The organism is Oceanobacillus sp. M65 (assembly GCF_052246275.1).
Taxonomy (GTDB): domain Bacteria; phylum Bacillota; class Bacilli; order Bacillales; family Amphibacillaceae; genus Oceanobacillus_B; species Oceanobacillus_B jordanicus.
Genome location: NZ_JBQQCJ010000001.1, coordinates 634388 through 692058, shown reverse-complemented (window position 1 = coordinate 692058; position 57671 = coordinate 634388). Strand labels below are relative to the sequence as shown.

Annotated in this window: 53 protein-coding genes (1 of these 53 cut by a window edge); 31 read left to right on the top strand and 22 right to left on the bottom strand. The window is 39.0% G+C overall.

The genetic code is table 11. From position 1 onward, the window contains the following. Window positions 1-2088, bottom strand: partial view of a CDP-glycerol glycerophosphotransferase family protein gene (locus tag ACTWPF_RS03290; protein ID WP_443148270.1) — the 5' portion only. Its footprint begins 1257 nt before the window's first position; 2088 of the gene's 3345 nt are visible here — the first part of the coding sequence; the start codon lies at window positions 2086-2088; the stop codon falls past the left edge of the window. A 242-nt stretch (window positions 2089-2330) separates the two neighbouring features. Between ACTWPF_RS03290 and ACTWPF_RS03285 the strand changes: the two genes are divergently transcribed. Further along, window positions 2331-5411 carry an SH3 domain-containing protein gene (locus ACTWPF_RS03285; RefSeq protein ID WP_443148269.1) on the top strand — a complete coding sequence of 1027 codons (3081 nt, stop codon included), beginning with the start codon at window positions 2331-2333 and terminating at the stop codon, window positions 5409-5411. A gap of 148 nt (window positions 5412-5559) precedes the next feature. Here the strand turns inward: ACTWPF_RS03285 and ACTWPF_RS03280 are convergent, their stop codons facing one another. Next, entirely contained in the window at window positions 5560-8289 is a 2730-nt protein-coding gene (locus tag ACTWPF_RS03280; RefSeq protein ID WP_443148268.1) for a peptidoglycan recognition protein family protein, read from the bottom strand. 240 nt (window positions 8290-8529) lie between these two features. Between ACTWPF_RS03280 and tagD (ACTWPF_RS03275) the strand changes: the two genes are divergently transcribed. The 7 genes from tagD (ACTWPF_RS03275) (at window position 8530) to csaB (ending at window position 17703) form a co-directional block, all read left to right on the top strand. Then, complete coding sequence (gene tagD, locus ACTWPF_RS03275) at window positions 8530-8934, top strand: glycerol-3-phosphate cytidylyltransferase (protein WP_443148267.1); 405 nt, start codon at window positions 8530-8532, stop codon at window positions 8932-8934. Window positions 8935-9064: 130 nt separating this feature from the next. After that, window positions 9065-10108 (top strand): CDP-glycerol glycerophosphotransferase family protein, encoded by a 1044-nt coding sequence (locus tag ACTWPF_RS03270; RefSeq protein WP_443148266.1) that lies wholly within the window; start codon window positions 9065-9067, stop codon window positions 10106-10108. A gap of 204 nt (window positions 10109-10312) precedes the next feature. Next, window positions 10313-12403 carry an S-layer homology domain-containing protein gene (locus ACTWPF_RS03265; protein WP_443148265.1) on the top strand — a complete coding sequence of 697 codons (2091 nt, stop codon included), beginning with the start codon at window positions 10313-10315 and terminating at the stop codon, window positions 12401-12403. Window positions 12404-12442: 39 nt separating this feature from the next. Further along, a complete protein-coding gene (locus ACTWPF_RS03260; RefSeq protein ID WP_161464737.1) occupies window positions 12443-13177 on the top strand; it encodes a WecB/TagA/CpsF family glycosyltransferase in 735 nt (244 codons plus the stop codon). Then, complete coding sequence (locus tag ACTWPF_RS03255; RefSeq protein ID WP_443148264.1) at window positions 13174-14745, top strand: putative polysaccharide biosynthesis protein; 1572 nt, start codon at window positions 13174-13176, stop codon at window positions 14743-14745. The genes ACTWPF_RS03260 and ACTWPF_RS03255 overlap by 4 nt, the downstream gene beginning before the upstream one ends. A 1-nt stretch (window position 14746) precedes the next feature. Further along, window positions 14747-16606 carry a DUF5693 family protein gene (locus ACTWPF_RS03250; protein WP_443148263.1) on the top strand — a complete coding sequence of 620 codons (1860 nt, stop codon included), beginning with the start codon at window positions 14747-14749 and terminating at the stop codon, window positions 16604-16606. Beyond that, window positions 16606-17703 carry a polysaccharide pyruvyl transferase CsaB gene (gene csaB / locus ACTWPF_RS03245; protein ID WP_443148262.1) on the top strand — a complete coding sequence of 366 codons (1098 nt, stop codon included), beginning with the start codon at window positions 16606-16608 and terminating at the stop codon, window positions 17701-17703. Before ACTWPF_RS03250 ends, csaB begins: the two co-directional genes overlap by 1 nt. On the opposite strand, the gene ACTWPF_RS03240 is transcribed toward csaB, so the two are convergent. The 7 genes from ACTWPF_RS03240 to ACTWPF_RS03210 form a co-directional block, all read right to left on the bottom strand. Then, a complete protein-coding gene (locus tag ACTWPF_RS03240; RefSeq protein ID WP_443148261.1) occupies window positions 17700-19076 on the bottom strand; it encodes an ArnT family glycosyltransferase in 1377 nt (458 codons plus the stop codon). The two genes, csaB and ACTWPF_RS03240, sit on opposite strands and share 4 nt — an antisense overlap. A gap of 3 nt (window positions 19077-19079) precedes the next feature. Then, complete coding sequence (locus tag ACTWPF_RS03235) at window positions 19080-19421, bottom strand: EamA family transporter (protein WP_238018034.1); 342 nt, start codon at window positions 19419-19421, stop codon at window positions 19080-19082. Then, window positions 19418-19789, bottom strand: a complete 372-nt coding sequence (locus ACTWPF_RS03230) for a DUF2304 domain-containing protein (RefSeq protein ID WP_238018033.1) — start codon at window positions 19787-19789, stop codon at window positions 19418-19420. Before ACTWPF_RS03230 ends, ACTWPF_RS03235 begins: the two co-directional genes overlap by 4 nt. Window positions 19790-19792: 3 nt before the next feature. Beyond that, window positions 19793-20515: a glycosyltransferase family 2 protein gene (locus ACTWPF_RS03225; RefSeq protein ID WP_238018031.1), complete on the bottom strand. Its 723-nt coding sequence runs from the start codon at window positions 20513-20515 to the stop codon at window positions 19793-19795. Window positions 20516-20530: 15 nt separating this feature from the next. Further along, window positions 20531-21703: an acyltransferase gene (locus ACTWPF_RS03220; protein ID WP_443148260.1), complete on the bottom strand. Its 1173-nt coding sequence runs from the start codon at window positions 21701-21703 to the stop codon at window positions 20531-20533. Window positions 21704-21784: 81 nt separating this feature from the next. Beyond that, window positions 21785-22834: a glycosyltransferase family 4 protein gene (locus ACTWPF_RS03215; RefSeq protein ID WP_443148259.1), complete on the bottom strand. Its 1050-nt coding sequence runs from the start codon at window positions 22832-22834 to the stop codon at window positions 21785-21787. Window positions 22835-23197: 363 nt separating this feature from the next. Beyond that, complete coding sequence (locus ACTWPF_RS03210; protein ID WP_051558093.1) at window positions 23198-23926, bottom strand: glycerophosphodiester phosphodiesterase; 729 nt, start codon at window positions 23924-23926, stop codon at window positions 23198-23200. A 181-nt stretch (window positions 23927-24107) separates the two neighbouring features. Here ACTWPF_RS03210 and tagD (ACTWPF_RS03205) point away from each other — a divergent pair, with 181 nt between their 5' ends. Then, on the top strand, window positions 24108-24500 hold the full coding sequence (gene tagD / locus ACTWPF_RS03205; protein ID WP_443148258.1) for a glycerol-3-phosphate cytidylyltransferase: 393 nt from the start codon (window positions 24108-24110) through the stop codon (window positions 24498-24500). Beyond that, on the top strand, window positions 24493-25647 hold the full coding sequence (locus ACTWPF_RS03200) for a CDP-glycerol glycerophosphotransferase family protein (RefSeq protein ID WP_443148257.1): 1155 nt from the start codon (window positions 24493-24495) through the stop codon (window positions 25645-25647). Before tagD (ACTWPF_RS03205) ends, ACTWPF_RS03200 begins: the two co-directional genes overlap by 8 nt. A gap of 138 nt (window positions 25648-25785) precedes the next feature. On the opposite strand, the gene ACTWPF_RS03195 is transcribed toward ACTWPF_RS03200, so the two are convergent. The 4 genes from ACTWPF_RS03195 to ACTWPF_RS03180 all read right to left on the bottom strand — a co-directional run bounded on the left by ACTWPF_RS03195 (window position 25786) and on the right by ACTWPF_RS03180 (window position 34671). Continuing rightward, a complete protein-coding gene (locus ACTWPF_RS03195; protein ID WP_443148256.1) occupies window positions 25786-27246 on the bottom strand; it encodes an APC family permease in 1461 nt (486 codons plus the stop codon). 490 nt (window positions 27247-27736) lie between these two features. Then, window positions 27737-31510: a S8 family serine peptidase gene (locus tag ACTWPF_RS03190; RefSeq protein WP_443148255.1), complete on the bottom strand. Its 3774-nt coding sequence runs from the start codon at window positions 31508-31510 to the stop codon at window positions 27737-27739. A 336-nt stretch (window positions 31511-31846) separates the two neighbouring features. Further along, window positions 31847-33256, bottom strand: coding sequence for an NADP-dependent phosphogluconate dehydrogenase (gene gndA / locus ACTWPF_RS03185; RefSeq protein ID WP_443148254.1), 1410 nt, complete (start codon window positions 33254-33256; stop codon window positions 31847-31849). 350 nt (window positions 33257-33606) lie between these two features. Further along, entirely contained in the window at window positions 33607-34671 is a 1065-nt protein-coding gene (locus ACTWPF_RS03180) for an MraY family glycosyltransferase (protein WP_161463859.1), read from the bottom strand. A 539-nt stretch (window positions 34672-35210) separates the two neighbouring features. Between ACTWPF_RS03180 and ACTWPF_RS03175 the strand changes: the two genes are divergently transcribed. The 14 genes from ACTWPF_RS03175 to gvpU all read left to right on the top strand — a co-directional run bounded on the left by ACTWPF_RS03175 (window position 35211) and on the right by gvpU (window position 42329). Further along, window positions 35211-35615 (top strand): hypothetical protein, encoded by a 405-nt coding sequence (locus tag ACTWPF_RS03175; protein WP_443148253.1) that lies wholly within the window; start codon window positions 35211-35213, stop codon window positions 35613-35615. A gap of 104 nt (window positions 35616-35719) precedes the next feature. Beyond that, a complete protein-coding gene (locus ACTWPF_RS03170; RefSeq protein ID WP_443148252.1) occupies window positions 35720-36061 on the top strand; it encodes a general stress protein in 342 nt (113 codons plus the stop codon). 432 nt (window positions 36062-36493) lie between these two features. After that, window positions 36494-36946 (top strand): GvpT/GvpP family gas vesicle accessory protein, encoded by a 453-nt coding sequence (gene gvpT / locus ACTWPF_RS03165; protein WP_443148251.1) that lies wholly within the window; start codon window positions 36494-36496, stop codon window positions 36944-36946. A gap of 21 nt (window positions 36947-36967) precedes the next feature. Then, on the top strand, window positions 36968-37453 hold the full coding sequence (gene gvpQ / locus ACTWPF_RS03160) for a gas vesicle protein GvpQ (RefSeq protein ID WP_161463861.1): 486 nt from the start codon (window positions 36968-36970) through the stop codon (window positions 37451-37453). 24 nt (window positions 37454-37477) lie between these two features. Then, window positions 37478-37738 carry a gas vesicle protein GvpJ gene (gvpJ, locus tag ACTWPF_RS03155; protein ID WP_036578416.1) on the top strand — a complete coding sequence of 87 codons (261 nt, stop codon included), beginning with the start codon at window positions 37478-37480 and terminating at the stop codon, window positions 37736-37738. A 92-nt stretch (window positions 37739-37830) separates the two neighbouring features. After that, window positions 37831-38088, top strand: coding sequence for a gas vesicle protein GvpO (gene gvpO, locus ACTWPF_RS03150; RefSeq protein WP_161463862.1), 258 nt, complete (start codon window positions 37831-37833; stop codon window positions 38086-38088). A 38-nt stretch (window positions 38089-38126) separates the two neighbouring features. Next, entirely contained in the window at window positions 38127-38894 is a 768-nt protein-coding gene (locus tag ACTWPF_RS03145) for a GvpL/GvpF family gas vesicle protein (protein ID WP_161463863.1), read from the top strand. Beyond that, entirely contained in the window at window positions 38894-39148 is a 255-nt protein-coding gene (locus ACTWPF_RS03140; RefSeq protein WP_199848496.1) for a gas vesicle protein GvpG, read from the top strand. Before ACTWPF_RS03145 ends, ACTWPF_RS03140 begins: the two co-directional genes overlap by 1 nt. Before the next feature lies 1 nt (window position 39149). Continuing rightward, a complete protein-coding gene (locus tag ACTWPF_RS03135; RefSeq protein WP_443148250.1) occupies window positions 39150-39989 on the top strand; it encodes a GvpL/GvpF family gas vesicle protein in 840 nt (279 codons plus the stop codon). Beyond that, window positions 39973-40248 (top strand): gas vesicle protein, encoded by a 276-nt coding sequence (locus ACTWPF_RS03130; RefSeq protein ID WP_443148249.1) that lies wholly within the window; start codon window positions 39973-39975, stop codon window positions 40246-40248. Before ACTWPF_RS03135 ends, ACTWPF_RS03130 begins: the two co-directional genes overlap by 17 nt. Beyond that, a complete protein-coding gene (locus tag ACTWPF_RS03125) occupies window positions 40214-40498 on the top strand; it encodes a gas vesicle protein K (RefSeq protein ID WP_036578424.1) in 285 nt (94 codons plus the stop codon). Before ACTWPF_RS03130 ends, ACTWPF_RS03125 begins: the two co-directional genes overlap by 35 nt. Before the next feature lie 172 nt (window positions 40499-40670). After that, the gene (gene gvpJ, locus ACTWPF_RS03120) at window positions 40671-41030 is read left to right on the top strand and encodes a gas vesicle protein GvpJ (protein WP_443148248.1); all 360 of its coding nucleotides are present in this window, start codon (window positions 40671-40673) and stop codon (window positions 41028-41030) included. After that, window positions 41017-41889, top strand: a complete 873-nt coding sequence (gvpT, locus tag ACTWPF_RS03115; protein WP_443148247.1) for a GvpT/GvpP family gas vesicle accessory protein — start codon at window positions 41017-41019, stop codon at window positions 41887-41889. The genes gvpJ (ACTWPF_RS03120) and gvpT (ACTWPF_RS03115) overlap by 14 nt, the downstream gene beginning before the upstream one ends. A gap of 32 nt (window positions 41890-41921) precedes the next feature. Beyond that, the gene (gene gvpU, locus ACTWPF_RS03110; protein WP_036578428.1) at window positions 41922-42329 is read left to right on the top strand and encodes a gas vesicle accessory protein GvpU; all 408 of its coding nucleotides are present in this window, start codon (window positions 41922-41924) and stop codon (window positions 42327-42329) included. A gap of 66 nt (window positions 42330-42395) precedes the next feature. Here gvpU and ACTWPF_RS03105 read toward each other — a convergent pair whose 3' ends face one another. From ACTWPF_RS03105 to ACTWPF_RS03090, 4 genes are read right to left on the bottom strand one after another with little or no spacing between them, the layout of a single operon-like run. Continuing rightward, window positions 42396-42698, bottom strand: coding sequence for a PTS sugar transporter subunit IIB (locus ACTWPF_RS03105; RefSeq protein WP_161463868.1), 303 nt, complete (start codon window positions 42696-42698; stop codon window positions 42396-42398). Beyond that, window positions 42699-43037: a PTS lactose/cellobiose transporter subunit IIA gene (locus ACTWPF_RS03100; RefSeq protein ID WP_443148246.1), complete on the bottom strand. Its 339-nt coding sequence runs from the start codon at window positions 43035-43037 to the stop codon at window positions 42699-42701. A 6-nt stretch (window positions 43038-43043) separates the two neighbouring features. Then, window positions 43044-44330: a PTS sugar transporter subunit IIC gene (locus tag ACTWPF_RS03095; protein ID WP_443148245.1), complete on the bottom strand. Its 1287-nt coding sequence runs from the start codon at window positions 44328-44330 to the stop codon at window positions 43044-43046. Window position 44331: 1 nt separating this feature from the next. Further along, window positions 44332-45648 carry a 6-phospho-beta-glucosidase gene (locus tag ACTWPF_RS03090; protein ID WP_443148244.1) on the bottom strand — a complete coding sequence of 439 codons (1317 nt, stop codon included), beginning with the start codon at window positions 45646-45648 and terminating at the stop codon, window positions 44332-44334. 218 nt (window positions 45649-45866) lie between these two features. On the opposite strand from ACTWPF_RS03090, the gene ACTWPF_RS03085 reads away from it, so the two are divergent. The 5 genes from ACTWPF_RS03085 (at window position 45867) to zwf (ending at window position 50499) form a co-directional block, all read left to right on the top strand. After that, window positions 45867-46595 (top strand): GntR family transcriptional regulator, encoded by a 729-nt coding sequence (locus ACTWPF_RS03085; RefSeq protein ID WP_379551258.1) that lies wholly within the window; start codon window positions 45867-45869, stop codon window positions 46593-46595. Between the two features lie 15 nt (window positions 46596-46610). Next, complete coding sequence (chbG, locus tag ACTWPF_RS03080; protein WP_443148243.1) at window positions 46611-47309, top strand: chitin disaccharide deacetylase; 699 nt, start codon at window positions 46611-46613, stop codon at window positions 47307-47309. A 271-nt stretch (window positions 47310-47580) separates the two neighbouring features. Then, on the top strand, window positions 47581-48324 hold the full coding sequence (locus tag ACTWPF_RS03075; protein ID WP_443148242.1) for a threonine/serine exporter family protein: 744 nt from the start codon (window positions 47581-47583) through the stop codon (window positions 48322-48324). Between the two features lie 12 nt (window positions 48325-48336). Further along, on the top strand, window positions 48337-48795 hold the full coding sequence (locus ACTWPF_RS03070; RefSeq protein ID WP_202606593.1) for a threonine/serine exporter family protein: 459 nt from the start codon (window positions 48337-48339) through the stop codon (window positions 48793-48795). A gap of 201 nt (window positions 48796-48996) precedes the next feature. Next, window positions 48997-50499, top strand: coding sequence for a glucose-6-phosphate dehydrogenase (zwf, locus tag ACTWPF_RS03065; protein WP_443148241.1), 1503 nt, complete (start codon window positions 48997-48999; stop codon window positions 50497-50499). A 290-nt stretch (window positions 50500-50789) separates the two neighbouring features. On the opposite strand, the gene ACTWPF_RS03060 is transcribed toward zwf, so the two are convergent. The 4 genes from ACTWPF_RS03060 to ACTWPF_RS03045 form a co-directional block, all read right to left on the bottom strand. Then, a complete protein-coding gene (locus ACTWPF_RS03060) occupies window positions 50790-53864 on the bottom strand; it encodes an efflux RND transporter permease subunit (protein WP_443148240.1) in 3075 nt (1024 codons plus the stop codon). Between the two features lie 3 nt (window positions 53865-53867). After that, window positions 53868-54725, bottom strand: a complete 858-nt coding sequence (locus ACTWPF_RS03055; protein WP_443148239.1) for an efflux RND transporter periplasmic adaptor subunit — start codon at window positions 54723-54725, stop codon at window positions 53868-53870. Between the two features lie 30 nt (window positions 54726-54755). Then, window positions 54756-55637, bottom strand: coding sequence for a TetR/AcrR family transcriptional regulator (locus ACTWPF_RS03050; RefSeq protein WP_443148238.1), 882 nt, complete (start codon window positions 55635-55637; stop codon window positions 54756-54758). 274 nt (window positions 55638-55911) lie between these two features. After that, window positions 55912-56403, bottom strand: a complete 492-nt coding sequence (locus ACTWPF_RS03045) for a competence protein ComK (RefSeq protein ID WP_106898002.1) — start codon at window positions 56401-56403, stop codon at window positions 55912-55914. A gap of 216 nt (window positions 56404-56619) precedes the next feature. On the opposite strand from ACTWPF_RS03045, the gene ACTWPF_RS03040 reads away from it, so the two are divergent. Continuing rightward, the gene (locus ACTWPF_RS03040) at window positions 56620-56778 is read left to right on the top strand and encodes a hypothetical protein (RefSeq protein WP_238017989.1); all 159 of its coding nucleotides are present in this window, start codon (window positions 56620-56622) and stop codon (window positions 56776-56778) included. A 72-nt stretch (window positions 56779-56850) separates the two neighbouring features. Further along, window positions 56851-57039: a YjfB family protein gene (locus tag ACTWPF_RS03035; protein WP_106898003.1), complete on the top strand. Its 189-nt coding sequence runs from the start codon at window positions 56851-56853 to the stop codon at window positions 57037-57039. Window positions 57040-57238: 199 nt separating this feature from the next. Here ACTWPF_RS03035 and ACTWPF_RS03030 read toward each other — a convergent pair whose 3' ends face one another. Then, window positions 57239-57544, bottom strand: coding sequence for a hypothetical protein (locus ACTWPF_RS03030; RefSeq protein WP_106898004.1), 306 nt, complete (start codon window positions 57542-57544; stop codon window positions 57239-57241). Between the last annotated feature and the right edge of the window lie 127 nt (window positions 57545-57671).

Below are 57671 nucleotides of genomic sequence, written 5' to 3'. Positions count from 1 at the left end.
TCTTTCAGATGAGTGTTGATCTCTATATTTAAGAAACTTCTTAGCTTTATTTTTGTTTTCCTCTTTCATTTTAAATCCATTCTCCGCATATATTTCTACTTGAGAAATAACATTGTCAAGATCATAAACAATGTCCCCTGGCAAATCTTCATCTAGGTCAATATGAGAACCACGTTTACCGATAAACCTTTTTCTATCGAATTGGTAATAAACTATAGGCTTTTCCAAAAAACTAAAATCAAATGCAACGCTTGAATAGTCAGTAATCATCATTGCGCTTTCTTTCAGTAAATCCTGTACATCCATTTCACCTTGACTTATCACTTTAACTGAAGCTTCTTTAAAGTAAGGTGTAAAATTCTGCATATTTGGATGAAGACAGAAAACAATTTCAAAATCATACTTTTTTGCCAGTTCAATTAATCTTTCATTAAATACCATATCCCTGTACCTTTGGAAATAGTCACTATCTAAGAAAATGTCATCTCTAACTAACCACTCTCTCCAGGTGGGAATAATGAGAAGTTGCCTTTTTTGTTTAGTATCTCCTGCAAATAAGCTATCAAAACGGGAAAGGCCTGTGACAGCTACCTCTTCTGGCTTGTAATCAAAGTCATTTATCACAATACTTCTTTCATAATCCGAACTAACTAGAAATAGATCGGTCGTAAAACTTGGAGAACTCTTACTATAAAAGTGTTCTGTATTCTTTGTCCCTAAAACGCCATGTTGCAGAAATATTTTTTGGGCTTTTACTTTTCTATTGAATTCCTTTGTTCGTAACGGATAAAGATAGTCAGGATGATGAGAACCGATTATTCTTTTGGCAATCAATACATACTTTATATGTTTTTTCGATTTAAAGTAAAGCGCATTACCGTATTCTTCAATATTTTTAAGTTCTGGGGAATCTTGCTTAATCACATAATAAACATTTTTAGTGGAATGATTATTTCTTACATATTTAAAAAATCTATAACCTGTATCTTGAGCTTTGTATGGTCTTTCTCCAACTATCCAAATGTTTTTTCTCAGATACACCAATCTTAGAAGCCATGACCACCTCATCAACCTTCTTAAATATGCATAAGTCTCTGGTTCAAAGCTGTCTACTTGAAGTGATAAATTAAATCGTTTTATTGTGTAATAAGGACTTACTGATAATGTTTCATTTTCTCTTACTGCACTACTAGATCTGGTATAATACCTTGCTTTAAAACGTGGGTTTCCAATTCTAACACGTACTTTTTCATTAAAATCATGATATTTAATTTCAAAATATAGGTCATAAATGTCTTCACCTAATGTATTATCACTAAATGCATTGTTTAAATTAATATCCGCTCTATACTTATACCTATTTAAGCCGAACTTCTCTTGTGTTTCTTTTACTAATAAATTAGTTGAAACGGTATTCTGCTCAATTAAAAGATTGGTTTCTCTTCCTATAATTAATAACTTTATTTCTTCAATCCGCGAATGCTTACTAAACAACTTCCCACCAAAACTAATTCTATGACCTTTGGATCTAAGAAAATCAATTTGTAGTTTGCTATTGGGTACAACCTGTTGGTTTACTGAGAAGGAAACATTACCATTTAGAGTCTTGTATAAATAAGATTCATTCCCAAATATAGTAACTGGGTAAAGATTATTAATATCAGTATGGTGAAACCTGCCTAATCTAATTGGATATTCAAAGAACTCCTCTTCATCTATGACAATTTTATCGGCAACCTTTTCTAACTTATCTGATTTCTTGTCACTTAATATACTTTTGGGTACTTGGACAACTAAGAATAGGTTGAAAATTTGTCTTTCAAGTTGATACAGTTCAACCATCTCTGAAAGGTCAAGGGAGGCCTCAAAATTGAACGAAGAGGTTTGTGTTACGTCTATTGCAATCCTTTCTCCTGTATTTCTCGACACAAACATTATCTTTTTAACTTTATAATCTTTATTGTTTAATGATCCACTTATGAAAATTTTTTCTTCCATTTGTCTAATTTTTATTTGCTGTTTTAGTTTACTGTTTGTCTTACTTTGAATCAGTTTATTCTTAATCTTTTTAAGCATATCAATGATCATATTTACCACCTATCAGTCAAATTAATTGTTGGTTTGTATAGTAAATCAAGTTATTTATCTAAGTTTACGCATTTAAAAATTATATTACTTATCTCTTATAAATTCAACTTAAGATTTCCTTTACTTTTACCTCAATGGGTCCGATAATAAAATTAGTTGTATCTTTCAAACATCTTTTTGGTATATCTTCACTAGATAGTATCCACATTTTTTAAAAAAATATATTTAAAGGGGGAGTGTTTTTGAAGTTTTTCAAAAAAATATGTTTACTTTCTTTAACTCTTTTATTGGTTATTCTACCTACATTCACACCAGTTTCTGCTAGCAGCTTCGAAACTCAAGAGGAGCTAGTAGAAAAACAAGCTAAGATTTTTCATAAGGAAGGTGAAGTAGTTCACCTATTTGAAGAAGAATCAAAGAGTAGCAAGATATTACTTGATCTTAAAGTAGACGATAAAGTCTTGATATTAGAAGAGAAAGAAAATTTTTCTTTGGTTGAATATGTAGACCACGAAACAATGGAATCGTATTTAGGTTTTGTCTTCACTGAATATCTTAAGATAATTGAAGAAGGCATAGAGAAAGACACAGAGAATAAAAGTAATAACGAAGAGATTCAAGAAAGTAATGGTTTGAACGAAGAAGTTGAGGATAATACATACACAGATGAGTTTAATGATACAACTAAGGAAAGAGATCAAGTTAATCAAGAAAACACAAATCAAAGTCAAGCAGTTGAAGAAGTTGAAGTAGACCAAGAAGTTGAAGTAGACCAAGAAGTTCAAGATAGCGAAGAAGTTGAAGATGCAATAGATATTGAAGAAAAGCAAAGCATTACTACTTTTAATGCAAAAGCAGTTGATTTTCAAGAAATCCAAGGAATTGCTCTGAACGAAACAACAAATATCTATAAGAGTCAGTCAACCACTTCTGAGGTAATCAAAACATATTCAAAAGGCACAATACTTAAATACCATGCTATATCATCAAATTGGTATGAAGCTACTGTAAATGTTAAAGGAAGTTGGAAAACAGGCTATATTTATACGGATGACGTGGAGAATTTTGTCGAATCTCAGGAGACTTTAAATGGCGTCGCTCTTAAAAGTTCCACTAATATCTATCAATCTACCTCTACAAACTCACAAGTCCTAAAGTCTTATAGCCAAGGTAGCATTTTAAAGTATAAGACTCTTACTTCTCAGTGGTACGAGGCTACTGTTTATGCAAACGGCTCTTTTGTCACAGGATATATTTATGTGAATGACGTGGAGGATTTTTCCGAATCTCAAGAAACTTTAAATGGTGTGGCCCTTAAAAGTCCCACTAATATCTATCAATCTACCTCTACTAGCTCGCAAGTCCTAAAGTCTTATAGCCGAGGTAGCATTTTAAAGTATAAGACTCTTACTTCTCAGTGGTACGAGGCTACTGTTTATGCAAACGGCTCTTTTGTCACAGGATATATTTATGTGAATGACGTGGAGGATTTTTCCGAATCTCAAGAAACTTTAAATGGTGTGGCCCTTAAAAGTCCCACTAATATCTATCAATCTACCTCTACTAGCTCACAAGTCCTAAAGTCTTATAGCCAAGGCAGCATTTTAAAGTATAAGACTCTTACTTCTCAGTGGTACGAGGCTACTGTTTATGCAAACGGCTCTTTTGTCACAGGATATATTTATGTGAATGACGTGGAGAACTTTGTTGAGTCTCAGGAGACTTTAAATGGCGTGGCTCTTAAAAGTCCCACTAACATCTATGATACGGCTTCTACAGATTCAAAAACTTTAAAAACTTATAGCAAAGGCAGCATTTTAAAGTATAAAACTCTTACTTCCCAGTGGTATGAAGCTACAATTTATATTAATGGAAAACGTCAAACTGGATATATTCACAAGTCTCATGTTGAAAATGCAGTTAGCAACCAAGAAAGTTTAAAAGGAATAGGGCTTTCTAGCCCTACGTCTGTTTATACGGATGCGTCATTGGATGCAAGTAAACTCAAATCTTATCCTGCTGGAACTATTTTGTACTACAAAACTTTTTCTAGTAATTGGTATGAGGCGACTGTTTACGTGAACGGGGTTAAAAAGACAGGTTACATCCACTCTAGTCATGTAGAAGGAACACTACCTAGTCAAAAAACTTTAGAAGGACGTGGAACTAGCGATCCGACAAAAGTCTACTCTTTGGCATCAAAAAAATCAGATGTTTTAAAAAGTTACTCCTATGGTAGCAAGTTAAAATTTAAAGCTTTTTCAAAAAATTGGTACCAAGCTACTGTATATATTAACAATAATCCTGTAATTGGTTATATACATGCTGATGATGTGGCTACAGGTGATGTCACAAAAAATACTGAGTACAATAGCTCATTTTCTCAAGCAGTAAATAAACAATTAGAGAATGGCACTCCTAAATCAGATGGAGCTGGCAATGTTTCGGCTACCCGTGGAGAAGTAGAATATTATTTAAATCCAGCCAATTTCTCGTATGGTACAAGCTCGTATTTTCAGTTTCTCGTATTGTCTCAACCAGCTGGTTTAGATGTAAATGAGATTAATAGTAAGGTATTAGTTGGTAAAGGTATATTGGAAGGTACTGCGCAAGCATTTATAGACGCTGGTAATTTATACCATATAAACGATGCCTATTTAATTTCCCATGTCCTACACGAAACTGGGAATGGTACTTCTACATTGTCTAACGGCATTCCAGTTGATGATAAGGGAAATATTACAAGAAATAAGGATGGGGAAATAGATAAGACCTCAGCTACAACACACACAGTATATAACATGTATGGATATGGGGCTCATGATAACAATCCGTTAGAAGGTGGCGCTAAATATGCCTTCAATCATGGTTGGTTTACACCTGAGCAAGCAATTATAGGTGGAGCTTCTGAAGTATCTACTAATTATATACAAGCAGGACAGGATACACTTTATAAAATGAAATGGAATCCAGAAGCCCCTGCTACCCATCAGTACGCAACCCATGTACAGTGGGCTAAACTACAAACTACTAGGATATTTAACATTTACAATCTATTGGAGAATTACACTCTTGTCTTTGATATACCAGAATATCAAAATCAACCAGATTATGATGACAACCTTTATGGGGTAACTCAAACCACTGGAAACCTAAATTTCAGGTCTGGACCAGGTACTGGAAATAGTATAATAGGTACTATTCCAAGTAAATCTAGAATAGAAATTCTAGGTACAGATTCAGAGGCAAGTGGATGGTATAATATTAAATACAATGGTGCTGTAGGATGGGTGAGCGCTAAGTACGTAAATTTAAGTTATTAAATAAAACATTAAACCAGTAAGTGACTGATGATCTTAGTCCTTACTGGTTTTTTTGCCTAATTTAAAAGTTTCCATATGCTAGAGTAAAGAAAAAAGGTGCCCCAGTCCTGGTCTGGAACACCTTTTAAATTAAACCTTTTTTCTTTAACTAATTGTATAAATGGGAAGAGTGCATCCATAAGACTTGACCATCTAACTTCCCTCTATACCATATATTACTTCCGACAGTTTCAGTTTTATGAACCTTAAATTCGTGGTCTTTTAACGTTGATAAGTCTGCACTGTTGTAGATCTTGTTTTTGCTTCCTCCCCATGCACGGTTATAGGCAGCACCTTTTCCTTTAAGGTAGAAAGTTTTCTTTTCTGAGTCTACAGCTTTATGAGTATACGTGGTTATATCTTTTTCGTCTACCCAGCCTATGGTTCCACTGGTGCTGCTTGGTTGTTTACTTAATAAGTAGTACTTATTTCCATCCAAGCTCATTTCTTTCTTAATATAAAACACGCCGTTTGTATATTCTTCTCCTGCTTCAAATGATGTGGTCACATCCACAATGTCAGGAGAGATAACAGTATTTGTGCTTTTCACTTTTCCTAACCTACTTGTACCTTTTTCTTCTTTCGTAGTGAGGTGACTTGAATGTATCCATAGTGTTTGTTCATTAAGTGTTCCTCGGTACCAGGTATTTCCACCAACCGTTTCTGTTTTGTGTACGTTAAATTCCTCATACTTTAGCTTTGAAAGGTCTGCACTGTTATAAACCCTATTTTTGCTTCCTCCCCATGCACGGTTATAGGCAGCACCTTTTCCTTTTAAGTAAAAAGTTTTACTTTGTGTGTCTACAGCTTTATGAGTATAAGTGGTTATATCTTGGGCGTTTACCCAGCCTATTGTCCCGCTTGTGCTACTCGCTTTATTACTTATCAAGTAGTAAGTATCTCCATCTAGGCTCATTTCTTTCTTAATATAAAATACACCACCTGTGTATTCTTCTCCTGCTAGGAATGAAGTGGTTGCATCCCCAATGTCAGGAGAGATAACAGTGTCTGAGGTTTTGACTTTTCCTAATCTACTTGTTCTTTTCTCTTCTTTGGTAGTAAGATGACTCGAATGTATCCATAATGTTTGCCCATTAAGTGTTCCTCGGTACCAAGTATTGCCTCCAACCGTTTCTGTTTTGTGTACGTTAAATTCCTCGTACTTTAACTTTGAAAGCTCTTTACTGTTATAAACCCTATTTTTGCTTCCTCCCCAAGCACGGTTATAGGCAGCACCTTTTCCTTTTAAGTAAAAGGTTTTATCTTGGGTGTCTACAGCTTTATGTGTAAACGTAGTGATTTCTTTGGAGTTTACCCAACCTATTGTCCCGCTTGTACTACTTGGTTTATTACTGATTAAGTAGTAAGTATCTCCATCCAGTATCTTTTCCTTTTTAATATAAAATACTGAATCTGTATATTCTTCCCCTGCTTTGAAAGGTGCACCTTCTGAAGGAGAGATAACAGTATCTGGTGTTTTGACTTTCCCTAATCTACTTGTTCTTTTCTCTTCTTTGATAGTAAGATGACTCGAATGTATCCATAATGTTTGCCCACCTAATATTCCCCGATACCAAGTATTGGCTCCAACCGTTTCCGTTTTGTGTACATTAAATTCTTCGTACTTTAACTTTAAAAGTTCTGCACTGTTGTAGATCCTATTTTTGCTTCCTCCCCATGCACGGTTATAGGCAGCGCCTTTTCCTTTAAGGTAGAAGGTTTTCTTTTTTGTGTCTATAGCTTTATGAGTATACGCCATTATATCATTGGAGTTTACCCAGCCTATGGTTCCTCTTGTACTGCTTGGTTTTTCACTGATTAGATAAAACGTGTCATTATTCACTTTTGCTTCGGCCTTTATATAATGTACTGAATTCGTATACTTACTGCCGGCAAGGTTGTAAGATTCCTTTTTCAAGGGATTACTATATATTCTAACGTCACTTGACTTTAATTTACCTAACTTACTGGTGTTAGCTTTTTGGCTTAAGATTAAATTATTATATTTCTCTGTTACTAAATTAGTAAACTGAGCCCAATTATATCCATATCTTTCAAAGTAACCATGGGGATCAACATGATTAGTACCACCTAGATGGTTACTTACTGCTTTATGTGACCATAAACTTCCTTTTCCATTGCTTTCCGCACTTGATACACCAAGATTATAATCATAAAGCACATTCGCTATGTAGTCTGAATAATTATTAATAGATTTTGCAAATTGATCAAAATTACTAACTCTTACTAATTCAACATGCACAAATCTTTCATTTCCATAACGGCCTGCTCCCCAAGCGCCAAGATCTAAAGGATGTATCTGAATGATTCTCTCATGATCGACAAAGGCATGCACAAACGCATTTTGATGATTTCTCGACATATATGAGATTTCACTCGTTATAGTAGAATTATCGTTTGCAGTCTCATGTGCTACCACGCCTTCCACAGCACCAAAACCATTTCGATAATTAAACTTTGTAAAGAAGTCTTTGTGTTGACGCTCTACAGAGGCGACATTAATATTTCTTATATAACTATTTACATCTGGATAATATGCTCTGAAAAAATAAGACATACTTTTATTTACTTCATTGGGGTGTTCACTCTCAAAATCTCCGTCTCGCCAACCTTCTGGAATGTATTGAAGTTCCTTTTCTGATAGTTTACTAATATCTTCCCCATATACTTCTGTACCATACTCAATCCCATATTGATTCTCGTTACCTGCTTCACTTCCACCTTCTACATTTGTACCTTCCTCTGCAACTATATTTGGTAAAGGTAAAACCACCCAAAAAATAGCTAGTAAGAAAAGCAGTCTAGTTGTCTTATTCATATACTCCCCCTTAAAACTTTTATATTTATATTATCGTTAAAATAGGTTGTTTTTTAAAGGGCTAATTTACATTTTAACTATTAATTCACTATACTTCGTATTTAATTTAAACAAAGGTTCCTATTTTCATAGAGAAATAGTATAATACTTGGTGTAGATTTATTGTTAAGAGTTTGTAAATGGAATGTAAAAGGAACATAGTATAATACAATGTATAAATACTAACGGAGGTTTTTTACAATGAAGAAAGTAATAACTTATGGAACATTCGACTTATTGCATACTGGTCATATAAATATATTACGTCGCGCTAAAGAATTTGGGGATTATCTAATTGTGGCTATTTCTGCTGATGAATTCAATGCTTTGAAGGGGAAAAAAGCTTACTATACTTTTGAGCAGCGTAAAGCTATCTTGGAAGCAATTCGATATGTTGATGAGGTTATTCCTGAATATACATGGGAACAAAAGGTGGAAGATGTGCAGAAGCATGATGTTGATTTCTTTGTTATGGGAGATGACTGGGAAGGTAAATTTGATTTTCTACAGGATCATTGTGAAGTTATTTATTTACCTAGAACGGTTGGGATTTCCACAACAAAGATTAAAAGTGACTTAAAACTAAATACAGCTAACAATGGTTAAAGAGCTATTTATAGCAATCTACCTTTTTGTTTTCCGTATCGTCTTTAACTTGTTCAAATTATTGCCCCAAAAGAAGAAAACCGTTTGTGTAGCTTCGTTTGGGGATAATATTTTTTATTCAGTGGATGCCTTGCGTAGTATTTCTGATGAGGAAATCATCATCTTAAAGGATGCTTCGTGTAGGTACCCTTTTGATGCTTCCGAATATACCTTACTAGCTTTTGATCTAAAGCAGCCCTTCTCTTTTTTGAAATCTATGTATCATCTTGCTACAGGTTCTACTATTTTAATAGATACCTATCACCCGTTTCTTTCCGTTACCAATTTTAAAACGTCTACAGTTTGCATTCAGTTATGGCATGCAGCTGGTGCTATTAAGCATTTTGGGTTAATGGACCCTACGAATGAATATAGATCTGATAAGGCAATAGAGCGTTTTAAAAACGTCTATGATTCATTTACTTATGCAGTGGTGGGCTCGGAAAATATGGCAGATACGTTCAAGGATAGTTTTGGCCTGACTGATTCACAAATTCTTCGTACTGGCATACCAAGATCAGACGTTTTATTTGATAATAAGAAGAAACAGGAAGTATATAAAAAGATCGTGCAAGAAAATCCTTGGGTTGCGGACAAGAAAGTTATTTTATATGCTCCGACTTTTCGAAATGACCAACTTTCAAATTTTCAGCTTCAGCTAAATATAGAACAACTTTACGCAGCACTTTCTGATGAATATGTTCTTTTCATCAAACCACATCCGGCTGTCTCTTATGAGATAAAGGATATGTTTAAGGAATTTGTTTTGGATGTCTCTTCCTTCTATGACACAAATGAATTGTTACTGGTAACAGATATTCTTATCAGTGACTACTCTTCCATTCCTTTTGAATTCGCTATATTGGAGAAACCAATGATTTTCTTCGCTTACGATATGGATGAGTATAAGGTTACAAGCGGTTTAATAGACAACTATGAAAATCAAATGCCAGGACCTGTTGTTTTCTCTACTGAAGCGATCATCTCATCGATAAGGGAGCAGAACTTTAACTATAAAGATATCAAGGAATTTGCTAAACGTTATAATGCCTACTCAGATGGTAGCGCCAGTTTAAACCTCGCAAAATTCTTGACCGAAACCGACGAAAGACAAAAAGAAAAAGTTTCGATTTAACACCTCATTCTAAAAGTGGGGTGTTTTTTTGTGTCTTTTTTTAACTTAAATCTAGCATATCACAACCTGCCAGGTTCGCTTGTTAAGTTTCAGTAAACTATGTTAATTATCTGTAAATTATACTGCTTTTCCTTACAAAATGTACTACTATTGAGTTGGCATTTCGTCGTGAAGAAAATGACTAAGAGGAGCCATGCAATAGAGATGAAAAAAATACATAAACTATTATGCGTACCTGTGATCGCCGTGACAATCAGTCTCCCTCAAACAGCATACGGAAGTTCAGATCTTAAGGGACATTACTTTGAAAAGAGTATGCTATCACTGATCGAAAAAGGAATCATCGATGGGTACAGTGATGGCAGTTACCGGCCCGATCGTCTTATAACACGTGCTGAGTTTACGATGCTTCTTGTAAGGGCGTTGCATTTACCAGTGAAAAATACAACGAATCCTTATCAGGATATTGCTCAAGATGATTGGTATTACGAGGCTATTGTCACCGCCACTTCTAACAACCTGATTGGTGGGTATCCTGGAAACGTGTTTCGACCTAATAAGAGCATCTCCCGTCAAGAAATGGCAGCGATGATTAAGCGTGCGCTTGATATGAAAGGTGTGGAATCTGAAAAGGCCTCCCTTCCCTTTACGGACACCGCTCAAATTAACCAGATGTTTATCGGTGCGATAGAAAGTCTTGTAGCACTTCAAATTATCGCTGGGAAGGAAAAGCAAGGTGATTTATATTTCGCACCATTGGACCATACAACTCGAGGGGAAATGGCTGCGATTTTTAATCGTATGTTAAAACAACTTGATGATGAAAAACTCACAATCTCTTATACAGAATATCCCTATGATTTTAAACAAATGATAGATATTCAAGTAACGCGCACACCAAAAGTGGACGGTGCAGGTATCTTTATTGCTAGTCGTTCGCTTGTTGAATATTACGCTAATCCAAATAACTTCTCTCCAAACTCGAGTGATTACTTGCAATTTCTTGACTTGTCCAAGCAAACACTTTTAGATAAGAACGAAATCAATTCTAAAGTGCTAAAAAATAAAGGAACATTATCCGAACAAGCAGCAGCCTTTATTAAAGCAGGCAAGGCATATAATGTTAATGAAATATATCTAATGGCACATGCACTACATGAAACTGGTAACGGCTCATCAAAACTCGCTTCAGGTATTCCAGTTGATGAGAAAGGAAATGTGGTTGCAAAGGAGAAGGCAACTCGAACAGTCTATAATATGTATGGCTATGGGGCAGTAGACAGTAACCCAATTAATGGCGGGGCAAAGTATGCCTTTCAAAATAAATGGTTCTCTCCAGCAGAAGCCATAATTGGTGGCGCAAAAGACATTGCCAACAACTATATTAATGATGGCCAAAATACACTTTATAAGATGCGTTGGAATCCTGACAGTCCCGGGTATCCGCAATATGCAACACATGTTAGATGGGCTGTTTTACAAACAAGTAAGATGCAGGAGATTTACAGTTTACTGGATTCCTATGTTTTGCATTATGAGGTCCCATCTTTTCAGAAACAACCTAATACTGTTTCTCTCCCTTCAGCTGAGGAACATTACGATGTGAACACAAATCGAGAAGGGCAAACCATGTACACAACAGCTAATCTAAATCTGCGAATAGGGCCAACTACTTCCTTCAACATTATAAAAACACTGGCAAAAGGGAGCCGGGTTAGCATTATCGGAGAAAACGGTGGTTGGTGCAAAATTTCTGTAGGGGGTAATAGTGGCTGGGTTTCTGGTAACTATTTATCAAGTAATCAATACAACATTTTGAATAGAATCATAGATTCTCCATCAATAGAAGTACCGATAGTAGATTCTGCTGATCACCTTTTCGGTCAACTAACAGGTCAGCCTCCTATCTTATACAAGGAACCAACTATCTCTATCTCGGAAGACAACATTGTAAAAGAACTACCTTTGCAAACAGACGTTGCAGTCCTCGAAATAAAAGGTGGCTGGTTATTGGTAACAGACCAGGAGAACGAACAAGGTTGGGTTCATAAAGACAACGTGATGCTTGGGAATCTTCTTAAGGTACAGGACATTGATACAAGGTTGCATATTAGGGAGACCCCAAGCCTTGAAGGTAAGGTAATTGGAAGCCTTGAGCCAAGTGCTTACTTAGTTAGCACTACAACAAATGACGGGCAACCGATTAAGGAAGGTGCATGGTATCAGGTATTTTACGATGGAGCTCAAGTGTGGGTTCACGAAGACTATGTCCTATTCCAAGACACCCTGAACTAGAATACACTCTTCGTTGACATCAAAAGGAGCATATAAGTCATGAGACATATCACCATAATGGACTTTCCATTCCTGTTTACGACACAGAAGGCCTTTAGTAGCCTTCTGGCTGAACGGATTGAAAAGAAATTGAAGACCTTTGTTATAACAGCTAATCCTGAAATCGTCATGATGGCAAAAGAAAATCCAGCTATCAAGGAGAACATACAGCGTGCTACCTATGTCGTGGCGGATGGAATTGGCATTATAAAAGCTTCCCAGATCTTAAAAGATCCGTTGCCGGAAAGAGTCACAGGCTATGATACGATGATGCAGTTATTACCGATCGCTGACAAAAAATCTTACAGGATATTTCTTCTCGGTGCCCAGCAAGAAACACTAGAAAAGACAGAAGATGCGTTAAACAAGCGCTATCCTTCCGTTCAGATAGTGGGAAAACACCACGGTTTCTTTGAAATGACATCCAAACATGTTACCGATCAGATTATGGAGGCATCACCTGATATTACATTTGTAGCTCTCGGTGCTCCTAGGCAAGAAGAGTGGATCGCTCGAAATTTATCTACTTTACCAAATGGCTTATATATAGGAGTCGGGGGATCATTCGATGTAATAGCTGGAACAGTGAAACGCGCACCAATTATATTCCAAAAACTAAACCTTGAATGGTTCTACCGCCTTGTAAAGCAACCTAGCAGATGGAAAAGGATGTTGGCATTGCCTCGTTTTGCCTTACATATCCTGAAGGTAAAGTTTACGAGGAAGCCCTTATGAGTTCATCCACATTTATTAAAGGCACCTTGATAATAACGATAGCTACTCTGTTTTCTAAAGTTTTAGGAAGTGTATTTCGAATACCGTTACAAAACATCGCGGGAGATCAAGTATTAGGTATTTTTAGTCTTGTTTACCCGGTTTATATGGTTGCACTCACTTTATCTGTTGCAGGGATACCTATTGCTATTTCAAAGATAATCGCCGAGGAACGGGCAAAGAGAAACACCGATTCGATAAAAGAAATATATGTCACGGCAAGTATACTAGCCATTTTGTTTGGGATTGGGAGTTTTATACTCATTTACTGTTTTTCAGAGCCGATTGCGAACGCACTTGGAGGACAATCTACAAGGTTGGCGTTAATCGTTGTTGCTGCTACCTTAATCATTGCTCCTTATATGGCTGTACATCGGGGTTATTTTCAAGGTTTTGAGGATATGGCTCCTACGGCTATTTCACAGGTTATAGAACAATTTGTGCGGGTCGCCCTATTATTGACCATTGCTTTTCTTTTTGTGAAAAGTGGGTTGCCTGATGAAAAAGTTGCGGGAGGCTTGATGGCTGGCTCTGTTTTTGGGGCGTTGTGTTCATTTATCTATTTACGTTTCCAATATGTCCGTTCCCCTCTTAAACAAACTAGCAGCAGAGCATATTCCAGTGCTTCATTTACTTATTGGAGCCGTAAAATTTTAAAACTATCCATTCCCATTGCTTTTGGTGCTATTACGATGGCCTTAATCAATTTTGTTGATTCGTTCACCATTTCGTATAGCTTTCAAAAAATGGGATTAGATGAACCAGACATTAACTATATGTATGGACTTTACGGAAGGGGCCAATCCCTTGTGCAAATCGTTACTGTCCTAGCAACATCTCTTGTATTACCTTTAATTCCTTTGCTTACTACTAAATTAAAGGAAGGGAACAAAGAGCAGGTATCCCAAATTATTGGAAAGACGAATTGGTTGACACATTTGGTTTCCTGGCCGGCAGCGTTAGGATTACTCGCGTTAACATTACCTATCAACCTCGCCTTATTTACGGACATACAAGGAAGTTGGGTGCTGGCTGTAATTGGGTTCAGTTCTATCTTTACTTCTTTAACCGTTCTAAGCACTGGGATTCTCCAAGGGATGAACGCCGCCAAAATGGCTGCTGTCATGATTCTAATTGCTGTTGTATTAAAAGCTGTAGCAAACATCTATCTTGTCCAGGCTTTTGGTCTATTGGGTGCAGCTTTCTCTACATTGGCAATTTACATTATCCTGTTTGTTTTAAATACGTTCACTATTTATAAAAAAACTACGTTCACGCTAGAAAAAACATCCGTCATGAAAATGATGGTAGCTTCCGTTTTCATGGGTGCAGCCATTGGGATCCCAACTCTCTTTCTGGACATCACTTACTGGTCAAGGTTCCAGGCGCTGTCCTATGCGTTCGCAGGGATTGTCATTGGTACCGTAATTTATATAGCATTATTACTTCTTCTAAACGTCATTAGTCAACAGGATATAAAGCGCACGCTATCAGGTACTCTATCCGCTAATAGGAAAGGAAGGAATTAACATGAGAAAAAACCTATGGATCTGGATCGTCATCATCTTATTACTTATTGCTTCCTTCCCCGGTCTTTTACAAAGAAGCATGACCGAGCATGAAAATAATACATTTGAATTAGCCTTACCATTTCAGGAGATAGACCAATTAAGTACAGCAAATGACGAATGGAACGTTAATGATGTCCTCTATTCACTGAAGGAAGCTGGTTTAACAACAGTAAGCATTACCCCATTTTCATTAAAATGGATGGAACAGGAAGGTATTGTTTCCATCTACAGTGATAAAACACTACAGCAAGCCCTAAGATTCAGTGAAACAGAGTCAGATATTAACCCAGATGACAAGGGGTACTATATCAGCAAACCTGTAAATGAATATTATGAAGAAATTATAGAGGAAACATTTCATCCAGAAGTGAGGTCAATTGGGGATGAATCGCTATTTTTTATTAAAGAAGATTCTCAAGCACTCTCTCGTAGGCTTGGATACAATCAGGAAACAATAAAGCAAATCCAGCAACATGACCTAAACATTATTTATCGCATGGAAAATCAAGAAGGTCTTATAGAAGAATCGATTAGTCAGCTAGTTGACCTTCATGATGAGAAAGCCTCTGGGGTTCTTTTTACAGGGAATGAAGTTGTTGGCTATCCCAATATAAATCTTGTAAAGACATGGTCAGACCAGCTTACAGAGGTTGGTTACCATTTTTACTTTATTGAATTCAGTATGCAGCGTGGCATGCAGACCATTGCTAGAGACACAGATTATAACACGGTACGAATGCATAGTATTCATCTAAATAACAAAACATTGCCTGAGAATATTGATCAAGCTGTAAGAGCAGTTAAAGAGCGCAATATCCGATCATTATTCTTCCATTTGCAAACAGTGGAGCCCGAAGAAACACTGGATAATGCTGTTCAATTTATAACAGAGGTTAACACGAAACTGGAACCGCAATTTCAGAACGGGACCCCTTCTCCATTTCAGAAAATCGAGACACCATGGTGGACAATCGCCTTGCTTTTGGCTGCCGGTATTTTATTTACCTATATTGTTGCGGAACTAATGAAATGGAAAAAGATCCAATGGTGGGCCGCTATATTTATGACGCTAATCGCGATCGGCTACTTTATTACACAAAAGCTTCTATTGTTACAGGCATTCGCACTGCTAATAGCCATGGCAACTCCTATTTATGCCATTCTCTCTACTAGAAAGATGCGAGATGCTAAAATGCTCACGATTAGCCTGCATTATGGAAAAGCGCTTGGCATTAGCGCTATTGGCATATTGGTTATAGTTGGGTTACTAAACGGCAACGCATTTATAACAGGGTTTGAAGCATTTCGTGGGGTGAAACTTGTCTACCTTGTACCGTTAGTATTCACCGTAGGCTATCTCTTCTGGAAAGAAGGATACCAACTCTTACAAGTAAATGTAAAGTACTGGCACATGCTGCTTATCGTGCTATTAGGTGCAATAGGTTTCTACTATATCGCCCGGACAGGAAATCATAGTACCGTTAGTGAGATTGAACTTATGGCACGGAGCTTTCTTGAAGACCTCCTTTATGTTAGACCGCGAACAAAAGAGTTTTTAATTGGGTTTCCTTTTTATATCCTGGCCCTCTATGTAATCAGACATAACGCGTTTATAGGTAAGCTTCTTTTAATACCTGGGATCATTGGATTTCTATCCATTGTAAATACATTTACACACTTGCACATTCCATTACACATTTCGTTATTGCGTACGGGATATAGCATTTTGATTGGGTATCTTATAGGTGTCTTGCTCATCCTCCTTCTAAAAATATGTATTCCTTTGATTCATAGATTACTTGAAAAGAGGTCGGTCTAATGCATATTGTAATTTCAGGTTATTTCGGTTTTGACAATGTAGGAGATGAGGCAATCCTTTATTCTATTATCGAATCCTTAAGAGCTGTTAAGCCAAACGTCAACATAACCGTTCTCTCCAACAATCCTGCGTCCACTAGTAGGACGTACAACGTTCAAGCAGTAAACAGGCGGAAACTCAAGGAAATCACACGAGCAATTCGTTCCTCAGATGGACTCATAAGTGGAGGAGGAAGCCTGTTACAGGATAAAACAGGGATGTTAACCATTCCTTATTATACTGGTGTTATGAGGATAGCCAAGTTTTTAAATAAACCTGTATTTATATATGCACAAGGTATGGGACCGATAAGCAGTAAGCTGAATAAATGGCTTGTAAAAACAACCTTAAACAATGTGAGTCAGATAACAGTAAGAGACAAAGCCTCCAAACAATTACTAAGTGATATTGGCGTTACAAGTCCTGCTCCGATTGTACCAGACCCGGTTCTTGGGCTCGATCAAGCTTCCTTCAGCCATAATTGGAAAACGAGTGAGCACTTACGCCCTTTCATTACGGTAAGTATACGAGATTGGCCAACAAAGCAAGCTTACCATAAGAAAGTGGCCACTTGTCTAGATGACCTCGCACAAAACGGCTTTGACATTGTATTTGTCCCAATGCATGGGAAACAGGATGCTGTGCAATCTAAGAAAACAGCTGACCTAATGAAAGAAAAGAGCTATCTATTTCCTTCCAACGCTTCCATACAAGAAAAGATTGCTATTATTGGAGATTCCCAATTACTTATAGGAATGCGACTCCATTCGCTTATCTTTTCAGCAATATGTACAACGCCTTTTGTGGCAATATCCTATGATCCAAAAATTGATGCGTTTGCCAGCCTTTGCGACCAGCCTGTAATAGGCCATGTAGAGAAAGACAATTGGGGATCGGATGATTTGTGGGAGACCATCAGGCGGATACTTTCGATGGAAGAATGGAAACAAGCAGAGTTAAGGCGCAAGGTTAGCGAGCACCAGCAAAACGCAAAAAAAACACCTGAAATGGTGTTCGAAACTTTCATCCAAGAGTTAAAATGCGAACAAAGCTATTAAGCTTTGCTCGCATTTTTCATTTGGTCATATCGTTTTATAACAAATCGAGAACACGTGCTGAGGAGAACTACAATTCCGGCAGCCGTGATAATGCAAAGAACTGGAATAATAAAGAATCCATACCTTGGAATGGTTAAAAATAAATTAGAAAGCCCGATATACATGAAGGCCACAGAGGCTAAAGCTAGTAGTTCCTTTTTTCGCGTTAGGACTGTAACAACACTTGTTATCAAAGCTCCGTTCACGATGATATGGTGTGTCCACTTGAACACATCCATATATGATAGAGATGTGTAATAATAAATAGCATCAGGAATTTTAAATAACTCGTATGTCTTTCCAATCGTGAACCAGGACAGCCATAGACCAAAGTTCTCCTGGAAGCCTTCTTTTATTTTCATTATCGCATAGTCTTTTGCTTCCATCCCAAGTTCATATCGTTCTTTCCAATACTCTGAGAAATCATACATATTGAACGGGTTGCTTCCTGCAAACCAACTATTCCCAGAATGAGTAGAGAACAGAATAAATTCGCCGAACGCTATATAATTCCTTATTAGCCATGGCAAAATCACAACGGATGCACCGATTCCCCAAAATATAGCGACTGAAAAGAATTGCTTATACTGATGGCGATGGCGAAATGCTATAACAGCAAAGCCAATCAGCACAAGCGGTGCAATTACGGGTCTTATCATGACACCATAACAAAATACGATAGCAAAAAGCATATGGAATATTTTTTTATTTGTATGTAAAGCTATAAGAAATACATAGATAGCTAGACAAAAAGAGAAGATCCCTGGCGTCTCTGTTAACGCTGTTCGAAAATAGTGAAGTGGCGTAAGGTAGAATGTATATAATCCAGCCGCTACAACTCCCACCCACCGATTTTTAAAGATCAGTGAAGCAATTAAATATAACAATAGAACGGTTCCAATACTCAGCACCATATTAAAGAGCTTCACCATCGTCATCTGTTCTACCTGGAATAGATCTGCAATATGGAAAATTGCTACAAGCAATAGTGGATGACCTGGCGTTACAAAAGCATTTTTTATAATTTCTCCAGTATTGCGGGTGTCATATCCGTACACGCCATGCTCGATAAGCTGGTTTGCCATGTTGGTGTATAAATAAGCATCCCTGCTACCGTATTTCCATGTATGCTCTCTTAGTTTTGCCACACTTACGGTTATTTCCCCATTCTCCAGTTGCTCTTGAATTTGCTCCTCTGTAGGTTCCACAAAATTGCTGCCAGGATGCTTTATTAAAAAATATGTATGCATGATTGTCGAAATGAATAAGAGAATTATGAGCATGTATACTGGCATTTTTTTATGTAAATGTTTTAGACCGAACGTCTTTTTCATAGATTACCTCGCTATCAGGTATACACCAAAAACAATGACGGCTGCGCCTGCCCATTGAATAGGTGTGACCGTTTCTTTAAATAAGGCGAAGCCAATAAAGATTCCTAATACATAGGCTAAACTTTGAAATGGATAGGCAATACTAAATGGCATTCTAGTGAGCAAATACAACCAGATTCCAGTCGCCAGCACATAAATGAGTCCCCCACCAATGATGTATGGTGACTTTACAACATGCAGTATCGTATGTAGTCCTACTGGGGAAAGATGAGCCATGCCCGTTTTCCAAAGCATCTGACCGCTAACTAACAAGAGAATATTGATAACTAATAAAATGTAATTCATATTTTCTTTTTCCTAACTTCATTTTTGTCCTGTTTCATTCTTTCTTGTTCTTCCTTAAGCAACGCGAATTCTTGTGTAAGGACCGTAACTTTATTATTTAATTTCGAAATACGTCTCGTTAAATCAAAGATCATGATAATGGTACTAATGAGACCAAATAAGAACAGTAAGCTTGGAGCATAGGCAATCCCAAGTATATCTGCAAGGTAGGCAAGTAAGTCTCTGGACAGACTTAACACACCAAGCACCATACAGGTAAAAATCCAAATGAGCGAATCCCTTGTTTCCAATATTCCTCTACGCACGGATTCCATTACGATAATAAAAAACAAAACAATAATAAAAAATGACATCCAGGTAATATCCATACGTCAATACTCCTTCACAATCGAAGACATTAAAATAGAGAGCGTTACCTTACCAAAATAATAAAAACTCTTCCATGTTGTAATCGATGAGGCCCCTCCCTGTCTGGATTGCATATTTGCAGGGACTTCCTTTATCCGCATCCCTTTTCTACTTAAATGCATCAGTACTTCTGGTTCTGGATAGTCCCTCGGATAATGATGAGCAAATAATTCTATTACCGCACGATTGATGGCCCTATAGCCTGATGTTGGGTCTGTGAATTTTTTTCTAGTCAGAAGTTTTAATACAAGGTAGAAGTAATAAATACCAATTCTCCTGACCCTGCTCCCTCGATAATCCGTCTTTTGTAGGAATCTAGACCCTATAACCATGTCCTGTTCTTGGTTCATAATCGGCTGGATCAAATTAACAAAGTCTTGAATGTTATGCTGACCATCTGCATCAAATTGCACGGCGATTTCAAAGTCATGATTGCAGGCATACTTATAACCTGTTTGTACTGCTCCCCCAATTCCAAGGTTCTGCGGAAGGTTGATTTGGACAACCTCAAATGTTTCTACAATTTCTTTCGTTCTATCTTGTGAACCATCATTCACCACACATATTTCCACATTGTCCAGTTCATTCTTTAACGCCATTAATCCTTCCAATGTTTTGGCAATATTGTCCTCCTCATTGTATGCCGGGACGATAATCGCCGTTTTAGGTACGTTTTTTATATCCATGGTTCTCCCCCTTTTTTATCCCGTTTTCGTTTCTTCCACTTTTTTCGTAGCATGGGACTGAGGCATTTTCCCAAATACCATCCAGCTAAATGGAATGTATGTTGACGTTAGTCTGACAACCAGCCAACTTAACAGACCTACAAAGATAAATGTGATAATTTGCCAACCATGGTAAACCAGTGGTGAACCAGATGAAACGAGCTGCCTGAACACCATTAAAAATAAAGGGTGTATCAAATAAATCCCAAAGGACGTTGCCCCAATTTCCATAAAGAACTGTTTGGTAATTGGCTTAAATACCCTATTTGCCAAATGGGCTAGATAAAACAGTAGAATGCCTGCAAACAAAGCATGGGTAGCCCAAGTAAACTCTCCTATGTATTTGGTTATGATTTCAGGCATGTTAACTGCAATGGAAGGGAATACCCCAATTCTAACGGTGTACATATAACCGGTGTACAGTATGAGTAGTACGCCGTAACCAATACATAACGGGATAAGGATACGATCTTTTATGTATTTTTTATTAAAGCTTGCTTTTATGTCATCATAATAAATACCAAGATAAGCACCAATGAAATAAAAGGACAGGTATGAAAAGGACACAGACCCTTTCCATTCAATATGAAAATAATGATTATTTAAAACAACCCATCCCCACTGCAATACTAATCCTATCCAAATTGCGTGCTTTCTCAAGAAATGAATTTTCTTAAATAGATATAATAATAATGGAAACAGAATATAAAGCTGTACACTGATAAAAACAAAATATAAATGTGTATGCGCCTTCCCAACTGCTAGTAGGGTAAGAAACCGTTGGATGGCGTAAGATATGCTGGGGTAATCATAGTAGACATACATTTTTATCACGAAATACAGAATGGAGAATAAAATGTACGGGATTAAAATATACTTCAATCGCTTCGTGTAAAATCGCTTAATCAAATCTCCATTGATCTGCCGAGGATAGTAATTGTAAAAAAGAACAAAGCTACTTAGCATAATAAATGTTGGTGTACCGAGTTTCCCTGCAATGTTAAGGAAATTATATACAGGAAAAAGAATTGAATCGGTTTCAATGCTCGTCACACCACTTGAGCTTGAATGAACGGCTAGTACTGCTAAAATAGCAAATGCCCTTGCAAGCTGTATTTCATCTAAGGCTCTTCTTTGTAAACGCTGCACTTCATCACCACATTACTTTCTATTTGTTTTTACTACGATCCTATTAATCTCAAGAAATAACCACCTAATAATCAACCAACACTACTTCTTATGTTTACTCGTTTCAATCCAATTTAATATAGGTCTGTATCGTTCACTAATAATCCCTGTTACTTCTACAATCAATTCCACCATCATTAAAACCGTGACCAAAACAATCGTTGTTCCCCATATAGCAGACCTGGTCAAAAGGACAGCTGCAAGACTAAACAACCCACTTAACGCATACAGCATGATGACAGTTTGTCTATGAGAAAAACCTAGCCTAATAATACAGTGATGGAGATGCAGTTTATCCGGTGAGGATAATGGTTTCTTTTGGATGATTCTACGTACAATCGCAAACACCGTATCTAATATCGGGATCGCCAATATAATGATGGGCACCATTAGAGAAAATATCGCTACATTTTTGAATAGGCCTAGAACTGCAATGACAGAAATCATATAGCCTAGGAATAATGAGCCGGTATCCCCCATAAATATTTTAGCGGGATAGAAATTAAATACTAAGAAGCCAAGCGTTCCCCCTAGCAATAGTAAAGACAGGAGCGCAATCGGCAAATTCCCCATTGCTCCTGCAACCAGTGAAATGGTTAGTAAAGATATCGATGAAACACCTGCAGCTAGCCCGTCCAGTCCATCAATTAAATTAATTGCGTTCGTAATGGCGACAATCCAGATAATTGTAATCGGGATAGCAGCAACACCAAATTCTATTCTGTCACCAAACGGCACGGTGATGAACTCAATTGTGTACCCGCCCATTACCGGAATGCTGGCAGCGATCAATTGCCCTATCAGTTTTATCCGTGCAGATAATTGATAGAGATCATCCAATATCCCGACGAGCACAATAATTGTGGCGCCAATTAATATCATCCAGCCACCTGCAACGTCATTAAAAAATACGAGGTAACCGATTAAAAAACTGATATAAATTGCAAGCCCTCCCATTCGGGGCATGGGTTTATCATGTACCTTGCGTAAGTTCGGTTTATCCACGGCTCCCAACTTAATAGCGAGCTTTTTTATGAATGGTGTTAAGATAATTGCTATAATAAAGCACAGTAATATACCACTATAATTCACAGTAAATCCTCCTACTTCCCTTAAAGAGGTTTTTCAAAAAATCCGGTAAAAGTGACACATCGAATTTCTTTGTTGGCTTGCTTTTCCGTTCCTCACGTATTAAAAGAATTCATTGAACTTCTGTTAAAACCGTCCACGTCCTGTGGACAAAACAGAAGTCAACACATCCTTTGTGAGCCCGGTACTCAAAGCTACACCGCCTCGAACTTCTCGGTCCTTTTTATCCTCCTTTTTGAACTCGCACTTAAACCAATATCACGAAATAAGGACCAATCTCTTGCTCCTCTACAAAACGTACAAAATAAAAATGCCCTTAAAGAGCATTATCCATTTTGTTGTTTACACTCTCTAAAAATCTAACTATTAGATGATGACTTGTTCTAAATTGTCAGCATAAGTTGCGTTATATGCTTTATATTTCTCAAGTTCATCTGTCGTAATTAAAATGGAAGGGAATTTTTTTAAACGCTGCATTTGTTCAATACTATTTACTGTCCAAGCAACCACCTGTACGCCCATTTGCTCGCATTTATTAATATATTTCTCGTTTAGACCATCAAATTTCACAGCAATATATTCTGCATCCAGCTTCTCAATTAGGCGTAAATGTGACCTTTTCATCTTTGTAACCAATGGTCCAATTTTAATATCTGAGGAAAGTACTCTCATTTTAGCAAGGGATTTATGATCAAAAGAAATCACATATACTTCTTCTTCCATTTGTAGCTTCTGAACGATACGACATACTTTCTCTTCCACTGCGTCATATAATTTGGTGTTTTTCATCTCAATTGACACATGAATTTGACCTTTAGCTAAGCGTAAAACCTCTTCTAGGGTCGGAATTTTCTCGAACTCACCAACATTAAATTCCTGCAGCTGGTCCACCGTATATTCTCTAATTTCCCCACTGCCGTCTGTCATTCTGTCAATATTATAGTCGTGCATCACAACCGGGACCCCATCCTTACTAAGATGAACATCCAACTCAATATGTGAAAATCCTAAATCAATCGCGGCTTGAAAAGAAGATAACGTGTTTTCTGGATACTTAACAGGGTAACCTCTGTGGCCTATCCCTCTAATATTCATTGAGCATTTCTCCTTTTTATTCCGTTATTATCGAGTTATTGCCTACCTCCTCGATTAATTTCATTATAAACGGGGATTATTAAGTGCATATTAGGTAGAAGTAAATAATTTGTAAATTCATATATTATGTACGTAATTACTTAACTGAAAAAGCGATACTTAATAATGGAGGTTGCTAAAAATGAAAAGAGTCATCACATATGGAACATTTGATATTCTACACCCTGGCCATATACGTTTGCTAAATAGAGCAAGGCAGTTAGGAGATTATTTAATTGTCGGGCTCTCTACTGATGAATTCAACACGATGAAAGGGAAAACAGCCTACTATACGTTTGAACAGCGAAAAGACATTTTAGAAGCACTACAAGATGTTGATAAAGTAATACCAGAAAATACATGGGGACAAAAAATAGCGGATATCGCATCTTACTCTATTGATACGTTTGTAATGGGGAATGACTGGGAAGGGGAGTTTGATTATTTAAAGGAGCATTGTGAAGTTATATACCTCCCAAGAACTACCGGGATTTCAACAACGCAAATTAAGAAGGACTTAAACAAAAATGGGTAGAGAATTCCTCATTTATGTGTACCTTCATGTTTTTCGCTTTTTCTTTACACTCTTTAAACTGTTTCCGCTACAGAAAAATAAAACGACCTTTATTGCTTCGTTTGGGCAAAATGTCTGGTTTACACTTCAGCAATTGGGCAACAGTCCTGACCAAAAATGCATCATATTACAAACAGCACGGTGTACCGAGAACCTACACGGCTATCCTTGCGAAAAAGTGATACCATTTAAGGCAAAACACCCCTTTAACTGGTTCCGAGCTATTTACCATTTAGCTACTTCTCGAATTGTATTTGTAGATAACTACTATGGTATTCTTGCCGCTTCTACGTTCCGTAAAAGCGTATACTGTATCCAACTATGGCATGCAGCTGGGGCAATTAAACGGTTTGGGTTAAAAGATCAAGCGATTAAGGAGCGATCCCAGCACACGTATCGGCGCTTTGTGAAGGTATATAAAAGAATGGATTTCGTAGTAGTAGGCTCTGAAAAAATGGGGTCGATATTTTGCTCCGCCTTTGGTTTGGACAAGCGTAATCTGTTACGTACTGGTATTCCGAGGACAGACTTTTTCTTTGATCAACATGCACAGGCAGAGGTAGTTGAAAACATAGTCGCCCAATACCCTGCTGTGCAGAATAAAAAGGTTCTTTTATACGCCCCAACATACAGAAATGGTCCCTCGGGAGAACACTTGAATATAGATCTATCGGCTTTATATAATGCTTTTTCGCAGGAATATATGCTCTTCATCCAAACTCACCCTACCGTTCAATGGAAAATCGACCAGCATTATGAAGGTTTTGTTTTTGAAATTACCAATACTACGATCAATCATATGCTATATGTCACAGATATTTTAATAACGGACTACTCTTCTGTAATATTTGAATATGCTTTACTTAAAAAGCCAATGGTGTTCTTTGCGTACGATTTAGAGGAATATGCAGAGGAAAGAGGGTTCTGGGAGGATTACACCTCACTTGTGCCCGGTCCAATTGTCGAGAACACTTCAGAACTAATTTCATGTATCAAACAGTACAATTATCCGGTATCAAAAATTGAAAAGTTTGCTGAGGAGTGGAACCATTATTCCAAGGGGGAGTCCAGTATGAATTTGGTAGACTTATTTTATTCGAAACACTAGCATTCGATCATCTTTTAGTGAATACGTATGTTTTTTTATACTTAAAACATCAACATTTTAACTATGGCGTATTTCTTCCTATCACTTATTTAACGCGTAAAAAAACCTGGTGATATACCACATATCACCAGGTTTTTATTATACCCGATTCTTCGCTTCAATTTCTTTTGAACCGGTAATGAGATAGTTAAGTTCTTCTTCTGGTATTTCATTAAACTCTTTCCGTTTTACAAGGTAGAAGATTAGACCCAGTACAATCCAGGCACCTAGCGCGATTCTAGACTCAATTCCAAGGAAAGCTGGTGACCCTGGAATTAGTAGCAAACCGAGAAATACGAGGCTTGCTAGCATCCCAATAGCAGCAATTACCTTTTTCAACGGTGAAACAGTATGTTTTTTCTCGTTAAAGGTAGCGTCTTTCTTTGTTTTAAACAAGGAGAATGCAGTATAACAAGTATAGAAATACGCAATGGTTACCCCAATCGAAGACATGTCCACGACCCAAAGCAGTGCTTCGCGGCCAAACCATGGTGCAAGCATTGCCACAATTACTGTAAAAATAATCCCAACATATGGCGTTTTATGCTTTGGATGAAGCTTAGAGAATGCTTCAGGTAATATTTTAGCACGGGACATTGCGAACAGTAATCTACTTGAAGAGATGATGAAACCGTTAAGTCCGGTGAACACACCCATTGTCAAGGCAGTTACCAGCAGGACAAGTCCCATCGTTCCTAATAGTCCTTCTATAGCTGCTGCCGTCCCCCAGACATGGGATTCCGAGACAAGTTCTTGCCAAGGACGAATCATAGCCGTAGCGATGATCATCAAACTATACAGCACTGCTGCAAAGAAAATAGCCAAAATGATTAATGAGAAAGCTTTTTTGGAGGAAAAATGAAATTCTTCCGCAGCCTGTGGGACATTGTCAAACCCAACATATGCCCACGGCGCAATTGCTACAATCGAAATAATTGCCGCAAATGCTGTAGTATCAGATGGGAAAAATGGCTGGACATTGGACAGTCCGGCTCCTGGTTGCCCTCCCACCATAAACGTTATGGCTACAATACTAAGAATCATAATTGTACAAAAGACAAACTGCATACGACCAGATATACCACTACCACGGACGTTAAAATAACCAAACGCGCCTAATGCCACGGATGCAATAATAATTTCCATTCCGTAAACATCCCAGCCCGCAATTTGGTATAAATGAAGATTTTCTATAAGTGCAGGAAAAACAAATTTGAACATTAACGCAAACGCCGAAGCATTTAAAGCTACAATACATATGTAACCAAGCGTTAGAAACCAGCCGCTGATGAATGCGTGGGTTCTACCAAGACTAATAAAAGCATAAGCGAACTCCCCGCCAGATACTGGAAAACTTTTAATCAGAAAACCGTAGCTTACAGCGATCAACATCATTAAAATAGCACCAATTCCAAAGCCGAGGATAACTCCCATCGGGCCAGCGGTGGTCATCCAGGTTGTAGGCTGTACGAATGCACCCCACCCGATTGACGAGCCAAGCGCGATTGCCCATACCCAATGTGCCTTTAATGACTTTTTCAGTGTCGTTCTTTCTTCCATAATTGGTCTCCTTAAATATATTTTGGCAGTTACAAGTTTCGTCTACCATCTAAAAAATTATACCAAACATATAATTTCTAAGCTATTTCCGCATAAGTAAGCATGAGACAGTATCAAATAACATTTAAGGGCATTTTAATTTTGAATCTTCACCAGTGTAAATTACAAGCAATTTTATTTATATTTGACTGAATTTAAAATATTCGCCTCCCTAATTGCAGAATTAAGTGGTGAATAGATGGATGACAAGTTGATTAAGTGGGCGATTTGGTTGATTGGTTGTGCTTCTTGGTCGATTGATCATCCGATTTGATCGATTGAATGCGCTTCTTAATCGATTGAACCTCTGATCTGATTGATTGACTATCCGATTTAATCGATTGATCCTCCAACTCGGTAGATATAGTCGCTCACCTCTCTAGTTTAACCCTACTATCCCCAAATAAAAAACCAGCATCCAATTATACGGAATGCTGGTTTTCATCATTACTTATCCGAAAAGATTCCAAAGTTTGCCGATAAAGGAGAATACTCGCTCAAAGATATAACCTACTAAATCATACTTATCTTCGTCTTTATCTTCATCTTTGTCTTTCCCTGGATTCTTTTTCACTTGCTTGGTGATCACAACTTCTTCCACTGTCTCATGCCCGGCAAGGTCTACTACCTTAAATTCAAATACATTCTCTCCATCCTCTAGATTGAGTTCAATGTCTTCGATTTTCTCTTTAAAGCTCTTTTTGCCGTATGGCGTTGAGAGGTCGTGGCTAAATACGTGATTGCCATTCACATAGAAATTAATATCATCAAAGTTATCTTTGATGGTTGCTGAAACTGTTACGCTATCTTCTTTTGTTTTCTTAGGAGCTTTTACTTTTAATGTTGCTTCTGCTGTATCAACAAAATACCTTCTGCCTATTTCCGTTTCATTTCCTGCGTTGTCTACTGCCTTAATATGACGGAAGTAGAAGTCATCCTTTTTGTGTGAAAGGGTTAAAGAGAAGTCGTAACGATCTTCTTCTTCGTTATAAACAAGCTCTGCTTTTTTCCCATCAACCGTTACTTCTTTTACACCAGATGCATCTGTTACATATCCGGAAAAGACTACATCTCTTGAATCATATGCCTCTAATAACTCCGGTGTTAGTAAGTGTAAATCTGGTACAGTTGTATCTGCAGGTTCTTCGACTACTGCCTCTTCTTCTTGCTCATTGCCTGCATAGTCTGTCGCTATTACAGTTACAGTGCTATCTTCATCAAAGTCTGTTAACTCATGCTCTGTTACACTTTCTGTATAAGGTGTTTCCAGTACAGATTCGCCGTCAACCAATACATCCCATGTAGCTAGCCCACTTCCTTCTCCATCATCAACAGCAACGGTTAATACTTCGCCATTCTCATCAATAGTTGCATCGACTTCTGGAGCCGTTGTATCAAGTAGCACTGGCAGCTCCAATGTTTGCCATTCAGCGTCTTCATAATCAATCACTGCTGCAGCTTGTAAATAGTACTGTCCATCTTCAGCTAACTTGTTGTTGATCTTTCCATCCCATGCCCGGTCTCCAGACAAGGAATATTCAGGTGCTGCTCCGCCGTCATAATAGTTTTTACGAAGATCTGATTCTAAGCGTATCGTACGTACGACTTTTTTGTCTTCATCAAGAACATTAAATTTTGCTTCCTTCGCATTTCTCAGGAAGGATAAGATGAGCAATGCGTCATCCTGCACTCCGTCACCATTTGGTGAGAAGGCAATCTTTTCTGGGTCTGTTTCGCCGGTTTCTAGGTTCTCACCAAGGAAACCATAGCTATCATCCCCTGTATTTGTAACAACTCCTGTCATGCCATAGAACGTCATTGCATCCCATAATGGTGTATCAAAGATTGGTGCATCATCCCAAGAACCTTTGAACCCAACATAAGGAACGGTTAATTCTGGATTTGTGTCAGTAGGATCTGTAAAGGTAACAAACCCTTCTACCCAATACCCGTTTGTGAAAATTTCTGCTAGTGAAGCATCGACTTCACTAAGATCAACGCTTACTTCAAGGCTTACTTGTCCATTAGCTGGCACCTCTACGGTTGATAAGGCTTCGCCGTTTACTGTAACAATATCGCCAAGATCATTTCCACCAAACATATTTGGTGCAGTGACAAGTACGCCACCACCATCAACAGGTGTATCTGTCTGTGCATTTGCAGAGACATCATACGTTACTGCTTCATCTGAATAGTTTTCTGCAGTTAATTCAAATGTTACTTCATTACTATTAATCTCTTTTAACGCTACTTTCGCTTCATTCGATGCTGACTCTGTTACCACTACTGGTGTTGATAATGCAGCATGGATTTGCATCAATCCTGCACCTTGACGTCTTGGTGATACAGGCGCACCATCAAAATCAACTGGTTTGGAAGTATTAAGCATTAGGTTTTTCGCTTGGTTAACGCGGTTTGCATTTCCATAACCAAATTCCTCATCTACACGCTGAAGTACAAGCGCACTTCCGCCTGAAACATGTGGTGCTGCCATGGAAGTTCCACTCATCAATCCATATTGATTGTCATTTAATGTAGAGAGAATTTGACCACCTGGTGCTGTGATTTCTGGTTTGAAATCAAGGTTTGGAGTTAATCCCCATGAAGAAAATGCACTCATTTTCCCAGCATCTGGATTATCCATTTTTGTCATTTCTCCATCAAATGAAACGGTCACAGCTTGTCCATTTTGAACTGCTTCTGCAAGCAGATCTCCATCACTTTTTAGCATAAATAGATATGGAATTGTGATAGAAGGGTCTGAGGCCATATTTACAATTCCATCTGTGTTGTTGTAAACAATTACTCCTGCTGCCCCTGCATTTTGAGCGTTAAGTCCTTTTTCTGTGAAGGCAATCTCTCCACGCTGAATCAAGACATATTTACCTTCAACATCTTTTCCTTCAAAGTCCTCTGGAAGCCCTAACCCAGCTTCTACGACTTCATATGCTTCTCCGTCTGTCGAAGGGAAAGTATCCCCTGCTGATAGAAATGCTGCTGTACCTGCTTCTTCATCAATGCTATATTGTAATGCGTCTACTTCCATAAACGTGTTCTCATAAGACGCTACTTGTGTGGAATCATTTGCCACTCCTGGAGAACCACTTACTCCATAATCAGGATTGGAGGCATATGGATAAAAGAAACCTTCTGCAAACAATGCTGAGTTACCAGCAGAAATGGACATTAGAATTCCATTGTCTACTGCACGAGATACAGCACGTTGCTCAGGAGAATCCGCATCAACATAACCGGATGGTGACCCAAGACTCATGTTTAATACATCGGCACCAAGCTTGATAGAATCATCAATCGCTTTAATGTAAATATCACCATAGGTTGTTTGTAGCTCCGGATCATTGCCGAATACTTTTAATGCAAGCAATTGTGCTTCAGGAGCAATTCCTAGAATACCACCGTTATCCTCGTCGCCATTCGCAGCAACGGTTCCGCCTACGTGCATTCCGTGATAGCTTGCTCCACTATGGATTTCACGCACTTCATCATTTTCATCCATGTAGTTATAGCCATATGGCACTTTTTCCGTATAATATTTTCCAGGAAGTCCTTCGTTACTGATTGTGTCCTGAACAAATTCTTCTGACAGTCCACCCTCAACATCTTCGGAAAGAACCATATCCTGGTGCGTATAGTCAATGCCAGTATCAATAATACCGACTACCATACCTTCCCCTTTATAACCATAATCTCGCCAAGCCTTTTGTGCTTCTACGAGTTCTTTACTGTACTTCATTTCCGGTTGTACCTTTGGTTGTTCATACTCTGTCACGATAGAAACCGTTTTAACATCAGGAAGTTCTCTAATAAGCTCGAGATCGCCCTGCTTTACTTCCGCACTAAAACCATTGACGACCGTAGTAAATTCTTGTAAGTATTTTGCTTCTACTTTCTTTTTCTTCATCTCTTCTTTTACTGCCTTTTGTTTTGATTTGGCAGCTTTCGTTAATTTCTGCTTCTCAGATTCGCCCATTGTATTAAACATAATACCTTTTTTAGTAGCCTTTTCAATTGGCGCTTCGTCATCCATTTCTACTATAACCCGAACTTGCTTATCAGGATCATCTGTTTCCTTCATTTCTGTTGTTTTGGCCTTGTCCTTTTTATTCGCATTCTGTGGCAACGTTTTTTCCGCTGCACTTACCATCGCGAAATTACTAAAGACCATTAATACCGTTAAAAATATAATAGCAATTTTCCTACGCATTTCTCTCCCCCTCTAAAATAGTAATCTACTAAATCAAAAAAAGTTCCTCCTTCTCTGAATGTTTCGTGACATAATATTCAGATATTAATATCATACAGAAAACAAGACTATTGTAATAGCGCCAATAGTCCTGGGTAAGAAGTCTGTTTATTTGAAATTTAACTACAATTCTCCCTCGTTAACTGTTCATTATGTATTAAAAAAGGAAGTCCATCTATTTAATAGAACGCACAGCGTTGCTCCATCAAAAGGACTATTAACGAAAGATAGATATTCAAAAACCCGACAGCTGCAAACTTTCGCAGTTGTCGGGTTTTGTTTTATTATATATTCGCTTTAGAACCAGCTATGGTGGAATACGCCTTCTTTATCTTTTCGTTCAAACGTATGGGCACCAAAATAGTCACGCTGTGCTTGGATAAGATTTGCTGGTAGATCCTCACTACGGTAGCTGTCAAAGTATGCAACAGCACTAGAAAGTGTTGGAACAGCAATTCCGTTTTTAATTGCAACGGCAACCACTTCACGAAGTGCTGACTGATAGCCTTCGACAATTTCCTTGAAGTATGGATCAAGCAGAAGATTTTTCAATTCTGGATCACGGTCATAGGCATCTTTGATTTTTTGTAGGAAATGAGCACGAATGATACAACCTCCGCGCCAAATCATGGCAATATCTCCATAGTTTAAGTCCCAGCCATTTTCCTCAGACTGTGCACGCATTTGGGCGAACCCTTGAGCGTACGAACAAATTTTACTCATATATAAAGCTTTTCGAATTGCTTCAATAAGCTCTTTCTTGTCCCCATCATAGGCTTTAGGTGTTGGTCCTGAAATAACACCGCTAGCATGAACACGTTCTTCTTTTAATGAGGAAATGTAACGAGCAAATACAGATTCTGTAATCAATGGAAGTGGCACCCCTAGATCAAGGGCATTTTTACTTGTCCATTTTCCAGTACCTTTTTGGCCGGCTTTATCAAGGATAACATCAACCATTGGTTTGCCTGTTTCTTCATCATTTTTTGTGAAGATATCAGCTGTTATTTCAATTAAATAACTGTCAAGCTCGCCTTTATTCCATTCGGTGAATACCTCGTGTAACTCATCCGCTTCTAATCCCAATACATGCTTCAAAATGAAGTAGGCTTCTGAGATTAGTTGCATGTCACCATATTCAATTCCGTTATGCACCATTTTCACATAATGGCCGGCGCCATCTGGGCCGATGTACGTGGTACAGCTGTCGCCATCTACTTTTGCTGCAATAGCTTCAAATATTGGTGCGACTAAATCATAGGCTTCTTTTTGGCCACCTGGCATGATAGACGGGCCTTTAAGTGCGCCTTCTTCTCCACCTGATACACCTGTTCCAATGAAATGAATACCGGATTCACTCAAGCTCTTATTACGGCGGATCGTATCTTCAAATAACGTGTTTCCGCCATCAATTAAGATATCCCCTTTTGCCAAGTGGGGTTTCAACGACTCAATGGTTGCATCCGTTGCAGGACCTGCTTTGACCATGAGCATAATCTTACGAGGTTTTTCTAGTGATTGAACAAATTCTTCAATCGTTGTGCTTCCGACAAAATTCTTTCCTTTTGCCTCTTCATTTAAAAACGCTTCTGTTTTCTCTGGTGAGCGATTAAACACAGCAACAGAGTAGCCTCTACTTTCAATATTTAAGGCAAGGTTTTTTCCCATTACTGCCAAACCTATAACGCCAATTTGTTGTTTTGCCATTAGAACTCCTTCTTTCTGATAAATATATCTATGCTTTCTCTAGCATATACTACCTAAAGGTATTACGTCATCTAATCAACCTCTGAGAGTCTATTTTCTAAGTTGTACTTATTTTCCGTAATTATTCAAAACAAAAGCGGAAGCGCCCGTTTAGAGACGTACGGACTGGACTGAGCCGTAGTAGATAAAGGAAACACGGCGACCAATGGAAGCAGATGTTGACTTTCACCTTCCAGGTATAAGTGCGACTAAGCCTCTGGTTGTCACCAATCGGCAAGTCTTCTTTATCGTACAGAGGTGAAGGAAGTCTCGCTAGTCTCTGGGCGCTGGAGCTGGAAGTGACACTTTCACTACTTTCTCTTAAATAGTCTCCCGATTGAATCAAGTACCGGGCGCTTCCCACCCATCACAATTCCGGCAAGCTCCGCAAAAATATGTAATAGTGCTAAAACAAACAGCGTAATTACAAAGGAAATGGTGATATTCGCATTCGAGAACAAAATAGCCATGGCTCCAAATAAGGCACTAAACCCATAGATAATGAGTACCGTGGTGCGATGACTGTATCCTGCATGAAGCAGCTGATAATGAACATGCTTATTATCCGCCATCATAATATTTTCTTTATTATACGCCCTTCTTACAATCGCAAATAAGGTGTCGAATATTGGCACTGCCAGTACTATAATTGGAATAATAAAGCTGAACAAAGCGATATTTTTAAACAAACCGAGCATCGACACGACTGCAATCATATACCCGAGAAAGTTTGATCCCGAATCTCCCATATAAATCTTTGCTGGGTAAAAGTTATGAAATAAAAATCCAAGATTTGCGCCAATCAACACAATACTTAAATAGGCAACAAGGAGTTGGGCATCAATAAGCGCCATGATAAAAATGCTAATTAACGCAATCGTTGTGACACCAGTCGCAAGCCCGTCTAGACCATCGATCAAATTGATTGCATTCGTAATCCCCACGACCCATAAAACCGTGATCAGCACGCTAACAAAGCCCAATTCGACTGTACCGAAGAACGGCAAGGTGAGTTTTTCAATGATCAGGCCTGACGAAACAAGAAAAGAAGCAGCAACTAATTGGCCTGTTAGCTTAACTACTGGCCTTATACTGAAGCGATCATCCAAAGCGCCTGTCAAAATGATAACCAGTGCACCGATTAGTATTTCCGGTAGATGCGGATGGCTAGGCTGTAAATAAAGAGCACCCAAAAACGCACCAAGGAAGATAGCAATGCCACCAAGTCTTGGCGTAACTTTTTTATGTACTTTTCGGTGGTTTGGCAGATCCACTGCCCCAATGACGTTAGCAAATTTTATAACGGGATATGTTAACACAAGGGATGAGATTGCTGCAATAAGAAATGCGATTACGAAGTCGACATAATTAAACATAAATTTCTCCTATAATTCATGATGACTGACCCTTCTATTTTTCCGTAGAAGAGGATGTTCAAAAAGTCCGGTAAAAATGACACATCGGTACTGATGACCTTCGACTAAATTCCGACACGTCCTGTGTCGACCGTCGAAGTCACCACATCCTGTGGAAGCTCGTTAGCTTGCTTTTCCGTTCCTCACGTATTAAAAGAATTCATTGAACTTCTGTTAAAACCGTCCACGTCCTGTGGACAACACAGAAATCAACACATCCTGTGTAAGCCCGGCACTCAAAGCTACGCCGCCTTGAACTTCTCGGTCCTTTATATCCTCCTTTTTGAACACACACTAGAACTTTCCTAGATTATATCGAAAAAAGTAAGCTTCAAGCAAGTTTCTTTTTGGAAACAATCGCTCACACCGTGTAGTCCCTCCAAAAAGTGCGCCATATGCTTGTTTTTATCTATTATCTTCCTTTGCAAAACCCGTAAAAAAATGAAACATTCACCCTGTTAAGCCGTACTACAACATGTTGCTGAAAGGAGGTGGATAAAATGGTGGCCTATTATTTTGTCGCAGCTGCTGTTCTAGCTGCATTACCAATACTTACTCTTTATAAAGTTTTAGTGGGAAAACTAAAAGAAGAACCATCAGCACAAGCAAGCATCCAACAGAAATTTTTTATCGGTGTAGCACTTAGCGAAACAATCCCGCTATTATTAATCGTGTTCGGCTACATAAATATTACGCCCGTTAATTCGGTGGAAGAGTTGTATATTCCCGGTCTCATTGTTCTCTTCATTATGGCTTACGCTGTTTTCTTTATTTTTCTACAACGCAATGTTGATGTCACACCAGAGGCTAAGCCAATTGTACAATCTTTTACACTGATTAGTTTAGCTTTGGCTTTAGGGGTGCCAATTATTGCATTAGTTTCTTTATTTATGATGATGCCATAACGGGAAGCCTATTTCTTCCTATCAATCCATTAATAAAAACCTTTTTGGATCTGGTTTGACCTATTAAAAAGCAGGGTACCTTCTACAAAAAGGAGGGACCCTTAATGGAACCTAAATTTAAAATTTACCATAACGACGAACAATTAAGTGAAGCGGTTGATAAACTCCGCAACGATGGTATACCTGATGATGATATCTATATCCTTTCTATAGATAATGATCATGATCGCAGAGCAAGAAAAGAAACCGATGCAAATAAAATCGGTGCTAAAGTTACCGGCGTTAGTACGGCACTCAAAAATGTTTTCAAAGGTAAAGGGGACACCATACGTTCAAAACTAAATGAGATTGGCTTTGATAAATCGAAGTCTGAACAATTAAAAGTTGAATTAGATAAAGGGAAGACCTTGCTTGTTGTAACAAACCAAGAACAAATAGATATTTAACTACTTTGTAGCGATGCCTACAGGAGAAAAGAAATCTTTCTTCTGTAGGCTATTTTTATCCCGGGGCAACCGTCCGTAAGATCCCCACTTCAAAACATGAAGTGAGTTTAAGTGGGAGTAAACGGACGCTAACACCCCGATTCGTTCAACTAACAATCAATGGGGGAAGAACAAAACCCCCACTGATTGAAGTTTCACTTTATCTCCATAAACAAAAGTGTAACGAAAAAGTAACCTTTGTCATCTTTTTCGGAGTATCCCCCATATCATCCTCTTTCTATATTTCAAAAGTGGCTTGCGAAGAAATAATTGATGTAATATTTGGTATTTATTTAAAATGTGCCTTTATACCGAGTTTCGCCTGTGTTCCGTAAGGCTATAGATAACAAACTTCATAGATAATAAATAAGATCCCCAGAAAGGAGCAAGCAAGTGTGTGACAAGGAGAATAAAACGGTATCCAGACACAAGATGGAACAAAAGCAGCAACCATCCGTCCCATATGCTCTTGCAGGAGGAATTGTAGGAGCTGGTTTTGGTTTCTTAGCTAGTCCAGAAAACGGTAAAAGAATCGTTAACCGTATTGGTCAATCTTCTGTGCTTAAAATTGCTGGACGGGAAGTACTGCGAACTACCCAGGATATGCTGACAGAGCAGGCTATGTTAGCTTTACGCCAGAATGCAACAGGTTACATCCAAAAGTACACCGACAAATTGCACGAACCAAGACAGGAAACCAATCCAGATGCGTTGGAGAACAACCAAGATCCTTATCAAGAAAAATACGAGGAGTTAAAAGAGGAAAATAAAAACCTCCATAACAATCTGCAACGGATTGAAGACAAGTTAAATACTTTACTTGAGGTGGTTGGGAAGGGTGAATAATCACCGTAAAGGGGGAATTTAATGGCAGATGTAGTCAAGAAAACAGTTAAAAAAGTTGCAAAGAAGGCACTTGAAAAAACACCTGATGCGATCGAAGAGAAAGCAAAGGACAAAGTGCAAGAAAAAGCAACAAACCTTATGAAAGATAAAGTAGAAGAGAAAGCAAGATCACAAGCAGAAATGGCTGCCAACAAGTTAAAAAAGGTCAAAGAAAATAACAATAAGAAAGTTCATTCACGAGCCGAAGCTGCGAAGGAAACGATGCAGGACAGTCTGTTGGCTGTTCGGGACAAATTGAGTGATGCCAAAGAAGCCGGTGAAGCATTACAGGAGAAAGTAAGTAATGGCAACCGTACCAAAGGCCGAGCTCGCACCTTAAAAGGGCCGAATGATATAAAAGGTATTTCCCATATCAAAGGCATTAGTGATCTTAAGAGCACGGCAGATATCAAGAAGGCCACAAATATAAAGTCACCTAAGGATATAAAGACATTAGGTTCAAAATAATCGATTGCGAAAGGAGAATGAATCATGGCAGTACAAAAGAGTACAGACAGTTCAAGCTTAGCAGAGGTTATTGACCGAATTCTTGATAAAGGGATTGTAATTGATGCCTATGTGAGAGTTTCTGTAGTAGGTATCGAAATTTTAACCGTGGAAGCAAGAGTTGTCATCGCAAGTGTTGATACGTGGTTGCGCTATGCAGAAGCTGTTGGGCTACTACGGGATGACGTTGAGGAAGAAGGCTTACCAGCACAGCAAAATGAACGAGATGCTCAGTTCAGTATATAAGTACGTATTCAAAAGATGGAGATGTTCACTTTTGGAGAACAGTAGGATGATGCCTACTGTCCTCCCCTTATTTAAAGGAGTTGGAGGATGCAATGGCTATTAAAGAATTAATGGATAATGTAGCGGAATTTTTCAGAGCAAACGTTGCTCCCCCTCATAAAATTACATCCGCAGAAAAAGGAGAAGAGAATGGCTGGAGAGTAACAATCGAAGTAATTGAAGAAAAAGAGTATATGAGAAAATACGCAAAGGATGAAATGCTAGGTATTTATGAAGTCTTTTTAAATGATGAAGAAGAGGTAACTTCATTTAAGCGCCTAGATATCCGCTACCGAAGCAAGATTGAATAAATGATGCCTTCGATGGTATGTAAAGGAGTGACGGATAAATGACCGAAACAGAACAAACCGGAATCTACATTTTTTGCGCAGTCCAAACAAGCGAACCAATTGATTATGGCCCCATCGATATTGATGGAGTCCCAAGGGATACCTTCGCTGTCCAATATCAAGATGCTGCGATGATCGCCTGTGAAGCTCCCATGAAAATCTATCACCCAAACAAGGAAAATTTAATGATGCACCAATCAATGGTTTCAAGAGTGATGGAAGCAAATGACACAGTCATCCCTATCAGTTTTGGAAATGTATTTAAAACGGAGAAGGATGTACAAATATTACTTGAAAACCTTTATGGCCAGTTTACTGAAATTTTTCCAGAGATTAAGGGGAAAATTGAAGTTGGTTTAAAGGTGATCGGAAAAAAGGAGTGGCTAGAAAAGAAAGTACAGGAAGATCCTGAGCTGGGGAAAATGGCAGCGACCACAAAGAGCAAGTCAGCCGCAGCTGGGTACTATGACCGTATAAAGCTTGGCGGAGCAGCGAAGAGCTTTATCACGAGCCTTAGACAGGATGTGCAAAAAAACATTTACCATCCTCTTAAATCCCAGGCAACTGCAGCTACTTCAAATGAGACACAAGGGGAGAAAATTTTATTAAATGCCTCCTTTTTAGTCGACCGCGAACAAGAGGAGCAATTCGATGAACTGGTCAATGAACGGCATGATCAGTGGAAGGATAAAGTAGATTTTCAATACACTGGTCCCTGGCCAGCCTATAATTTCATCAATATTCGTCTAAGTGTTGAGGAAGCCTGATGCTTGTCTCAGGGTCTATTAAAACCATTATCGGTATAGCCAAGAAAGTACAGGAAGAAGTCGATAAGGAACTATATGACCTACCGACAATACAGCAAAAGCTTATTCAACTACAGATGATGTACGAATTGGAAGAAATACCTGAAGAAACGTATAAAGCGAAAGAAACAGAATTACTTTTACGTTATGAAGTGGCTAAGAAAAAAGAAATGGAACAATGGGAAGCACTTACGACGCAAAAGGAAGAGGATTAAAATGAGTAATCTAATTTATTTATACGGCCTTGTGCCAACAGAAGAAATTGAAAAGAAAACGTTGTCCAACCTCACAGGTTTTGACGAAAAAAGCAGTTTATATTCGTTACCAATTGGCGACATAACGGCCATTGTATGTGCGTTACCAGCAGATGATTATAATGCTGCAACGATTGAAAGCAAACTAAACCAAGACATGGACTGGTTGCAGAATAAAGCATTTCATCATCATGAGACCATTACAGCACTTCACCAACAATATACGTTCATCCCACTGAAGTTTTGTACAATTTATGAGGATACAGCGAACCTTTACGAAACAATCAGATCAAACGAAAAACAGCTTACTAATTCTTTTAAAACCCTTCATGCTAGTGAGGAATGGACCTTAAAGATCTATTGTAATGAACGGAATCTCAGTGAATATATTAAACAATCAGATCCTGCGATCGAGAAACAGAAGGAAGAAATATCTAAACTACCTCGTGGCAGACAATTTTTCGAAAAAAAGAAGATTGATTCCCTAGTTGGTAAACAGCTCGATCAAGAAAAAGACAGATTTGGAGAGACCCTTCATCGATTAGTAAAAGACGTTGCAACAAACTATACCGTAAAGAAAAACTGGAACAAGGATATGACAGGTTTAAAAGAAGAGATGGTTTGGAACAGTGCCTACTTGGTGCCTAAGGAAAAAGTAGAAGATTTTATAAACATCATTTTAAGGTTTGAAAAAGAACAGGCAGACACCGTGTGGAGAATTGAAGCAACAGGGCCTTGGCCGGCATATCATTTCTCCGATTTTTCGCAAAGTGAGGCTAAAAGTCATGCCAACAACGCGTGAAACAATTGCCAATAAAGAAGTAGGTTTAATTGATATTTTGGATGTCATCCTCGACAAAGGGGTTGCCATCAAGGGTGATTTGATTATTTCGATTGCAGGAGTTGATCTAGTCTATCTTGATTTACGTGTACTGATAGCCTCCGTAGAAACACTCGTGCAGTCCTATGATCAGCAAGCAGAGGTTACCTCAGATAATTTCGACAACCAAAGGAGGGATTTGCTCCATGCTACAGGACAGCAAACAGAGTGGACGAATTAACCTTGATCCAGACAGCGCCCAAGACGGACTTGCCCAACTAGTTATGACCGTCATAGAGCTTTTGAGACAAGTAGTGGAACGGCACGCAATCAGACGGGTTGAAGGTGGCACTCTAACCGAAGAGCAAATTGAAGATCTTGGCATCGCCCTTATGAATTTAGAGGAAAAAATGGAAGAACTTAAAGAAATATTTGGTCTGGATGCCGAGGATTTAAATATTGATCTTGGACCATTAGGAAATCTCATGTAATAAAGTGAAACTTCAATCAGTGGGAGTTTTCAATATCCCCCACTGATTGTTAGGTGAACGAATCGGGGTGTTAGCGTCCGTTTACTCCCACTAAAAACTAACTGTTTCTCTTCATGTTTTGAAGTGGGAGTCTTACGGACGGTTGCTCCGGGATAAATAGGAGGGCTGCTATATGCCTGTCGAACAGCAACTACAGCATGGCAACGGACCTAGTAATCTTGTTGATGTCCTGGAAAAAGTATTAGATAAAGGCGTCGTAATAGCTGGAGATATTTCCGTAGGCATAGCCGATGTAGAACTATTAACTATTAAAATTCGGCTTATTGTCTCTTCGGTTGATAAAGCCAAAGAAATAGGAATGGATTGGTGGGAAACAGATCCGTATTTGTCTTCAAAGGCCACGGAGAAAACTACAGCTTTAGAACAAGAGAATAAACAATTGCATGAAAGGCTAAATGCATTAGAAGATAAATTGTCCAAAAATGAATCTACAACACAGTCAACAGGAGGGGAAAAATATGACCAAGGATAAAAACGTTAGCGACAAAAAAGGTGGAGCCATCAAACGAGCTGCAACCGGAGGGGTTGTAGGAGCAACAGTTGGTTATTTATCCGCACCACAGAACAGGGAAAAACTTATGACTAACTTAAGTAAGGAAGTGCTTGTAAACAAAGGGAATCAATTAGGCTCCCTCACTAAAGAAAAATTAAGTACGTTGAAGGATTCAGGAAAGGAAAAATCGACAAACGCTTTTCAAAGCCTAAAAGACTCTACTACCAGTCTATTAAACAAGAAGAAAGATGACGATAGTAATGCAGATACAGATCAAGAGGAGTCCTTCGAATTACCAGAAGCTGATGATGAAGAAGAACTTCAAAATACTGGCGCAACTGATAAAGAGTATGATGCATTAAAAGAAGAAAACGAAGCGTTGCAAACTAGGCTAGATAAACTCGAAGAAAAAATGAATCAGTTCTTGGACGCTCAAAATAAAGAGAACAAGGGAAGCCAGGATGACAACGAAAACCAAGATGATAGTGAAGGCCAAGATGACGACGAAAGCCTAGAAGATAGTGAAGACCAGGATGACAGCGAAAACCAAGATGATAGTGAAAACCAAAAAGATAGTGAAGGCCAGGATGATAGCGAAGACGAAGAAGAGGAAGACGAAGACAACGAGACAGAAACAGAGGATGAGGAAAAGTCTTCGACTAAACTTAATGCAAGTAAGAAGTCCAATAAGGGTAAAAAGGCTTCAGGAAGTAAAAAGACCACTAAGAAACCTAATAAATCTAGCAGTAATACAAAATCTACAAAAGCGAAAAAGAAATCTGCTGATTCTAGCGAAGATGAGACCGATATTGAAAGCAATGACGACACCTCTTCCTAGGCATAAAATATTGAGCAAAAAGGAGAGATATGATGAGTGAATCCTTGATGAAAGATAATATACTATCCTATTTTGTAGTAGCTTCCAATAAGCATGATTTTAATCTCGATATTTCCCTGCTCGTAAATGGAGCACTCGTTTCGGGTACTTTAATCTCTGCACAAGATTATTTTCAGACATTAAGCAAGTCTTTTGAAGACGGTAATGACATTTCCAAAACTGTCGGTGAACAGCTAGCAAAAACGAGCGAATCCTTAGCATCTCAAGACAACCCTGATCAGCCTGAATATATTCATTTGAAAAACTCGCAAATCTATTTCGGGGGAAATAAGCCTACACCTTCAAAAGGAGATATCCTATGGAGAGGAAAACTTAGTGAAGTAGACAGTTTTTTCCTAGGAAAGATCACCGAATCTAAAAATACGAGTAGCAGCAAGTAGACAGATAATATCCACAAAGAAGCAGAACCATCTTACCGAACAGGTGGTTCTGCCTTTACCTTCTTCTTATTCTGTTAAAGCAATCGCCTGTTCAAGTACTTTATCTCCCCGAATCATGCCATAGGCCATCTGATCGATGATTGCTACTTTAATCCCTTTTGGTTCAAGCTGTTCTTTTATCTTCTTTTCTAAATACCTGACCTGGGGACCGATTAGGACTACGTCCAGATTATCCAGGTTGTTTTTTAACTGGGATTCTGCCAGTGCTTCAATATCGGCCTCCAACCCTTTATCTTCGGCAGCGCTTCTCATTTTTTTAACGAGCATTGATGTTGACATGCCAGCAGAGCAAACAAGAATAATTTTCATTTATTTTTCCCCCTCGATTTGTTTCATCTTTTCATACATATCTATCATCTCATTCGCAAGATCTTTCACTGTCATTGCTGTCATCAGATGATCCTGAGCATGAACTAGAATGACAGATACGTCACTTTTCTTTCCCCCTGCCTCATCTTGGAGCAATTTTGTTTGAACGTGATGTGCCTCAGTAAAGGCTTCTTCTGCTTCTTCAATTTTTTCTCTAGCTGCTGTAAACTGATAATTCTTGGCTAGCGTAATTGCTTCCATTGCATAGGAACGAGCGTTTCCAGCATGCAAAATAATTTTAAAGGAAAGCATTTGTAGTTCTTCGATTGTTTCTTCCATCTTCCATCACCCTTCCATTCGTTGTTTAAGCGCACGTACTCCCGCCATGACAAACGGTATATACATGAGTACGGCGAGCGTCAGGTTAAATACTTGGAGCGCAATCCCTCTCCAGCTTCCTCCTGTTACAAGGTATCCACTTAATATCGGCGGTGTGGTCCATGGCAGAATCGCAACTGTTTTAGGTACAATTCCTGTAGCAAGTGCGACATAAGAGGTAACAGTTAACGTCACTGGTATGAGAATAAATGGCAGTAGCATCACTGGATTTAACACGATAGGTAATCCGAAAATGACTGGTTCATTAATATTAAACAACCCTGCCGGCGCTGAAAGTTTCGCAACTTCACGGTATGGATGGTTCTTTTCATGCCGGATAACGATAAAAATTGCAAGTAATAATGCTATGGTCGTCCCGGAACCACCCATGAATACAAAGGAATCTAGAAAAGGCTTGGTTACAATATTTGGCACATCAAAGGCGGACATCCCACTTTGAAATAAATTAAGATTCTGTTCAATTAGTGGCAAGTAAACTGGTTCAATTACGGAACCAATGATATTTGTACCATGTAACCCGAAGAACCACAACAGATGGTTTAAAAAGGACACGACTATCGCTGCTGGCAAGGTGTTACCTAGCCCTTGAAGCGGCTCTTGTATCGCATTAAAAATCATCTCAAAGATACTAATTTCCGCAAAAAAGCTTATAAATGCTTGGAACAGCCCCACGATAATAAGAATAATTGATGCTGGGATCAATGCAGTAAACGAACGGGCTACGCCATCTGGTACCCCTTCTGGCATTTTTATTGTCATCTTTGATCTGATGAGCACTCGAAATAGTTCAGTCAGTACCAATGCGAGTATAATTGCCACAAATAACCCTTGAGCTCCAAGCCATGCAAAGTTCAGCCCCCAGTCAGGTGTTTCCGGCACGAGCATGATGTATGCCGCAGCTGAGATCAATCCTGCTGATAGTCCGTCAATTTCATAGGACTTAGCCAAATTATAAGCAATAGAAAAAGCAATTAACAGACCTAGAACAGCAAATGTTCCATTCCATATGCTCCCCCCTACCTTCTGCCAGTTACCGTCTCCGAAAACTCCATTTAATAAATCTACTAAATTGAAACTGCCAAATGGCGGAAAATTATTAATTAGAATGCCAAGAGATCCAATAATAATTAGTGGCATAATGGCTACAAATCCATCCCGGATTGCTACAAGATGACGTTGTGCCCCAATATGTCCAGCTATTTCAATAAACTTTTGCATAAACTTATTATTCATTCTAATTCCCCCTTGAATTAAATTGTGGTAAATAAGCTTTATGTGCTTCCAGCAGTTCATCAAGCAGTAATTTGCTGCCCTCTTCCTCCCTGACTAGTGGATTCATAAGCATAGCTGTATACGCGTCGTTGTAGTTTCCGGTCAGGCCTGCTCGAACGACAAGCTCTTCAAACGCTTTCATTTCATAAATCATACCCTTTACTTGCGCTGGTAACTGGCCAACTGCAATGGGTATTGGCCCATCCCCAGTGATTAAGGCATTCACCTCAATAATTGCATCATGAGGTAAATCTGGTATGGCCCCATTGTTCATTGTATTAACGGTCTGCACATCCCTCCGATTATTATAAATGGAATCCATCAGGCTGCATGCAACATCACTATAGAATGCCCCTCCTCTCTCTTCTAATTGTTTAGGCTTTTCTCGTAAATCGGGATCTCGATATATGTTAAACAGCGATGTTTCCAGCTGTTGTACAACCTCCGCTCTTGTACCATTTTCCTTAAATGCTTTCATGTCTTTTTTCAAAACTTCCTTCGTTTGGAAATAATATTGATGGTAGGGATTTGGCAATAGGCCGACCGCTTCAATAAACGTTTTAGACCAGCCTAGATTCACAATATTGGCCGGTGAGTAATCCAGTCCCTGCCTTAGTTTTTCCAGCACTTCTGCTGTTCGGTCTTTTCCTGAAACGTTCACCTTGCTCCCAAACACAAAATGATTCAACCCGACAAACTCTATTTGCACAGTATCCGGGTTGACGTTTAATATTTCCGCTGTGGATTGACGCATGTTAAACGGAATATTACAAACGCCAATAACTTTCTTATGAGGAGAATGCTTTAACAACGTCTCCGTAATGATACCTGCCGGATTGGTAAAATTCACAATCCAAGCTTCCGGGCAAATAGAATGCACATCTTCTGCAAGTTCCATCATAACTGGAATTGTTCGCAAAGCCTTGAAAATTCCTCCTGCTCCATTTGTCTCTTGGCCAATAAAACCATGACGTAGTGGAATACGTTCATCCTTCTCCCTAGCTGCCAGTCCTCCCACTCTGATTTGCGTGGAAACAAAGTCCGCGCCTCTTAAGGCCATTTTGCGATCAAGTGTCCAGGACAGGTTAATTGAGAGATGTTGCTTTTCGATCATTCGTTTGGATAGCTCTCCCACAATCTCCAGCTTTTCCTTCCCTTCTTTCACATCCACCAGCACGATGTCGGTCACCGGAAAAGATTGATGTCGCCGAATGATCCCTTCGATTATTTCAGGTGTATAGCTTGATCCCCCGCCGATGATAACAAGTTTTAGTGACATTCCAATGATCTCCTTCTCTCTTTAGTTAAAATTGCTTTCTCTCAATCTGCTTTTCTCTTACTATATGATTGCGCTTACTTGAAAATGTATCATACAAATTTTTATTTGTCCATACAATATAGAACATATTGTTATATTGTAGTTACAACAATAAAATATTGTCATTATATGTATCATCTTGTACACTTTACTTATAGAATGTGTGAAGGAGAAAGATTATGGACAAAAATCAGTCACTACACGCCTTTATCAAAGAAGAAATTTTGAACCGGATTAAATCCGGTCATTATAAAATGGGAGAAAAGATTCCCACCGAACTGGAGCTTTGCACAGATTTCGATGTTAGTAGAACAACAGTTAGAACAGCATTAAACCAATTGACGTTGGAGGGCTATCTGGCGCGTCATCAAGGGAAAGGTACATATGTGGCAGACCCTAAGGTGAAACAAACTTTATCTCAGACTGTGAAGCGTTATAGTGATCAAGTTGCTGTACAAGGAAAGCAGGCAGAAATCTCTGTCCTCGATATTCATGTAATCCCAGCTGATGAAAACCTTACAGGAATGCTGGATATAGAACTTGACGCTGCAGTACAACGAATTGAAAGAGTTCGAAAGGCAGATAAAGAGCCGACACAGTATGAAATTTCCTATATCCCTTGGAAGGTAGCACCAGGAGTAACACCGCATCATGCCGAGACGTCACTATATGCAGCATTAAAAGATCATTTTCATGTACAAATTGCCAAAACCACGGAGCACGTGGAAATTACGTTTGCAGACGACCGAATCTGTAAACATCTACAATGTGAACCAGGCATTCCGCTGTTTTATATTGAGACGGTTGCGGAGGACAAGGATGGTAATAAAATTGAGTTTTCCCGTTCCTACTTTCGGGGAGATAAAACAAACTTTGTTATTGAACGAAATTATCATACAGAAATGTAGTGGAGGAGGAATGAAATGAAGGTTCTTTTTAACGCGGATGATTATGGACTAACAAAAGGGGTAACAGATGGCATTATCACAGCTCATACGAAGGGTGTAATCAGCTCTACGACCCTCATGATGAATGGGCTGGCCGTGGATTATGCGATAGATCAAGCAAGAAAGCATCCAGAGCTTAAGGTAGGGATTCATTTAGTTCTTACCTGGGGAAAATCATTACGTTCTGGGCTGAAGCAGATTACAGACACACAGGGGACGTTTCGTTATAAAAATACCTACCGGGAAATGGAAGTACCCGACTTATTGGAAGTCGAAGCAGAATGGCGTGCACAGCTGGAAGCATTTCAAAATACCGGACTCTCCCTTCACCATATTGACAGCCACCATCATGTTCACGGATGGGAACCGCTACGCGAACTTGTTCTATCACTTGCAAAAGAGTATGAAGTACCAGTACGCTACGCTGCTTCATTAAAACAGCATTCAAGCTATTTGCTAACAGAAATGCTTTGGTTGGAATTTTACGAGGATGGGATTACTTCCAATCTCTTCGACCAGCTTAAGAATGAGAACGCAGCCAGTATTGAAGTCATGACACACCCCGCCTTCGTAGATGATGCCTTGCGTCACGAAAGCTCTTATACCTTAAAACGAGAAGAAGAATTGGAGGTCTTATGTTCCCTCCACGTACCCGAATGGGTGGAGCTTCTATAAGATTAATAGTTTAAAACAGCAGTCTGAATGGTAGTCTGCTGTTTTTCTCTACTTTAACTCTTTCATTTGCGACCACTACCCCTTATACTTTTATCATACAAAGTGAACCTTTATTTGGTGGGAGGCCTACTTCCCTAAATGTTAGTTTTACGAATCGGGGTGTTAGCGTCCGTTTACTCCACTAAAACATCACGGTTTCATTTCATGTTTTAAAATGGGAGTCTTACGGACGGTTGCACCGGGATAATTTTAAAGAAAGCGCGGTAATCAAATGGATGAACGGAGAGTAATTTCCAATGTATGTATGCTCGCTGGAAAGATTATGCTGGAGAGTGGTGCAGAAACCTATCGTGTAGAAGATACGATGAATCGAATGGCGGCTGCTTTTCAATTGACTGAGGCAGAAAGCTATGCAACCCCAACTGGGATTAATTTTTCTACCGACAGTGAGGAAGCCTCCCACTTTCGACGTATCTCAAAGCGTTCAACAGATTTACATAAAATAGCAGAAGTAAATAGTATATCTCGGCAAATTGTGGCAGAAGGACTTGATCCACGAGAAGCGCTTCTATTATTAAAAGGCGTTTCTTCTTCAAAAGAACAGTATCCATCCTGGCTTCTGATTGTAGCTGCTGCTTTTGTTAGTGGCAGCTTTGCCATTATGTTTGGTGGACAATGGCATGATTTCCTGCCAGCATTTTTAGCTGGTGGAGTTGGATTTGCTGCAATGGTCGGCTTTGAGAAGCTCATTGAGACTCGCTTCTTTGCAGAGTTTTTCGCTTCCTTTGTTATTGGCATTCTTGCGGTATGTTGTCTACATTTTTCAATTGGAATAAACCTGGATAAGATTATTATTGGGGCTGTTATGCCACTCGTGCCTGGCCTGCATATCACGAATGCAGTAAGAGATCTTATGGCTGGCCACTTGGTAGCAGGGGTTTCAAAAGGTGTAGAAGCGATGTTGACAGCATTTGCTATCGGGGCAGGAGTCGCTGTGGTCTTTGCCTTTATTTAACAGGAGATTGACTTGAATGAGGTGTTTTTTATGATATTCGCACAATGTATTACTAGTTTCATAGCCGCCGCTGGCTTTGGCATTTTATTTAACGCCCCGCGGAAAGCCCTTATCCAATGTGGACTCGTTGGCATGTTCGGTTGGCTTTTATATTATATTTTAGTAGCAGAAGGCATTGATGTGGTACCCGCTACCGTTTTTGCGGCAATGCTCGTTGCAGTGCTAAGCCATGTTTGTGCAAAGTTGTACCGTACTCCCATTATTATTTTTAATGTTTCTGGAATTATTCCACTTGTGCCAGGGGGCATTGCTTATGATGCGATGCGTAACTTTGTAGAAAATGATTACTTTCATGCGGTTCAGTTATCCGCAAAAGTGATGTTGCTTGCTGGTAGCATTGCCATTGGTCTAATGTTCTCAGAAGTAGTCAATCAACTTTTTCGTAAATCATGGGATTGGTTAAAACCATAAGACAGTTCACTTTTGCTGTATAGGTTTTAAGCTTATGTAAAAGCTAATTAAAAGAGCAAATGACTGTAGAGAACTTTCCTGCTCTAGGGGGTATATTACGCCTTTCATTTAGCTCTAATTTTCGTTATAGTGTATCGCATCGGTTTGATTAGTTGATTTATCATTTTTTTCCTTATAGAATTATGTATTATCTCAAATGAAATGGAGAGGCTTTTTTTGACTAACCTACACACACCTAAAGCAGTTATTGTTATCTTCGGAGCAACAGGGGATTTAGCGAAGCGAAAGCTCTTCCCTTCTATTTATAAATTATATAAGAGTGGTAAAATTGGCGACGATTTCGCAGTCGTTGGCTTGGCAAGAAGACCATGGACCAATGAGGTATTTCGCACGAATGTCAGGGAATCCCTGCAAAATGCACTCTCTATGGAAGAGGATGCAGAAGAGTTTACTTCCCATTTTTACTACCATCCATTCGATGTAACGCAAGCTGAATCCTATACGGAACTTAATGGTTTAATTACCGACTTGGAGTGTACATATAAAACGGATGGTAACAGAATCTTTTATTTGGCCATGGCTCCAGAATACTTCGGGTCTATCGCCCATCGTCTTGAAGAGTATGGCTTGAAAAACAGCGATGGCTGGACACGCCTTGTCATTGAAAAACCGTTCGGTCATGATCTTAAATCAGCAAAAGAATTGAACAAGGAAATTCGAGTAGCATTTAATGAAGATCAAATCTATCGTATTGATCATTATCTAGGCAAGGAAATGGTACAAAACATTGAAGTAATCCGCTTTGCAAATGGTATTTTTGAACACTTGTGGAACAATCGATCGATTTCCAATGTGCAAATTACATCTAGCGAGGAGCTGGGTGTAGAAGATCGCGCACGCTATTATGACCATTCCGGTGCCGCAAGAGATATGGTCCAAAACCATATGCTACAAATGGTAGCATTGCTTGCAATGGAACCGCCAATTAAATTGACCACTGATGAAATACGCTCTGAAAAAGTAAAAGCATTACGCGCATTACGTCAGCTAGAGCCAGAGGAAGTGGACGAGTACTTCGTACGAGGACAATATGGCAAAGGTACGATAAAAGGAAACGAATTAGTTGGATATCGTGAAGAAGCAAATGAGCTTCATGATTCCAATACAGAGACATTCGTTGCCGGCAAGGTAATGATTGATAACTACCGCTGGGCTGGTGTCCCTTTCTATATTCGTACAGGGAAACGGATGGCGGAAAAATGCACAAAAATCGTTGTAGAATTTAAGGATATTCCGATGAACCTTTACTATAAGGAAGAGGCGGAAAAGCATCCTAATTTGCTTGTCATTAATATTCAGCCAAACGAGGGTATCACATTATACCTAAATGCTAAAAAATCTGGTATGGGATCCATGGCAGAGCCAATTCAACTCTCCTACACGAATAATGGCGTTAGTGGTATTAATACCCCAGAGGCTTATGAAAAACTCCTATTTGATTGCATGATTGGGGATACAACTAACTTCACACATTGGGATGAAGTTGCCCATTCTTGGGCTTTTATCGACACTGTCCTAAACAGATGGCAAGAGGTGAAAGCAGACTTCCCTAACTATACTTCCGGATCTATGGGGCCTGATGCAGCAAACCAGCTGTTAGAAAAAGACGGCTTCCACTGGTGGGATGTAGCGAAAAATGAATAGCAAGTGAAGTGAATAATCAGCAGTTCCGTGTTAGGCGGGGCTGCTGTTTTTTTGTGTGCTGTTGGTGACTTGGTGGGCGATGTTCTCACTTTCAAGGCCGATACTCTCCTCCTCTCGGCTGATGTTCTCTCACTCACGCACGATGTTCTCTTACTCTCAGCCGATGTTCCTCCTCACGGCTGATACTCCCCTCCTCTCAGCCGATGTCCCTCTCTTGCACTGCCGATGCTCTCTCACCCTTCTAACCACTAAAAAAAGAGCCCTTCGCCGTAAAGCGAAGAGCTCTTATCCTATTCTATTAAGCCTTTTTTCTTTTTTCTTCTTTTTGTTATTTTTAATGTTAAATCATCAAACAGGGTGTACACCACTGGGATGAGTAGTAGTGTAAAGATACTTGAGACACCAAGTCCAAAGATGATGGTTACTGCTAGCGGTTGTTGTGTTTCCGCTCCTTCCCCTAGTGCGAGGGCAAGTGGAACCATTGCTAGGATAGTTGTTAATGTTGTCATCAAGATTGGGCGCAGTCTGCTTGGTCCTGCTTCTAAGATTGCTTCGTAACGATCTTTACCGTTTCGTCGCAAAATATTAATATAGTCAACCAGTACAATGGAGTTATTTACCACAATACCGGCGAGCATAATAATCCCTATAAATGCTGGGATACTTAATGGGATACCTGCCACAAATAATCCTAGTAGCACCCCGACAACTGTCGTAGGCATTGCAAACATAATGATTAGTGGAAACAGGAAGTTTTCAAACTGAATTGCCATTACCGCGTACACGAGAAAGATGGAAAATACCAAGGCTAATGCCAAATCGGTGAATGACTCTGCCATATCTTGTGCTTGCCCGCCAATGGAATAATTATAACCATCAGGTAAATTCATCTCTTCTAATGCTGCTTCAACATCTGTGACTACGCTTCCGAGATCACGACCCGAAATGTCACTGGTTATATTCAGCTGTGGTTGTTGATTTTCCCTGGTTAATGCTGCTGGTCCCTGCATGCTTTCAAGGTCTGCTACCTCTTCAAGTGGAATAACAGCACCACTTGGCGTTTGAATTTTAGTATCTCGTAAATCATTAATACTTGAGCGTTCGCCCTCAGGGTAGATCATGGTAACATCCATTTCCTGGCCTGCTTCACGATACTGTGTGGCAACTTGGCCAGTAAATTGTAACTGGATTTGTCCAGAGACTTGATCCTGCGTTAATCCATACATTGCTGCTTTTTCTTTGTCTACCACAATGTTCATTTGTGGGATGCCCTCATCCGCCCCACTTTCTGGATTATACACACCTTCTATGTCAGAAATTTTGCTTACGACTTGATCTGAAAGCTCTGTTAGCACCTCATGCTCTGGGCCGTTTAACTGAATTTGAATCGGGTCCCCGGTTCCCATTCCTGAATCCATAGAGCTTACGGTTATTTCTGCTCCGGCAATGTCTTGCAAGGCTTTATCCATATCTTGCACGATATCTGCGGTAGTTTCCTCACGTTCACCTGATGGTGTTAACTGCATCGTGTAAGTGGCTGTATTACCGCCACCGCCACCAATGCCGTTTCCTCCGCCAATGCTGACATAATTGGTTTCAATATCGCTTTCGAAATCTGTAAGTTTTTCATTCACTTGATCTACAATACTTTCGGTATGTTCAAGCGTACTTCCTAACTCTGTCTCGACTCGAACTTCCACTTGGCCTTGGTCTGCCGATGGAATGAATTCTGCCCCAATGAACGGGATAAGACCTAAGCTCGCTACGATCGCTAATATTGATGCGATAACGGATGTTTTTCTATGACCAAGCACCCATTTCAGTACACTACGATACTTGTCGTTTATCCAGCCTAAGAATCGGTCAAACCAGTATCTTCTTCCGTTATCCTCCATTGCTTTTGAGAGCAATTTGGATGAAAGCATCGGCACTAGCGTAACTGCCACAATCAGTGAGGCAATTAACGAGAACGATACCGCTAAAGCCAATGGCGTAAATAGATCGGAAGCAATTCCTTCTACATAAATGATTGGCAAGAATACAACCAATGTTGTCGTCGTAGAAGCAATAACGGCTGGAGCCAGTTCAGATGCACCCTTCGTTGCTGATTCGACGAGACTGTATCCTCGCTTTCGGTAAGAGTATATGTGCTCTAGAATAACGATGGAACTATCCACCATCATACCGAGACCTAACGCCAGTCCGCCTAATGTAAGGATATTTAGTGTTTCTCCTGTAAAGTACATCAATGTAAATGTTGCAATAATGGCAATTGGAATCGATAATCCAATAACCAATGTCGCTCGGACACTCTTTAAGAATAGCAACAAGATAAAGATGGATATAAGACCACCAATGATAATGTTTTGTACAACAGAATCAATTGACATTTGAATAAAGTCTGATGTATCAATGATCACGTCCAATCCAACATCTGCTGGCAGGTTTTCCTTTATCTCTTGTAAACTATCTTCCACAGTAGTGGCAACATCTACCGTATTACTATCGGTTTTTTTAAGGATGGATAACACAACAGAAGGCTTTCCATTTACAAGTGTTGTACTCGACTCCTCTTTAAATGAGTCTTCCACTTTTGCAAGGTCTTCTACATGTACTGTGCTACCGGATTCTGTTTGGATAATCGTTTTTTCAATATCTTCTATCGATTCAAATTGTCCAGTCATTCGAAGCTGTAGATCTTTATTCCCTTGTTCCACAGTTCCGACAGAGGCATTTTGATTCGTGCTCCCCAGTGTCTGGGCAATTGTTTGGGCTGTTACACCATATTGCTGCAAACTTTCCTGGTCTAAAATAAGTTGAATTTCTCTTTCCTTGCTACCTTCAACCGTTACAGAACCTACGCCATCCTGTCTTTCCAAAAGAGGAACTACTTGCTCATCCGCAACTTCGGTTAAAGAGGCGGTGTCCTTCCCTGTTAGTCCAACCCACATGACTGGTAGTTGATCAGGGTTAAAACGCATGATTCTAGGGTCACCTGATTGTCCAGGCAATGTACCGCTAACCTGGTCGATACTTTCCCTAACGTCTAACAATGCCTGATCGAGGTCTGTTCCATTACTGAACATCATCACAACCAAGGACGAACCTGCCTGGGATTGTGACTGTACTGTTTCGATACCTTCTACTGTACTAACAGCTGATTCGATTGGCCGACTGACCAAATTCTCTACTTCTTCTGGCGCAGCATCTTGATAGGATGTAGCTACCACAGCCACTGGTAAATCTATTTTGGGAAATAGATCAATCGTTAGGCTTCGTACGGAAACTACTCCTAGTGCAATGATTGCCAGCACAATCATGATAACGCCAACCGGGCGCTTAACGGATGTATTTACTATTTTCAAAACTTACTCCCCTCCCGTGACGCTCACTTGATCACCATCAGTAAGCCCTAAATGGCCGCTTACTATAATTTGGTCACCTTCTGAAACATCACCTTCAATTGCCGTGTTCTCAGATTGAGTTTCTAGTACCGTTACGACTACCCGCTCGGCTTTATTGTCTTTCACAAGAAAAACAAAGGACTCTTCATTCTCTTCGTTTACAGCCTCTGTAGGTACAATAATTGCATCACTGACTGTCTTCTCAGGGATCTTCATGGATGCAATCACGCCAGGAAGTAAATCCTTCTCCTCATTATTTAAAGTTGCCTGTACGGGGTACAACCCATTTTCACCCGGCATTGAATCCACAGAGCTTATTTCTGCCTCGTATTCCTTGTCAGCTGCCTCGACCTGATGTGTGTCACCAGTTTTCAAAAGGCCAACGACATCTGAAGTCACTGTGAAATTAAGTTTTAATTCAGCTAGGTCTGCAATAACCGCAAACGGTTCTTCTGCACTTACCATCTCTCTCTCTGCTGCGCGAAGTTGTGTCACTTCACCATCTCGGGATGCTCTTATATTTTGGTTACCTGCTGGCGTGGATAAGGTAGCGATCAAATCATCCTCTTCCACCATATCACCATTTTCTACTTCTAGGGAATCTACCTCGCCTGCAGCTTGCAACATAATCGGAGATGTTGAACTAGCCGCTGCCCTGCCGTATAAAGATCTCTCTATAACAAGATTATCCTTCTTAGCTTCCTGTGTTTCTACAGGGATAATCCTTTTTTCCTCTTCTTGATTTGTATCTTCATCCTGATTACAAGCAGCTAAGATTCCAATTAATAAAACTGCTGTAATACCTATCATCCATCTTTTCATGTATGTAGCTCCTCTCCATTCATTCACAATTTATTGTAAAAGTTTAATGCCTGCAATTTTGCTTAGCATATAACTTTCTTTTTTTAAGGTAGGGTGATGATTAAAATGTGCAAGCAATCCTTGGATAACAACCGCTTGACTCTCCTTTTTCTGAAATTCTATTTCCAATGCTTTAATCGCTTCGCCTAAACGTCCTAGTTCCTCTTCTGACACTGAAAGATCAGAAAGCTTTCCTCTAAGCGTGGCAAATATTTCTTCAACAGATGGCATGTTTTCTTTATTATCATCTTGGTTATATTTTTTAGGGATCTGTTTAACCGTAACTAGAGCCGTTTCTTGACGGTGTACCATTCCCTCCATTAGGTCATCAAGCCGTCTGACAATGAAGGCGCCTGCCTCCTTCCTTTCAATCGATACATGGTCAAGCACAATCCACTTAAAGTAGCCATCTAGCAAACCACCTAATTGGATAATTAAATCAATTAAGAAGGGCTTTGCTGTTTCACCATAGATGGCCGTAATATTTTCTTTGAGCCAATTGAAATTCTCCACTTTAAAGTGTTCCATCAGTTTATCTGTATTTTCACCGATCGAGATATTCTCTCGAATTAACATCATAATACTGTCCTTAGACTTATATAAGAAATCAAATAAAACCGTTATTTGATTGGCAAGACTTTCCCTCGGATCATCATTTTCGGCCTTAACCTCATTCATTTTAACAGATAAGTTATGGTGAAAATATTCAAAAGAGGTGGAGATAAAATCCTCCTTAGATTTAAAGTGAATGTAAAAGGCACCTTTCGATATTCCTGATTCGCTAGCTATTTCCTGAATAGATGTATTATAGTATCCTTTCTGAGCAAACAGTCTCATTCCGGTCTCTATCAGCTTCATCTTTTTTTCATTCATTTAAACACCTGTTCCTTTGTACGATTACATATGTAATTAGTTTCAGTTATTTTAATGACTAACTGGTCAGTCATTTTATGTTCCTTATAAGCTTACTAGTTGAAAGCCTCTTTACACAAGTTTTAGGATGTGTCTATTTTGTGACAAACAAATAAGTGCCATGGAATCATGACACTTGTGTGATGAAATACTATACCTCTTTTACACTTTTGTGAGGGCTTGCCTGTTTTAGGCCATAGGTCCTTCATTTTGTTTTACTAGCTATCATCTCTCGTTAAGTGGATGGAAAGGCCGCTCTTCCGAAAATGACGCTACGATTTAAATGTACAATAAGCTGGCTTGTTCTTTTATACTGCATATCAAAGGAGCTCTCTGTCGTGGAAGCATAGATGCCGGTCCCATCTAAAAAGGAAATATAAGTCTTATCCCCTTGTTGTTCATAAGAAGCAATTTGATGGTAAGAAATCCACACACAGTCTTTGTTTTTGGAAGAAGCAGTAGGTATCATATACACACCTTCCTGTGGAATAACAGGAATCGGTAGCTTACTCGATGCTCTAAGAATATCTTTCACTGACTTCTTAATTCCCTCATGGCTAGCACCGAATATCAGACAATTATTGTCGATAATTTGCGTTGGAGTATGAATAGAATGACGTTCTTTACCCGTTTCATAGATTAGAGATTTGTAATAGGACGATTCATGGCTAATAATTGCTTTTGTTTTTGGTGTAATAATGTATACGGATGTTATTGTTTCTCCCATCTCTTACCCCTTCCCCTCAAAGTATGTATGTGTCTATTTTACTATGGATTAACATGATTTGGTATTCATTTTTTTCTGAAATTTAATTTTTTTCATATTAATAAATAATTATGCAGAAGTATGGGCCTCTTCCTCCTTTTTCACCGTAGAATGTTTTTGTATAAGAAAAACGGGAACAACAAATAATGAGTTTAATATTTGTAAGGAGGACTAATCATGGCAGACAAACAAGAACGCAGAGAGAAAACGGACGACATTACAAATAATCATAAGGATAGTGAACAAGACTCTCAGTTACAATCCGGAGATATGGAATCAGCTCAAGGCAATGAAAAAAAAGAAGAGGACAAGAAGAAAGAGGATAAAGATTCTTAAGTCCTTAATACAGGTAAACTTCCCCATATTTTATATGCTATAATGGAGTTAACTTAATTTGGGGGGATTTACGTGGATATTGCAGCACTCTCTATGGCAATGGCTAATCAGCACGTTCGCTCCAATGCTGGTATTGCCGTAATGGATAACTCAATGAAAATGATGGAACAGCAAGGGCAAGGTCTAGTGAAAATGCTCCAACAAGAAAGCCCTGTTGCTCCACACCCTTCTCTCGGTAAACAAATTGACCTAAAAGGGTAAGGGGATCAGACGGGTGTAAACTTTACTTCCGTCAGAAAAGCGTGGCTCTCGCACTAGCGAGTATAGTCGCGCTTTTTTAGTTTTGTAACAAAAGAAAAGCAGAACCACCTTTCTATGATCAACCAGTGGTTTTATACCGCCACGGCAATCAACAAAGTGCTCTGCTTTTAAATTCTAGATGTAATTGGACGAAAGAAGGTTATTGGCTTCCTGCTCCCATGTTTTCTTCTTCGTCTGTTTTATTCTGGTCTTCCGTATCCATGCCCTGATCTTCCTGGTCTGTTCCTGGGTCTCCCTCCATACCGGAGCCGTCACCATTCATACCATCTTGATCATTTGTATTACCGTTATCTTCTTCAACTGGATTCTCATTGTTATTATCATCTTCCTGGTTCATTGGAGCCTCTTCATCAGCAGGATCATTTCCATCATCTGTTCCACATGCTGCAACCAAAGAAATGGCTAATAACGGAGCACCTAGCTTTAATAAAAACTTCTTATTCATTTCATTTCCTCCTTTAAAATGTATGCTATCGCGTTTAGCATAACCATTTTAAAAGAAGTGATACATTTACTATTAGAAAATTTATTTGGTGAAAGTTTTTATTTGGAGCAAACTAATAGCAACGTTA

Coding starts and splice junctions, on each gene's coding strand:
- ACTWPF_RS03240 (WP_443148261.1), bottom strand. CDS start 19,076: ATGAAAAAGACGTTCGGTCTAAAACATTTACATAAAAAAATGCCAGTA.
- ACTWPF_RS03140 (WP_199848496.1), top strand. CDS start 38,894: ATGCTTGTCTCAGGGTCTATTAAAACCATTATCGGTATAGCCAAGAAA.
- ACTWPF_RS03135 (WP_443148250.1), top strand. CDS start 39,150: ATGAGTAATCTAATTTATTTATACGGCCTTGTGCCAACAGAAGAAATT.
- zwf (WP_443148241.1), top strand. CDS start 48,997: ATGGAGAGGCTTTTTTTGACTAACCTACACACACCTAAAGCAGTTATT.
- gvpJ (WP_036578416.1), top strand. CDS start 37,478: ATGGCAGTACAAAAGAGTACAGACAGTTCAAGCTTAGCAGAGGTTATT.
- ACTWPF_RS03130 (WP_443148249.1), top strand. CDS start 39,973: ATGCCAACAACGCGTGAAACAATTGCCAATAAAGAAGTAGGTTTAATT.
- ACTWPF_RS03045 (WP_106898002.1), bottom strand. CDS start 56,403: ATGGGAGAAACAATAACATCCGTATACATTATTACACCAAAAACAAAA.
- ACTWPF_RS03030 (WP_106898004.1), bottom strand. CDS start 57,544: ATGAATAAGAAGTTTTTATTAAAGCTAGGTGCTCCGTTATTAGCCATT.
- ACTWPF_RS03145 (WP_161463863.1), top strand. CDS start 38,127: ATGACCGAAACAGAACAAACCGGAATCTACATTTTTTGCGCAGTCCAA.
- ACTWPF_RS03125 (WP_036578424.1), top strand. CDS start 40,214: ATGCTACAGGACAGCAAACAGAGTGGACGAATTAACCTTGATCCAGAC.
- ACTWPF_RS03265 (WP_443148265.1), top strand. CDS start 10,313: ATGAAAAAAATACATAAACTATTATGCGTACCTGTGATCGCCGTGACA.
- ACTWPF_RS03055 (WP_443148239.1), bottom strand. CDS start 54,725: ATGAAAAGATGGATGATAGGTATTACAGCAGTTTTATTAATTGGAATC.
- gvpT (WP_443148247.1), top strand. CDS start 41,017: ATGACCAAGGATAAAAACGTTAGCGACAAAAAAGGTGGAGCCATCAAA.
- gvpQ (WP_161463861.1), top strand. CDS start 36,968: ATGGCAGATGTAGTCAAGAAAACAGTTAAAAAAGTTGCAAAGAAGGCA.
- ACTWPF_RS03085 (WP_379551258.1), top strand. CDS start 45,867: ATGGACAAAAATCAGTCACTACACGCCTTTATCAAAGAAGAAATTTTG.
- ACTWPF_RS03090 (WP_443148244.1), bottom strand. CDS start 45,648: ATGTCACTAAAACTTGTTATCATCGGCGGGGGATCAAGCTATACACCT.
- ACTWPF_RS03235 (WP_238018034.1), bottom strand. CDS start 19,421: ATGAATTACATTTTATTAGTTATCAATATTCTCTTGTTAGTTAGCGGT.
- csaB (WP_443148262.1), top strand. CDS start 16,606: ATGCATATTGTAATTTCAGGTTATTTCGGTTTTGACAATGTAGGAGAT.
- ACTWPF_RS03200 (WP_443148257.1), top strand. CDS start 24,493: ATGGGTAGAGAATTCCTCATTTATGTGTACCTTCATGTTTTTCGCTTT.
- ACTWPF_RS03280 (WP_443148268.1), bottom strand. CDS start 8,289: ATGAATAAGACAACTAGACTGCTTTTCTTACTAGCTATTTTTTGGGTG.
- ACTWPF_RS03210 (WP_051558093.1), bottom strand. CDS start 23,926: ATGAATATTAGAGGGATAGGCCACAGAGGTTACCCTGTTAAGTATCCA.
- gvpU (WP_036578428.1), top strand. CDS start 41,922: ATGAGTGAATCCTTGATGAAAGATAATATACTATCCTATTTTGTAGTA.
- ACTWPF_RS03180 (WP_161463859.1), bottom strand. CDS start 34,671: ATGTTTAATTATGTCGACTTCGTAATCGCATTTCTTATTGCAGCAATC.
- ACTWPF_RS03175 (WP_443148253.1), top strand. CDS start 35,211: ATGGTGGCCTATTATTTTGTCGCAGCTGCTGTTCTAGCTGCATTACCA.
- ACTWPF_RS03190 (WP_443148255.1), bottom strand. CDS start 31,510: ATGCGTAGGAAAATTGCTATTATATTTTTAACGGTATTAATGGTCTTT.
- ACTWPF_RS03260 (WP_161464737.1), top strand. CDS start 12,443: ATGAGACATATCACCATAATGGACTTTCCATTCCTGTTTACGACACAG.
- ACTWPF_RS03230 (WP_238018033.1), bottom strand. CDS start 19,789: ATGGATATTACCTGGATGTCATTTTTTATTATTGTTTTGTTTTTTATT.
- tagD (WP_443148267.1), top strand. CDS start 8,530: ATGAAGAAAGTAATAACTTATGGAACATTCGACTTATTGCATACTGGT.
- ACTWPF_RS03095 (WP_443148245.1), bottom strand. CDS start 44,330: ATGAATAATAAGTTTATGCAAAAGTTTATTGAAATAGCTGGACATATT.
- gvpJ (WP_443148248.1), top strand. CDS start 40,671: ATGCCTGTCGAACAGCAACTACAGCATGGCAACGGACCTAGTAATCTT.
- ACTWPF_RS03255 (WP_443148264.1), top strand. CDS start 13,174: ATGAGTTCATCCACATTTATTAAAGGCACCTTGATAATAACGATAGCT.
- ACTWPF_RS03100 (WP_443148246.1), bottom strand. CDS start 43,037: ATGGAAGAAACAATCGAAGAACTACAAATGCTTTCCTTTAAAATTATT.
- ACTWPF_RS03250 (WP_443148263.1), top strand. CDS start 14,747: ATGAGAAAAAACCTATGGATCTGGATCGTCATCATCTTATTACTTATT.
- ACTWPF_RS03225 (WP_238018031.1), bottom strand. CDS start 20,515: ATGGATATAAAAAACGTACCTAAAACGGCGATTATCGTCCCGGCATAC.
- ACTWPF_RS03195 (WP_443148256.1), bottom strand. CDS start 27,246: ATGGAAGAAAGAACGACACTGAAAAAGTCATTAAAGGCACATTGGGTA.
- ACTWPF_RS03170 (WP_443148252.1), top strand. CDS start 35,720: ATGGAACCTAAATTTAAAATTTACCATAACGACGAACAATTAAGTGAA.
- tagD (WP_443148258.1), top strand. CDS start 24,108: ATGAAAAGAGTCATCACATATGGAACATTTGATATTCTACACCCTGGC.
- gndA (WP_443148254.1), bottom strand. CDS start 33,256: ATGGCAAAACAACAAATTGGCGTTATAGGTTTGGCAGTAATGGGAAAA.
- ACTWPF_RS03075 (WP_443148242.1), top strand. CDS start 47,581: ATGGATGAACGGAGAGTAATTTCCAATGTATGTATGCTCGCTGGAAAG.
- ACTWPF_RS03105 (WP_161463868.1), bottom strand. CDS start 42,698: ATGAAAATTATTCTTGTTTGCTCTGCTGGCATGTCAACATCAATGCTC.
- ACTWPF_RS03050 (WP_443148238.1), bottom strand. CDS start 55,637: ATGAATGAAAAAAAGATGAAGCTGATAGAGACCGGAATGAGACTGTTT.
- gvpO (WP_161463862.1), top strand. CDS start 37,831: ATGGCTATTAAAGAATTAATGGATAATGTAGCGGAATTTTTCAGAGCA.
- chbG (WP_443148243.1), top strand. CDS start 46,611: ATGAAGGTTCTTTTTAACGCGGATGATTATGGACTAACAAAAGGGGTA.
- ACTWPF_RS03040 (WP_238017989.1), top strand. CDS start 56,620: ATGGCAGACAAACAAGAACGCAGAGAGAAAACGGACGACATTACAAAT.